This window comes from Paenirhodobacter sp. (assembly GCF_041916475.1).
In the GTDB taxonomy this organism is placed as follows: Bacteria; Pseudomonadota; Alphaproteobacteria; order Rhodobacterales; family Rhodobacteraceae; genus Rhodobacter.
The window spans coordinates 1-54,272 of record NZ_JAYRZN010000007.1; the positions used below are offsets into that span (position 1 = coordinate 1).

59 protein-coding genes (1 of these 59 running past the window's edge) are annotated in these 54,272 nt (G+C 68.9%); 41 read left to right on the forward strand and 18 right to left on the reverse strand.

From position 1 onward, the window contains the following. The 4 genes from ACOMG5_RS04165 to ACOMG5_RS04180 form a co-directional block, all read right to left on the reverse strand. On the reverse strand, window positions 1-431 hold a 431-nt coding region (locus ACOMG5_RS04165; RefSeq protein ID WP_420342526.1), incomplete at its 3' end, for an RNase adapter RapZ. After that, entirely contained in the window at window positions 404-817 is a 414-nt protein-coding gene (locus ACOMG5_RS04170) for an HPr kinase/phosphorylase (RefSeq protein WP_420342527.1), read from the reverse strand. The genes ACOMG5_RS04170 and ACOMG5_RS04165, both read right to left, overlap by 28 nt. After that, window positions 814-2,472 carry an ATP-binding protein gene (locus ACOMG5_RS04175; RefSeq protein ID WP_420342528.1) on the reverse strand — a complete coding sequence of 553 codons (1,659 nt, stop codon included), beginning with the start codon at window positions 2,470-2,472 and terminating at the stop codon, window positions 814-816. Before ACOMG5_RS04175 ends, ACOMG5_RS04170 begins: the two co-directional genes overlap by 4 nt. Window positions 2,473-2,475: 3 nt before the next feature. Continuing rightward, complete coding sequence (locus ACOMG5_RS04180; protein WP_420342529.1) at window positions 2,476-3,174, reverse strand: response regulator transcription factor; 699 nt, start codon at window positions 3,172-3,174, stop codon at window positions 2,476-2,478. Between the two features lie 342 nt (window positions 3,175-3,516). On the opposite strand from ACOMG5_RS04180, the gene ACOMG5_RS04185 reads away from it, so the two are divergent. Then, window positions 3,517-5,115, forward strand: a complete 1,599-nt coding sequence (locus ACOMG5_RS04185; RefSeq protein WP_420342530.1) for a phosphoenolpyruvate carboxykinase — start codon at window positions 3,517-3,519, stop codon at window positions 5,113-5,115. 67 nt (window positions 5,116-5,182) lie between these two features. Beyond that, window positions 5,183-6,658, forward strand: coding sequence for a phospholipase D family protein (locus ACOMG5_RS04190; protein ID WP_420342531.1), 1,476 nt, complete (start codon window positions 5,183-5,185; stop codon window positions 6,656-6,658). Here ACOMG5_RS04190 and rnr read toward each other — a convergent pair. The 4 genes from rnr to ACOMG5_RS04210 form a co-directional block, all read right to left on the reverse strand. Then, window positions 6,655-8,904 carry a ribonuclease R gene (rnr, locus tag ACOMG5_RS04195; protein WP_420342532.1) on the reverse strand — a complete coding sequence of 750 codons (2,250 nt, stop codon included), beginning with the start codon at window positions 8,902-8,904 and terminating at the stop codon, window positions 6,655-6,657. The genes ACOMG5_RS04190 and rnr overlap by 4 nt on opposite strands. A gap of 29 nt (window positions 8,905-8,933) precedes the next feature. Then, window positions 8,934-9,347, reverse strand: a complete 414-nt coding sequence (locus ACOMG5_RS04200; protein ID WP_420342533.1) for a GNAT family N-acetyltransferase — start codon at window positions 9,345-9,347, stop codon at window positions 8,934-8,936. Further along, window positions 9,344-10,483, reverse strand: coding sequence for a succinyl-diaminopimelate desuccinylase (gene dapE / locus ACOMG5_RS04205; protein ID WP_420342534.1), 1,140 nt, complete (start codon window positions 10,481-10,483; stop codon window positions 9,344-9,346). The genes ACOMG5_RS04200 and dapE overlap by 4 nt, the downstream gene beginning before the upstream one ends. Window positions 10,484-10,574: 91 nt before the next feature. Then, the gene (locus tag ACOMG5_RS04210; RefSeq protein ID WP_420342535.1) at window positions 10,575-11,141 is read right to left on the reverse strand and encodes an NYN domain-containing protein; all 567 of its coding nucleotides are present in this window, start codon (window positions 11,139-11,141) and stop codon (window positions 10,575-10,577) included. Between the two features lie 145 nt (window positions 11,142-11,286). Here ACOMG5_RS04210 and folK point away from each other — a divergent pair, with 145 nt between their 5' ends. The 13 genes from folK (at window position 11,287) to recO (ending at window position 21,316) form a co-directional block, all read left to right on the forward strand. Continuing rightward, window positions 11,287-11,880, forward strand: a complete 594-nt coding sequence (gene folK, locus ACOMG5_RS04215) for a 2-amino-4-hydroxy-6-hydroxymethyldihydropteridine diphosphokinase (protein ID WP_420342536.1) — start codon at window positions 11,287-11,289, stop codon at window positions 11,878-11,880. Between the two features lie 70 nt (window positions 11,881-11,950). Then, a complete protein-coding gene (gene rpoZ / locus ACOMG5_RS04220) occupies window positions 11,951-12,304 on the forward strand; it encodes a DNA-directed RNA polymerase subunit omega (RefSeq protein WP_420342537.1) in 354 nt (117 codons plus the stop codon). A 26-nt stretch (window positions 12,305-12,330) separates the two neighbouring features. Further along, entirely contained in the window at window positions 12,331-14,448 is a 2,118-nt protein-coding gene (locus ACOMG5_RS04225; protein ID WP_420342538.1) for a RelA/SpoT family protein, read from the forward strand. Window positions 14,449-14,482: 34 nt separating this feature from the next. Further along, window positions 14,483-15,112 carry a DUF2062 domain-containing protein gene (locus tag ACOMG5_RS04230; protein ID WP_420342539.1) on the forward strand — a complete coding sequence of 210 codons (630 nt, stop codon included), beginning with the start codon at window positions 14,483-14,485 and terminating at the stop codon, window positions 15,110-15,112. A 59-nt stretch (window positions 15,113-15,171) separates the two neighbouring features. Beyond that, a complete protein-coding gene (locus tag ACOMG5_RS04235; RefSeq protein WP_420342540.1) occupies window positions 15,172-15,912 on the forward strand; it encodes a pyridoxine 5'-phosphate synthase in 741 nt (246 codons plus the stop codon). Beyond that, complete coding sequence (locus tag ACOMG5_RS04240; protein WP_420342541.1) at window positions 15,913-16,659, forward strand: hypothetical protein; 747 nt, start codon at window positions 15,913-15,915, stop codon at window positions 16,657-16,659. After that, window positions 16,656-17,057 carry a holo-ACP synthase gene (acpS, locus tag ACOMG5_RS04245; protein WP_420342542.1) on the forward strand — a complete coding sequence of 134 codons (402 nt, stop codon included), beginning with the start codon at window positions 16,656-16,658 and terminating at the stop codon, window positions 17,055-17,057. The genes ACOMG5_RS04240 and acpS overlap by 4 nt, the downstream gene beginning before the upstream one ends. 51 nt (window positions 17,058-17,108) lie before the next feature. Next, on the forward strand, window positions 17,109-17,927 hold the full coding sequence (lepB, locus tag ACOMG5_RS04250) for a signal peptidase I (RefSeq protein WP_420342543.1): 819 nt from the start codon (window positions 17,109-17,111) through the stop codon (window positions 17,925-17,927). Between the two features lie 8 nt (window positions 17,928-17,935). Then, on the forward strand, window positions 17,936-18,637 hold the full coding sequence (rnc, locus tag ACOMG5_RS04255) for a ribonuclease III (protein WP_420342544.1): 702 nt from the start codon (window positions 17,936-17,938) through the stop codon (window positions 18,635-18,637). An 86-nt stretch (window positions 18,638-18,723) separates the two neighbouring features. Continuing rightward, window positions 18,724-19,638: a GTPase Era gene (gene era / locus ACOMG5_RS04260; protein WP_420342545.1), complete on the forward strand. Its 915-nt coding sequence runs from the start codon at window positions 18,724-18,726 to the stop codon at window positions 19,636-19,638. Beyond that, window positions 19,638-19,970, forward strand: coding sequence for a DUF1491 family protein (locus ACOMG5_RS04265; protein WP_420342546.1), 333 nt, complete (start codon window positions 19,638-19,640; stop codon window positions 19,968-19,970). The genes era and ACOMG5_RS04265 overlap by 1 nt, the downstream gene beginning before the upstream one ends. Before the next feature lie 14 nt (window positions 19,971-19,984). Then, window positions 19,985-20,596 (forward strand): FMN-binding negative transcriptional regulator, encoded by a 612-nt coding sequence (locus ACOMG5_RS04270; RefSeq protein WP_420342547.1) that lies wholly within the window; start codon window positions 19,985-19,987, stop codon window positions 20,594-20,596. Beyond that, a complete protein-coding gene (recO, locus tag ACOMG5_RS04275; RefSeq protein WP_420342548.1) occupies window positions 20,597-21,316 on the forward strand; it encodes a DNA repair protein RecO in 720 nt (239 codons plus the stop codon). Here recO and ACOMG5_RS04280 read toward each other — a convergent pair. Together ACOMG5_RS04280 and ACOMG5_RS04285 are read right to left on the reverse strand one after the other, a co-directional pair. Continuing rightward, window positions 21,313-21,816: a GNAT family N-acetyltransferase gene (locus ACOMG5_RS04280; protein WP_420342549.1), complete on the reverse strand. Its 504-nt coding sequence runs from the start codon at window positions 21,814-21,816 to the stop codon at window positions 21,313-21,315. The genes recO and ACOMG5_RS04280 overlap by 4 nt on opposite strands. A gap of 49 nt (window positions 21,817-21,865) precedes the next feature. Further along, window positions 21,866-23,530 carry an acyl-CoA dehydrogenase family protein gene (locus ACOMG5_RS04285; protein ID WP_420342550.1) on the reverse strand — a complete coding sequence of 555 codons (1,665 nt, stop codon included), beginning with the start codon at window positions 23,528-23,530 and terminating at the stop codon, window positions 21,866-21,868. A 169-nt stretch (window positions 23,531-23,699) separates the two neighbouring features. Here ACOMG5_RS04285 and ispH point away from each other — a divergent pair, with 169 nt between their 5' ends. From ispH to ACOMG5_RS04305, 4 genes are all read left to right on the forward strand, one after another. Beyond that, window positions 23,700-24,650 carry a 4-hydroxy-3-methylbut-2-enyl diphosphate reductase gene (ispH, locus tag ACOMG5_RS04290; protein WP_420342551.1) on the forward strand — a complete coding sequence of 317 codons (951 nt, stop codon included), beginning with the start codon at window positions 23,700-23,702 and terminating at the stop codon, window positions 24,648-24,650. Next, window positions 24,647-25,252, forward strand: coding sequence for a glutathione S-transferase family protein (locus tag ACOMG5_RS04295; RefSeq protein ID WP_420342552.1), 606 nt, complete (start codon window positions 24,647-24,649; stop codon window positions 25,250-25,252). Before ispH ends, ACOMG5_RS04295 begins: the two co-directional genes overlap by 4 nt. Beyond that, the gene (rnhA, locus tag ACOMG5_RS04300) at window positions 25,245-25,700 is read left to right on the forward strand and encodes a ribonuclease HI (RefSeq protein ID WP_420342553.1); all 456 of its coding nucleotides are present in this window, start codon (window positions 25,245-25,247) and stop codon (window positions 25,698-25,700) included. The genes ACOMG5_RS04295 and rnhA overlap by 8 nt, the downstream gene beginning before the upstream one ends. Window positions 25,701-25,802: 102 nt before the next feature. Next, entirely contained in the window at window positions 25,803-26,429 is a 627-nt protein-coding gene (locus ACOMG5_RS04305) for a trimeric intracellular cation channel family protein (RefSeq protein ID WP_420342641.1), read from the forward strand. On the opposite strand, the gene ACOMG5_RS04310 is transcribed toward ACOMG5_RS04305, so the two are convergent. Further along, a complete protein-coding gene (locus ACOMG5_RS04310; protein ID WP_420342554.1) occupies window positions 26,426-27,139 on the reverse strand; it encodes an LrgB family protein in 714 nt (237 codons plus the stop codon). The genes ACOMG5_RS04305 and ACOMG5_RS04310 overlap by 4 nt on opposite strands. Further along, entirely contained in the window at window positions 27,132-27,491 is a 360-nt protein-coding gene (locus ACOMG5_RS04315) for a CidA/LrgA family protein (protein ID WP_420342555.1), read from the reverse strand. Before ACOMG5_RS04315 ends, ACOMG5_RS04310 begins: the two co-directional genes overlap by 8 nt. A gap of 189 nt (window positions 27,492-27,680) precedes the next feature. Here ACOMG5_RS04315 and smc point away from each other — a divergent pair, with 189 nt between their 5' ends. The 5 genes from smc to ACOMG5_RS04340 all read left to right on the forward strand — a co-directional run bounded on the left by smc (window position 27,681) and on the right by ACOMG5_RS04340 (window position 34,235). Next, window positions 27,681-31,127 carry a chromosome segregation protein SMC gene (gene smc, locus ACOMG5_RS04320; RefSeq protein ID WP_420342556.1) on the forward strand — a complete coding sequence of 1,149 codons (3,447 nt, stop codon included), beginning with the start codon at window positions 27,681-27,683 and terminating at the stop codon, window positions 31,125-31,127. Between the two features lie 83 nt (window positions 31,128-31,210). Continuing rightward, window positions 31,211-31,669, forward strand: coding sequence for a RidA family protein (locus ACOMG5_RS04325; RefSeq protein ID WP_420342557.1), 459 nt, complete (start codon window positions 31,211-31,213; stop codon window positions 31,667-31,669). After that, the gene (locus ACOMG5_RS04330; RefSeq protein WP_420342558.1) at window positions 31,669-32,421 is read left to right on the forward strand and encodes a glycerophosphodiester phosphodiesterase family protein; all 753 of its coding nucleotides are present in this window, start codon (window positions 31,669-31,671) and stop codon (window positions 32,419-32,421) included. The genes ACOMG5_RS04325 and ACOMG5_RS04330 overlap by 1 nt, the downstream gene beginning before the upstream one ends. Before the next feature lie 31 nt (window positions 32,422-32,452). Further along, window positions 32,453-33,622 (forward strand): GNAT family N-acetyltransferase, encoded by a 1,170-nt coding sequence (locus ACOMG5_RS04335; protein WP_420342559.1) that lies wholly within the window; start codon window positions 32,453-32,455, stop codon window positions 33,620-33,622. Between the two features lie 10 nt (window positions 33,623-33,632). Continuing rightward, window positions 33,633-34,235 (forward strand): glutathione S-transferase family protein, encoded by a 603-nt coding sequence (locus ACOMG5_RS04340; protein ID WP_420342560.1) that lies wholly within the window; start codon window positions 33,633-33,635, stop codon window positions 34,233-34,235. Window position 34,236: 1 nt separating this feature from the next. Here the strand turns inward: ACOMG5_RS04340 and ACOMG5_RS04345 are convergent, their stop codons facing one another. Continuing rightward, window positions 34,237-34,725 carry a peroxiredoxin gene (locus ACOMG5_RS04345; RefSeq protein WP_420342561.1) on the reverse strand — a complete coding sequence of 163 codons (489 nt, stop codon included), beginning with the start codon at window positions 34,723-34,725 and terminating at the stop codon, window positions 34,237-34,239. Between the two features lie 75 nt (window positions 34,726-34,800). Here ACOMG5_RS04345 and ACOMG5_RS04350 point away from each other — a divergent pair, with 75 nt between their 5' ends. The 3 genes from ACOMG5_RS04350 to ACOMG5_RS04360 are packed head-to-tail and all read left to right on the forward strand — an operon-like array spanning window position 34,801 to window position 37,201. Beyond that, the gene (locus ACOMG5_RS04350) at window positions 34,801-35,997 is read left to right on the forward strand and encodes an NAD(P)/FAD-dependent oxidoreductase (RefSeq protein ID WP_420342562.1); all 1,197 of its coding nucleotides are present in this window, start codon (window positions 34,801-34,803) and stop codon (window positions 35,995-35,997) included. Continuing rightward, on the forward strand, window positions 35,994-36,557 hold the full coding sequence (rsmD, locus tag ACOMG5_RS04355) for a 16S rRNA (guanine(966)-N(2))-methyltransferase RsmD (RefSeq protein ID WP_420342563.1): 564 nt from the start codon (window positions 35,994-35,996) through the stop codon (window positions 36,555-36,557). The genes ACOMG5_RS04350 and rsmD overlap by 4 nt, the downstream gene beginning before the upstream one ends. Next, window positions 36,554-37,201, forward strand: coding sequence for an HAD family hydrolase (locus ACOMG5_RS04360; RefSeq protein WP_420342564.1), 648 nt, complete (start codon window positions 36,554-36,556; stop codon window positions 37,199-37,201). The genes rsmD and ACOMG5_RS04360 overlap by 4 nt, the downstream gene beginning before the upstream one ends. Window positions 37,202-37,203: 2 nt before the next feature. On the opposite strand, the gene map is transcribed toward ACOMG5_RS04360, so the two are convergent. Beyond that, window positions 37,204-38,016 carry a type I methionyl aminopeptidase gene (map, locus tag ACOMG5_RS04365; protein ID WP_420342565.1) on the reverse strand — a complete coding sequence of 271 codons (813 nt, stop codon included), beginning with the start codon at window positions 38,014-38,016 and terminating at the stop codon, window positions 37,204-37,206. Window positions 38,017-38,130: 114 nt separating this feature from the next. Here map and ACOMG5_RS04370 point away from each other — a divergent pair, with 114 nt between their 5' ends. From ACOMG5_RS04370 to ACOMG5_RS04380, 3 genes are read left to right on the forward strand one after another with little or no spacing between them, the layout of a single operon-like run. Next, window positions 38,131-38,859 carry a competence/damage-inducible protein A gene (locus ACOMG5_RS04370; RefSeq protein WP_420342566.1) on the forward strand — a complete coding sequence of 243 codons (729 nt, stop codon included), beginning with the start codon at window positions 38,131-38,133 and terminating at the stop codon, window positions 38,857-38,859. Then, complete coding sequence (locus tag ACOMG5_RS04375; RefSeq protein ID WP_420342567.1) at window positions 38,856-39,563, forward strand: GNAT family N-acetyltransferase; 708 nt, start codon at window positions 38,856-38,858, stop codon at window positions 39,561-39,563. Before ACOMG5_RS04370 ends, ACOMG5_RS04375 begins: the two co-directional genes overlap by 4 nt. Continuing rightward, the gene (locus ACOMG5_RS04380) at window positions 39,560-40,474 is read left to right on the forward strand and encodes an OmpA family protein (RefSeq protein WP_420342568.1); all 915 of its coding nucleotides are present in this window, start codon (window positions 39,560-39,562) and stop codon (window positions 40,472-40,474) included. The genes ACOMG5_RS04375 and ACOMG5_RS04380 overlap by 4 nt, the downstream gene beginning before the upstream one ends. Window position 40,475: 1 nt before the next feature. Here ACOMG5_RS04380 and ACOMG5_RS04385 read toward each other — a convergent pair whose 3' ends face one another. The 4 genes from ACOMG5_RS04385 to ACOMG5_RS04400 form a co-directional block, all read right to left on the reverse strand. After that, the gene (locus ACOMG5_RS04385; RefSeq protein WP_420342569.1) at window positions 40,476-41,378 is read right to left on the reverse strand and encodes a LysR family transcriptional regulator; all 903 of its coding nucleotides are present in this window, start codon (window positions 41,376-41,378) and stop codon (window positions 40,476-40,478) included. A gap of 147 nt (window positions 41,379-41,525) precedes the next feature. Continuing rightward, a complete protein-coding gene (locus ACOMG5_RS04390; RefSeq protein ID WP_420342570.1) occupies window positions 41,526-42,014 on the reverse strand; it encodes a DUF2478 domain-containing protein in 489 nt (162 codons plus the stop codon). Continuing rightward, window positions 41,996-42,607 (reverse strand): molybdenum cofactor guanylyltransferase MobA, encoded by a 612-nt coding sequence (mobA, locus tag ACOMG5_RS04395; protein ID WP_420342571.1) that lies wholly within the window; start codon window positions 42,605-42,607, stop codon window positions 41,996-41,998. The genes ACOMG5_RS04390 and mobA overlap by 19 nt, the downstream gene beginning before the upstream one ends. A gap of 55 nt (window positions 42,608-42,662) precedes the next feature. Further along, the gene (locus ACOMG5_RS04400) at window positions 42,663-43,034 is read right to left on the reverse strand and encodes a DsrE family protein (RefSeq protein ID WP_420342572.1); all 372 of its coding nucleotides are present in this window, start codon (window positions 43,032-43,034) and stop codon (window positions 42,663-42,665) included. Between the two features lie 165 nt (window positions 43,035-43,199). Between ACOMG5_RS04400 and ACOMG5_RS04405 the strand changes: the two genes are divergently transcribed. The 11 genes from ACOMG5_RS04405 to pstC all read left to right on the forward strand — a co-directional run. Beyond that, window positions 43,200-44,456, forward strand: coding sequence for a flavin-containing monooxygenase (locus tag ACOMG5_RS04405; RefSeq protein ID WP_420342642.1), 1,257 nt, complete (start codon window positions 43,200-43,202; stop codon window positions 44,454-44,456). A gap of 16 nt (window positions 44,457-44,472) precedes the next feature. Further along, a complete protein-coding gene (locus ACOMG5_RS04410) occupies window positions 44,473-44,886 on the forward strand; it encodes a RidA family protein (RefSeq protein WP_420342573.1) in 414 nt (137 codons plus the stop codon). A 110-nt stretch (window positions 44,887-44,996) separates the two neighbouring features. Continuing rightward, window positions 44,997-45,674: a DUF1028 domain-containing protein gene (locus ACOMG5_RS04415; RefSeq protein WP_420342574.1), complete on the forward strand. Its 678-nt coding sequence runs from the start codon at window positions 44,997-44,999 to the stop codon at window positions 45,672-45,674. Window positions 45,675-45,739: 65 nt separating this feature from the next. Continuing rightward, window positions 45,740-46,720 (forward strand): LysR family transcriptional regulator, encoded by a 981-nt coding sequence (locus ACOMG5_RS04420; RefSeq protein ID WP_420342575.1) that lies wholly within the window; start codon window positions 45,740-45,742, stop codon window positions 46,718-46,720. Then, window positions 46,720-47,808, forward strand: coding sequence for a M20/M25/M40 family metallo-hydrolase (locus ACOMG5_RS04425; protein ID WP_420342576.1), 1,089 nt, complete (start codon window positions 46,720-46,722; stop codon window positions 47,806-47,808). The genes ACOMG5_RS04420 and ACOMG5_RS04425 overlap by 1 nt, the downstream gene beginning before the upstream one ends. A 46-nt stretch (window positions 47,809-47,854) precedes the next feature. Continuing rightward, the gene (locus ACOMG5_RS04430; RefSeq protein ID WP_420342577.1) at window positions 47,855-48,874 is read left to right on the forward strand and encodes an Ldh family oxidoreductase; all 1,020 of its coding nucleotides are present in this window, start codon (window positions 47,855-47,857) and stop codon (window positions 48,872-48,874) included. Between the two features lie 71 nt (window positions 48,875-48,945). Continuing rightward, window positions 48,946-50,466: an aldehyde dehydrogenase (NADP(+)) gene (locus ACOMG5_RS04435; RefSeq protein WP_420342578.1), complete on the forward strand. Its 1,521-nt coding sequence runs from the start codon at window positions 48,946-48,948 to the stop codon at window positions 50,464-50,466. Further along, complete coding sequence (locus tag ACOMG5_RS04440; protein WP_420342579.1) at window positions 50,454-51,701, forward strand: NAD(P)/FAD-dependent oxidoreductase; 1,248 nt, start codon at window positions 50,454-50,456, stop codon at window positions 51,699-51,701. Before ACOMG5_RS04435 ends, ACOMG5_RS04440 begins: the two co-directional genes overlap by 13 nt. Window position 51,702: 1 nt before the next feature. Beyond that, a complete protein-coding gene (locus ACOMG5_RS04445; protein WP_420342580.1) occupies window positions 51,703-52,704 on the forward strand; it encodes a 4-hydroxyproline epimerase in 1,002 nt (333 codons plus the stop codon). A gap of 177 nt (window positions 52,705-52,881) precedes the next feature. Further along, a complete protein-coding gene (locus ACOMG5_RS04450) occupies window positions 52,882-53,937 on the forward strand; it encodes a PstS family phosphate ABC transporter substrate-binding protein (protein WP_420342581.1) in 1,056 nt (351 codons plus the stop codon). Window positions 53,938-53,992: 55 nt separating this feature from the next. Beyond that, window positions 53,993-54,272, forward strand: the 5' end (the start) of a protein-coding gene (gene pstC / locus ACOMG5_RS04455; protein ID WP_420342582.1) for a phosphate ABC transporter permease subunit PstC. It continues 1,181 nt past the right edge of the window; 280 of the gene's 1,461 nt are visible here — the first part of the coding sequence; its start codon is at window positions 53,993-53,995; the stop codon falls past the right edge of the window.

The window sequence follows — 54,272 nt, forward strand, 5'->3', positions numbered from 1 at the left end:
CGGATCGGCGCGAGCAGGTCCATTTCCAGGCGGATACCCTCGAGCGGGGCCTCCTCCGGCGCCATCGGATGGCGGCGGCGCGTTTCGGAATAGCGCCGGATCAGCACGTCGGGCTGGCTATCCAGATACAGGACCTCGAGCTTCAGCGCCGGATCCCGTGTGAGGCGGTCGATCAACTCGATCAGCCGCGCGACGGAAAAATCGCGGCTGCGCACGTCGAGCCCGAGCGCCAGCGGCCGCTCCAGCGGACCGTCGACCAGACGCGGCACCAGGCTGAGTGGCAGGTTATGGATCGTCTCGTAGCCGAGATCCTCGAGCGCGGCGATCGCCGTCGTGCGCCCGGAGCCGGACGGGCCCGCCACCAGCACGACCCGGGTCGCCCCGGTCTCGGTTTCATCTTGCGTCACGACGCTCTCCCGCCCTTCAGCCATTGCAGGACTGCCACGTCAAGATGGCCACGTTGCAGACGCAGCACAAGAGGCAGCCTGACCCCGGCAACCTCACGTTCGCGCATCGGGGGAAGGCGCTCCGTCTCCTGCTGATCCAAGTCGACGACAAGCACGATCCGCGCCGAGGGCAGCGGGTCCGCGCGCAGGATCCCCACCCCGCGCATCTCGATCAGCCCCGACAGGCGCGCCGGGGCACTGGCCCAGAGCTCGCCCGCGCGAACGGACAGATCGACACGGTCATCCGCCACCAGACGGGCACCATAGGCCATCAGCCGCAGCGCCAGCTCGGATTTTCCCGCACCCGAGCGCCCGAGGATCAGGGCGCCCCGATCGGCATTCAGCGCCACCGCCGTTGCATGGATGTTCATGCCGGCAGCCCCACGACAAAGCGCGCGCCCAGCGGCTCGGAGGTCACATCCGCATCCGTCGGGCGGATGTTCTCCGCCCAGATCACGCCGCCATGCGCCTCCACGATCTGCTTCGAAATCGCGAGGCCGAGCCCGGAATGGTCGCCGAACTGCCCTTCCGGCCGCTGCGAATAGAACCGGCGGAAGATCCGCGTCAGCGAATCGTCCGGGATCCCGGGCCCGGTGTCTTCCACCACCACCACCACACGGTTGTCGCGCCGCCGCAGCCAGACCCGCACCGCATCCCCGGCTTCGCAGAAGCTCAGCGCATTGCCGATCAGGTTGACGAACACCTGCGCCAGACGCCCCTCCAGCCCGGTGATCTCGATCGGGCCCGGCGGCAGGTCCGCGGCGAAGGACACATCCCTTTCACGCGCCTGCCCGGCGAAATACTCGCTCAGCCCCGAGACCAGCCGCACCAGATCGAATGTTTCCTCTTCTTCCTTCACCAGCTCGCTGTCGAGCCGCGAGGCATTCGAGATATCGCTCACCAGCCGGTCCAGCCGGCGCACGTCGCTGTCGATCACATCCATCAGCCGCGCACGCTGGTCCTCGCGCGTCACCCGGCCCAGAGAGGCCGCTGCGGAGCGCAGCGAGGCCAGCGGATTCTTGATTTCATGCGCCACATCGGCCGCGAATTGCTCGTTCGCGTCGATCCGGTCATAGAGCGCCTCCACCATCCCCCGCAACGCCCCCGACAACCGCCCGATTTCATCCGCGCGCCGACGCAGATCCGGGATCCGGATTCGCGCAGAGCCCGTGCGGCGCACCGTCGGATCCTGTCCCGCTTCGGCCGCGCGCGCAAGCTCGGCCAGCGGTGTCGCAATCGCTGAGGCCAGGATCAGGCTCAGCCCGATGGAGACGATGATCGCGATCACGAAGATCTGCAGCACCTGCTCGCGCTCGACCTGCACCAGCTCGTCGATTTCGCCCGCAGCACTGGTCAGGGCCAAGACGCCGAGCGTCTGCCCGCCGAGGCCCACCGTATGGCCCACGGAGAAGATCGTGGCGCCGGAGGCGTCGCGGCTGGTCGTCGCCGCGGGCCCGCCCGCCTGCAGCGTCCCGACCAGCGCCTGCGCCACCGACAGCGTATCCCGCCGCGGCGTTTCCGCCCGCAGCAGATGCCGGGAGAGCCAGCCCCAGACCCCGCCCAGAAAATCCGTCATCACGGTGGAGCGATCGCCCCCCTGCGCGCTACCGGGCCGCGGCCCGGGGGTCTCGCGCTGCGCCAGCAAGGCGCCCGATGGCTCGAACGCGTAAAGCACCGTGCCCTCGGACAGGCTGATCCCCTCGATCAGCCGCTCCAGCGGCCCCGATCCCGCCGCCATCCGCGCCTCGATGATCTGCGACAGCAGCCCGACCTCGCGCAGCATCGCCGCCTCGCGCTGGATCACCAGACTGTCGCGGAACGGGTTCAGATACAGCACCCCCACCACCATCACCAGGATCGCGGTCAGGTTCAGGCCGATGATCTTGCGCGCAAGCGGCGACTGCCCGAAGACGATCTGCACGCGCCCGCCGCGGACCCGCCAGAAATCGCCCCCCTTGAGGCCCCGCGCCCGGGCCGAGGCGATGGTGGCCTCCGGCCCCTCCAGGCGATCGGAACGCCGCGTCATCGGTTATTCTTCGTTGTAACGGTAGCCGATGCCGTAGAGCGTCTCGATCGCGGTGAAATCGTCATCGACGGTCCGCATCTTCTTGCGCAGGCGCTTGATGTGGCTGTCGATCGTGCGGTCGTCGACATAGACCTGATCATCATAGGCGACATCCATCAGCTGATCGCGGGATTTCACGAAGCCCGGCCGCTGCGCCAGCGCCTGCAGCAGCAGGAACTCCGTCACCGTCAGCGTCACCTCGCGCCCCTTCCAGCTCACCGAATGGCGCAGCGGGTCCATGGTCAGGCAGCCGCGCACGATTACCTTGCCGTCGTCCGTAGCCACATCGCCGACCACCGCCTCCTGCCGCCGCAAGAGCGCCCGGATCCGCTCGACCAGCAGCCGCTGGCTGAACGGCTTCTTGACGTAATCATCCGCGCCCATCCGGAGCCCGAGAACCTCGTCGATCTCGTCTTCCTTCGATGTCAGGAAAATCACCGGCACCGTCGTCGTGCGCTGGCGCAGGCGGCTGAGCAACTCCATACCGTCCATCCGCGGCATCTTGATGTCCAGAACCGCCATGTCAGGCAGCTTCTTGCCAAAGGCCTCCAGCGCCGACTGGCCATCGGTATAGGTGTCGACGTCATAGCCCTCGGCCTCGAGTGTCATCGACACCGAGGTCAGGATGTTGCGGTCATCATCGACCAGCGCGATTCTGGACATGGTGAGCCTCCTTTCATGCCCCGGTTGCACCCGATCGGGGCGAATCACCCCCGGGCCTTGCGCTCATCCCACCCGCAAAAGGCGAAGGATTGCCTAATTTCCACGACTCATGGACAATACCCGCAGCCCAGCCCGCCCCCGGCCGGGGGGTGGATGGAGATGGTTGCGCTAAAGACCGCCTTGGTTGCGCTAACTGAGGTAAAGCCTTCTATTCCTTCACCGAACCGACATGTTATACGGACCCATCTGGTGTGGTCCGCTGCACCGGATCGGCATCCGTTTTGGCCCAGGATGCCGGGAGGAACCCATATGACGCCGACATTTCGGCATCGGGAGCGACACATGAGCATCGGACGCGTGAACCCGGCGAAACGACTTGAAGACCAAGGCATCACCGGCCTCGGCAATGTCTATTACAACCTGCTGGAACCCGCGCTGATCGAAGCGGCGCTGAAGAATGGCGAAGGCACGCTCGGAAAGGGCGGCGCCTTCTATTGCACCACCGGCGCCCATACCGGCCGCTCGCCCAAGGACAAATTCGTCGTCCGCACCCCCGCGGTCGAAGATTCGATCTGGTGGGACAACAACAAGCCGATGGACGCGGCAAAGTTCGACGTGCTGCACGCCGACATGCTGGCCCACATGAAGGGCAAGGACTACTACGTCCACGACCTGTTCGGCGGCGCCGATCCGGAGCACCGGCTGGACGTGCGCGTCGTGACCGAGCTCGCTTGGCACGGCCTGTTCATCCGTCACCTGCTGCGCCGCCCGGAGCGCGCGGAGCTGGATGTCTTTGCCCCCGAATTCACCATCATCAACTGCCCGTCGTTCAAGGCCGATCCGGAGCGCCATGGCTGCCGCTCGGAAACCGTGATCGCGCTGAACTTCGACAAGAAGCTGATCCTGATCGCCAACACCCAATATGCGGGCGAAAACAAGAAATCGGTCTTCACGCTGCTGAACTACATCCTGCCCGGCAAGGGCGTGATGGCGATGCACTGCTCGGCCAACCATGCCATCGGCAACACCGACGACACCGCCGTGTTCTTCGGCCTGTCGGGCACCGGCAAGACCACGCTCTCGGCCGATCCCTCGCGGATCCTGATCGGCGATGACGAGCACGGCTGGTCGGAAAGGGGCGTGTTCAACTTCGAAGGCGGCTGCTACGCCAAGACGATCAACCTCTCGAAGGAAGCGGAGCCGGAAATCTACGCGACCTGCTCCATGTTCGGCACCGTGGTCGAGAACATGACCTTCGACCCGGAAACCTTCGAGCTGAACTTCACCGACAACTCGATCACCGACAACATGCGCTGCGCCTATCCGCTGGAGTATATCTCCAACGCCTCGGCGACCTCGCTCGGCGGCCAGCCGAAGAACGTGATCATGCTGACCTGCGACGCCTACGGCGTGCTGCCGCCGATCTCGCGTCTGACCCCTGCGCAGGCGATGTACCACTTTCTGTCGGGCTTCACCTCGAAGACCCCGGGTACCGAAGTGGGCGTGGTCGAGCCGATCCCGACCTTCTCCACCTGCTTCGGCGCGCCGTTCATGCCGCGCCGGCCGGAAGTCTATGGCAAGCTGCTGCAGGCGAAGATCCATGACACCGGCGCGAGCTGCTGGCTGGTGAACACCGGCTGGACCGGCGGCGCCTATGGCGTGGGCAAGCGGATGCCGATCAAGGCGACCCGCGCGCTGCTCACCGCCGCGCTCGACGGCTCGCTCAACAACGTCGAATTCCGCAAGGATCCGAACTTCGGCTTCGAGGTTCCGGTCGCGGTGCCGGGCGTCGATACCACGCTGCTGAACCCGCGCGACACCTGGGCCGACAAGGGCGCCTTCGACGCGCAGGCCGCGAAACTGGTGAAGATGTTCTCCGACAACTTCGCCCAATATGTCCCGTATATCGACGAGGACGTGAAGGCCGCCGCCATCGGCTGAGCCTTCGGACAGTGAACATCTCAAGGGGCCGGGAACCATTCCGGCCCCTTTTGCGTTGCCGCTCGCCATGATCCTCGCAATCGCCCTGCTGATCCTTGCCCTGCTCTGGTGGCTGACGCGGCTGCCGGCGCGGCCGCGTCTGGAGCCGCAGTCCACGCTTTGCCCCGAAACCCCGGCGGGCAGCACCGTCGCGCCCTTGGCGGAGAGCATCGACGCCTTCGCCGCCCGGATCGCCCTGTGCCGCGCCGCTCGCACCGAAATCTGCGCGCAGTACTATATGTGGCGCGGCGATACCTCCGGCACCCTGCTCTATGAGGCGATGCACGAAGCCGCCGAGCGCGGGGTGCGGGTGCGGCTCCTGATCGACGACAATGCCACCACCGGGCTCGATGCGCGGCTGGCCTGGCTGGACGGGCACCCCAATATCTCCGTGCGCCTATTCAACCCCTTCGCGCTGCGCCGCCCGCGCGGGCTGAGCTACCTGCTGCATCCCGCGCGGCTGAACCGGCGCATGCACAACAAGGCGCTGATCGTGGACGGGGCCCAGGCCGTCCTGGGCGGGCGCAACATCGGCGATGAATACTACAACGACATGTCGGACATCGGCCTGTTCATGGATATGGACGTGCTCGTTGCAGGGGAGGCGGCCGGGGCCGCGCAGGAGGCCTTCGACCGCTACTGGAACGCAGAGCCCGCCTGGCCTCTGGCCGCGCTGGTGCCCGCGGCGGCGGCGGGCGGCGCAGAGCATGCGGCCGCGGTGGCGAAGGCCGGTGCTTCTGAGTTTGCCGCCGAGGTGCAGCGCACGCTGGAGGAATTCCCCACGCTCGACGCCCTGTTCCCGCCACATCGCGCCGAAGTGCGGCTGCTGTTCGATCCGCCGGAAAAGGTGCTCGGCCGGGCCAGGCGGCGCCGGCTGATGTATCCGTCGCTGCGCATGGCCCTTGGCAACCCGCAGCACGACTACGATCTGATCTCCCCCTATTTCGTGCCCCGCCTGCGCGACAGGCGCTATCTGCGCGGGCTGGCGCGCGCGGGGGTGCGGGTGCGGGTGCTGACCAATGCGCTCGCGGCCTCGGATACGCCCATCGTCCATGCGGGCTATGGCTGGAAGCGGCGCGGCCTGCTGAAAGCGGGGATCGAGCTCTATGAATATCAGGGCGAGAGCCGGCTGCGGCTGCGCCAGGGCATCGTCGGCTCCCGGATCCGGCGCGGCACCGCCCCCTTCGCCCGCAACAAGCTGCATGCGAAGATCTTCTCCGTAGACCGCACCCGCGTCTTCATCGGCACCTTCAATTTCGATCCGCGCTCGCTGTTTCTGAACACCGAAATGGGCGTGGTGATCGACGATGCCGATTTCGCCCGGAGCCTGCACCGGGCCTTTGCCGAAACCGTGCCGCATTGCGCCTGGCAGGTCAGCCTCGGGCCGCGCGGCCTGGTCTGGCGCCGCCCGGGCCATGAAATGCACCATGAGCCCGGCACCCGCTGGTGGCAGAGGGCGCTGATCGCGCTGGCCTCGGTGCTGCCGATCGAGGGGCTGCTCTAGCGCCGCGTGCGCTTGACCTTGCGCGCCACGCCGCGCGCGCGGGCCTTTTCCGCCGCCATCCGCCGCCCGGGCTTGAAGCCGCGGCGCTTGCCGGGCGCGGGCATCGCCGCGCCATCCACCTCGAGCAATTCCAGCTCCAGCCCGCCGGTGACCGGCACCGCCTCCGAAAGCCGCACCCGCACCCGCTGGCCAAGCCCGATGGTGAGCCCGGTATCGGCCCCCACCAGCTGCTGGTTGTCCGGATCGAAATGGAAGAATTCGCGCCCGATCGAGCGCACCGGGATCAGCCCGTCGGCGCCGGTCTCGTCGAGCTTCACGAAGGCGCCGAACTTCTGCACACCGCTGATCCGGCCCGCGAATTCAGAGCCCACCCGATCCGACAGATAGGCCGCCAGGTAGCGGTCCGTGGTATCGCGCTCGGCCGCCATGCTGCGCCGCTCGGTATCGGAAATGTGCTGCGCCGTCTCCTCCAGCATCTCGGTATCGGCCGGGCTCAGCCCGTCCTTGCCCCAGTGATGGCCGGAAATCAGCGCCCGGTGCACGATCAGGTCCGAATAGCGCCGGATCGGCGAGGTGAAATGCGCATAGGAGCGCAGCGCCAGCCCGAAATGCCCGAGGTTCTGCGGCGCGTAATAGGCCTGGGTCATCGCCCGCAGCGTGGACATATTGAGCAGGTCGTCGAATTCGCTGCCCTCGGCCTGCGCCAAGAGCCGGTTCAGATGCGCGGTCTTCAGCACCTGGCCCTTCGCCAGCGTGAAGCCCGAAGCCTGCGCCACCTCGCGCAGGGCGTCGATCTTGTCGGGGCTCGGCTCTTCGTGCACACGGTACAGCAGCGGCCGGCGCAGCCGCTCCAGCTCCTCGGCCGCCGCCACATTGGCCAGCACCATGAATTCCTCGATCAGCCGGTGCGCATCCAGCCGCTCCTTGAACCGGACCGAGGCCACCTTGCCATCCTCGCCGATCTCGATCCGCCGCTCCGGCAGGTCGAGGTCCAGCGGCTGGCGCGCCGCCCGCGCCCGCGCGAGCGCCGCGTAGCAGGCATAGAGCGGCGTGATCACCGCGTCCATCAGCGGCGCGCATTGCGCATCCGGGTGGCCATCGCGGGCCATCTGCACCTGCGCATATTCCAGCGAGGCGACAGAGCGGATCATGCCGCGCACGAAGCGGTGGCCGCGCTTCTCGCCCGCGGAATCGACCTTCATCCGCACCGCAATCACCGCCCGCGCCACGCCCTCGTGCAGCGAGCACAGATCGCCCGAGAGCCGGTCGGGCAGCATCGGCACCACCCGGTCGGGGAAATAGGTCGAATTGCCGCGCTTGCGCGCCTCGCGGTCCAGCGCGGAGCCGGGCGTGACGTAATGCGCCACATCGGCGATCGCCACCCAAAGCAGGAAGCCGCCCTCATTCGCCGGATCGTCATCCGGGATCACCAGGCAGGCGTCGTCATGGTCGCGCGCGTCTGAGGGGTCGATGGTCACGAAGGGCATGGCCGTCAGGTCCTCGCGGCCCTCCAGCGTCGCGGGCACCTCGGCATCGGCCTCGGCCATCACCGCATCGGGGAAATCATCGGGGATGCCATGCTGATGGATCGCGATCAGCGAGACCGCGCGCGGCGCCGTCGGGTCTCCCAGCCGCTCGACCACGCGCGCCCGCGGCAGCCCGAGCCGCCCCTTCGGCCCCTGCTGTTCGGCCTCGACCAGCTCGCCGTCGCGCGCCTCCAGCGTGGCGCCAGGCGGGATCAGCCATTCCTTGCTGTCGCCCTTGTCGATCGGCAGGATCCGCCCGCCCTCGGCGGTCTTGCGGAAAATCCCTACGATCTTGTGCGCCGATTGCCCGATCACCCGGATCAGGCGGGCCTCGTAATCGTAGCTGCCCGCCACTTCGGTCATCCGCGCGAGGATCCGGTCGCCCTCGCCCAGGGCCGGATCGCCCTTCTTCGGCACGATCAGGATGCTGGGGCCCGCGCCTTCGCCCTCCCATTCCAGCGCCTGCGCCCAGAGGTCCCCCGACCCGTCCGGCCCCGTCACCCGCAAGACCGATACCGGCGGCAGCTTGGCCGCATCGCGGTAATTGCGGCGGCGCTTCTCGACGAGGCCCTCTTCGGCCATTTCCTTCAGAATGCGCTTCAGCTCGATCTTCGCCGCGCCCTTGATGCCGAAGGCCTTGGCGATATCACGTTTCGCCCCGGCGCCGGGATGATCGGCGAGCCAGGCGAGGATCTGTTCCTTGGTGGGGATCTGGTTCATGGCCCTGCCTACCATGCCCGCACGGGCTTTCATAGCGGGCGCGCCAACTCCCGGTGTGGCACGCCGCCGTCGTCATATTCCGGGCCGCAGGCGGCGAAGCCCAGCCGCTCATAGAACCCCATCGCCCGCACCTGCGCGCCCAGCACCACGCGGGTGCAGCCCGCCGCCCGCAGCCGCGCCATGCCCTCGCAGATCAGCGCGGCGCCGAGCCCCGTGCCCCGCGCCGCCTGCAGCACGCAGACCCGGCCGATGCGGCCCTCAGTGCCCGTCACGAAAATCCGCGCCGTACCGATGGGCCGATCGCCCTCGAAGGCCACCAGATGCCGCGCCGCGGCATCCTGATCGTCCCATTCGTCGGCCTCGGAATAGCCCTGCTCCTCGATGAACACCGCCCGGCGCAGCGCATGCGGCGCCGCCAGATCGGAGACCTCGGTGATCCTCATGCGAAATAGGCGCGCAGGATGCGGCCATAGATTGCCTTCAGGCGCAGGATCTGCTCCACCTCCACATGCTCGTCGACCTTGTGCATGGTCTTGCCCACGAGGCCGAATTCCAGCACCGGGCAATGGTCCTTCACGAAGCGCGCATCCGATGTGCCCCCGGAGGTGGACAGCTCCGGCGCGATCCCGGTCTCCGCCTGTACCGCATCGCGCACCAGCGCCACGAATTCGCCCGGCGGCGTCAGGAAGCTCTCGCCCGAGACCTCGGTGCGCAGCCCGAAGATCACGCCGCTGGCCTGCGTCACCTCCGCCATCAGCTCCTTCGCCCAATGGATGATGGCGCCGCTGCTATGGGCGTCGTTGAAGCGGATGTTGACGGTGGCCGAGGCCCGCGCCGGGATCACGTTGTTGGCCGGGTTGCCGCAGTCGATCGTCGTGACCTGCAGGGTCGAGGCCTCGAAATGCGCGGTGCCGGTATCGAGCGGCGTGGCCGTCATCCGCGCCAGCAGGTCGATCAGCCCGTGCAGCGGGTTGCGCGCGCGCTGCGGATAGGCGGCATGGCCCTGCACGCCGCGCGCCTCGATGAAGAAGGTCATCGAGCCGCGGCGCCCGATCTTCATCATGTCGCCGATCTGCTGCTGGCTGGTGGGCTCGCCCACGAGGCAGACCGACATCGCCTCGCCCTCGGTGGCCATGTAATCCAGAAGCGCCCGGGTGCCGTCGCGGCCGGGGCCTTCCTCATCGCCGGTGATGGTGAGGATGATCGCGCCGTCGGGCGGCGTCTCGCGCACGAAATCCACCGCCGCGGCGACGAAGGCACCCACGCCGGTTTTCATGTCGGTGGCGCCGCGGCCCCAGAGGATGCCCTCTTCCACCGCGCCGCCGAAGGGGTCGCGCGTCCACTCCGCGCGCGCCCCCACCGGCACCACATCGGTATGGCCATTGAAGCCGAAGCTGCGCGCGCCCCTGGCCCCCCAGCGGGCGAACAGGTTCGGCACGCCGTTGCGGTCCACCCGCACGCAGTCGAACCCGGCCTCGGACAGCACTCCGGAAAGAAGCTGCAGCGCGCCCCCTTCTTCGGGGGTAACAGACGGGCAGCGGATCAGCCGGGCGGAGAGGTCAACGGGGTCGGTCGTCATCATCGAATTCCTGCTGGAAACGTGGTCTTCCGCGCACCGTTCTGGCGCGCAGGCCCGGCCGGGGCCAGAATTTCCCCGGCCTGTCGAAGCCTCAGGCCTCGGCGTTGTGGTGCTCGGTCTCGCGGCTCTCGCGGGGCGGGCGGCCGATCACTTCGCGCAGGGCGTCGAGCTCGATGAAATTGTCGGCCTGGCGGCGCAGTTCGTCGGCGATCATCGGCGGCTGCGAGCGGATCGTCGAGACCACCGACACCCGCACGCCCATGCGCTGCAGCGCCTCGACCAGCGGGCGGAAATCGCCGTCGCCCGAGAACAGGACCGCATGATCGAGCCGCGGCGCGAGCTCCATCGCGTTCACCGCGAGCTCGATGTCCATGTTGCCCTTCACCTTCCGGCGGCCCATGGCATCGGTGTATTCCTTGGCGGGCTTCGTCACCATCGAATAGCCGTTGTAATGCAGCCAGTCGACCAGCGGGCGGATCGGCGAATATTCGTCGTTTTCCAGAAGCGCGGTGTAATAGAAGGCACGCACCAGCTTGCCGCGGCGCTCGAATTCCTGACGCAACAGTTTATAGTCGATATCGAACCCGAGCGCCTTGGCCGCGGCGTACAGGTTCGACCCATCAATGAACAGCGCGAGCCGTTCGTCCTTGTAGAACATATTCCGATCCTTTCACCGGCCTTTCGGACGGCAACTTGTTCGCTTCGTGAGTGGTGTGACGCTGACTGCAATTGCCAAATGCGTCATATTGCCCTTAAGCCGTCCCGACACAGAAGAATAGTATCCAGAAAACGCAAAACACCTGATGTGCGGTATCGGTAACATAATCCTGATCGCCCTTGGCTCCAATATCCCCTCCGCATCGGGCGCACCGGCGCGGACGCTGGCGGCAGCGCTGCAGCGGCTTCCCGCCGAGGGGCTCACGGTGCGCGCGGTGAGCCGGTTCTACCGCTCCCCGGCGTTTCCGGCCGGATCGGGGCCCGATTACATCAACGCCTGCGCCCGCCTCGAGGCGCCGGGCATGGCGCCGGAGGCGGTTCTGGCCGCGCTGCACCAGGTGGAAGCGGGCCTCGGGCGCGAACGCAGCCTGCGGTGGGGCGCGCGCGGCATCGACCTCGATCTCATCGCCCATGGCGCGCGGATCCTGCCCGATGCGGCGGGCTGGCGGCGCTGGGCCGAACTGCCGCTGGAGGCACAGATGCGCGAGGCGCCCGGGCATCCGGTGCTGCCGCATCCGCGCCTGCAAGACCGCGCCTTCGTCCTGATTCCCCTCGCCGAAATCGCCCCCGGATGGCGCCATCCGGCCCTGGGGCAAAGCGTCGCCGAACTGGCCAATGCCTTGCCAGAGAGCGAAAAAGCGGCGCTTGTGCCGCTTCGGACGCCGTTTGGCGAGGATTGAGCGCTTGTCAAGGGGCAGCGCAGGCCCTACATAGGCGGCTCACACCTCCCATGTCCGATTGGAGTTGCCGATGGCCCGCGTGACGGTTGAAGACTGCGTTGACAAGGTTCCGAACCGCTTCGAGCTGGTGATGCTGGCCGCACATCGTGCGCGCGAGATCGCTGCTGGCGGCGCGATCACCATCGACCGCGACAACGACAAGAACCCCGTCGTCTCGCTGCGCGAGATCGCCGAGGAGACCCAGTCGGCCGAGGATCTGCGCGAGCGCCTGATCGAATCCTATCAGACCCAGATCGAGGTCGATGAGCCCGAGGACGATTCCATGGCGCTGCTGATGTCGGGCGAGGTCGATCGTCCGAAGGCGGACGACATGGACGAAGAGCGCATGCTGCGCGCGCTCATGGACGCGCAGGGCCGCGACTGACACTTCCGGGGGCGGGTCCAGCGCAGATGATCGACGTCGAAGACCTGATCGCGCTGGTCCGCAACTACAACCCACATACCGACGCCGATCTGATCCGCCGGGCCTATGGCTACGGCATGAAGATGCATGAGGGGCAGTTCCGGCAATCGGGGGAGCTGTACTTCACCCATCCGGTCGCCGTCGCCGCGATCCTGACCGAGCAGCGGCTCGACGATGCCACCATCGTCACCGCGCTCCTGCACGACACGATCGAGGATACCCGCTCCACCTATGCCGAGGTCGAGGGCATGTTCGGCCATGAGGTGGCTGAGCTGGTCGACGGGGTGACGAAGCTCACCAACCTGCAGCTGTCCTCCACCGCCTCGAAGCAGGCCGAGAATTTCCGCAAGCTGCTGATGGCGATGTCGAAGGACCTGCGGGTCCTTCTGGTGAAGCTCGCCGACCGGCTGCACAATATGCGCACGATCAAGTCGATGCGGCAGGAGAAGCAGGCCCAGAAGGCCCGCGAGACGATGGAGATCTTCGCCCCGCTCGCCGGCCGCATGGGCATGCAGTGGATGCGCGAGGAGCTGGAGGACCTGGCCTTCAAGGTGCTGAACCCGGAGGCGCGCAGCTCCATCATCCGCCGCTTCGTCAGCCTGCAGAAGGAATCGGGCGATGTGATCTCCAAGATCACCACCGATATCCGGCAGCTGCTGGAGAAGGCCGAGATCGACGCCGATGTCTTCGGCCGGGCGAAGCGGCCCTATTCGATCTGGCGCAAGATGGAGGAGAAGCAGCTCGCCTTCTCGCGCCTGTCGGATATCTACGGCTTCCGCATCATCACCGGAACGGTCGAGGAATGCTATGCGGTGCTGGGCCTCGTGCACGGGCGCTGGCGCGCGGTGCCCGGCCGGTTCAAGGATTATATCAGCCAGCCCAAGACCAACGGCTACCGCTCGATCCATACCACGGTCACCGGCCGCGACGGCAAGCGGGTGGAGATCCAGATCCGCACCCGGCAGATGAACGAAGTGGCCGAGGCGGGCGTGGCGGCGCACTGGTCCTACAAGGACGGCGAGCCCGCGGAAAACCCGTTTGCGGTGGATCCGGTGAAATGGCTGGCCTCGCTCACCGAGCGTTTCGCCGAGGGCGATCACGACGAATTCCTCGAGAACGTGAAGCTCGAGATGTATTCCGACCAGGTGTTCTGCTTCACGCCGAAGGGCGATGTGGTGAAGCTGCCGAAGGGCGCGACGCCGATCGACTATGCCTATGCGATCCACACCCGGATCGGCAATTCCTGCGTCGGCGCCAAGGTGGATGGCATCCGCGTGCCGCTCTGGACCCGGCTGAAGAACGGCCAGTCGGTGGAGATCATCACCGCGGCCGGCCAGCGCCCGCAGGCGACCTGGCTCGACCTCGTGCGCACCGGCCGGGCCAAGGCCGCGATCCGCAAGAGCCTGCGCGAGGAGGACCGCTCGCGCTTCGTGAAGCTGGGCGCTGAGCTGGCGCGGGTGGCCTTCGAGCATGTCGGCCGCCGGATCACCGACAAGGCGCTGCGCACCGCCGCCAAGACCATGGGCCTGCCCGACGAGACCGAGCTGCTGGCCCGGCTGGGCTCGGCCGAGCTGACCGCGAGCGAGGTGGTGGCCGCGCTTTACCCCGAGCTTGCGAAGCCCGGCCTGGTGACGGTGCAGCCCGAACATGCGGTGCTGGGCCTTGAGGCCGATCAGACCTTCCGCCGCGCCGGATGCTGCCAGCCGCTGCCCGGCGAACGCATCGTCGGCATCACCTATCGCGGCAAGGGCGTGGTGATCCATGCGATCGATTGCCCGGCGCTCGAGGAATTCGAGGAGCAGCCCGAACGCTGGGTCGATCTGCACTGGCAGCCGGGCGAGCACCCGCCGGTCTATTCCGCCTCGCTGAAGATCACCATTTCCAACGATGCGGGCGTGCTCGGCCATATCTGCACCCTGATCGGCCAGCAGAAGGCCAATATCTCGGATCTGCGTTTCATCGACCGGAAACCCGACTTTTACTCGCTTGTCGTAGAGGTCGATCTAAGAGACGTGGAGCACCTTCACACATTGTTGACGGCCCTTGAGGCCGAAACCGATGTTGCACAGGTCGAGCGTTGGCGGGATATTTCCCGCAAGCCCTAGGGCGGTTCCTGCCGTCCGGGAGAAAGGACGGCCCGTGGTTTTCAAGCGCAGAGACAGGCGGCCCCTTCGGGTGGCGCTGCGCGAGGCGCTCTGGCCCCGCGGCGGCTGGTCGCGCGCGCTGTCCTATCTGCGCCACCGGCTGAACCGGCTGCCCGATCGCCCCGAGCGGATCGCGCGCGGTGTCTTCGCCGGCATTCTGGTCTCCTTCACCCCGGTTTTCGGCGGCCATTTCGTGCTGGCGCTCGGCCTCGCCTGGGTGCTGCGCGCCAATGCGCTGGCGGCGCTTCTGGCCACCTTCTTCGGCAATCCCGTGACCTTCCCGCTGATCGCGATCAGCGCGATTTCGCTCGGGCACCGGATCCTCGGGCGCGGCGTGGATCCGGCCCGGGTCGAGGGGCTGAGCCAAGCCTTCGCCGATGCGCTGTGCGACCTCGGGCATAATCTGATCGCCACGTTCACCGGCGCGGTGCCGCATTGGGAGGGGCTCGCGCGGTTCTTCGACAGCGTGTTCCTGCCCTATCTGGTGGGCGGGCTGGTGCTCGGGCTGCCCTTCGCCTGCGCGGGCTATGGGCTGATCCGCCCGGTGATCGCCGCCTATCAGAGCCGCCGGCGCGCCCGGCTCCGCGCCCGGCTGGAGGCCGCGCGCGCCCGCATCGCCACCTGACCCCTTCATCTTGGCCGCGTGCTCGGCCATACTCGCGCGCGGTTTTGCCGGAGCTTCCCATGTCCAGATCCCTGCGCCTCGGCGTCAATATCGACCACGTCGCCACACTGCGCAACGCGCGCGGCTCGGCCTATCCCTCGCCCCTGAGGGCGGCGGAGCTGGCCCAGGCCGCAGGCGCCGATGGCATCACCGCGCATCTGCGCGAAGACCGCCGCCACATCCGCGATGCCGATATCGCCGCGCTGAAGGCCGGGCTGGAGATCCCGCTGAATTTCGAGATGGCGCCCACCGACGAGATGGCCCGGATCGCGCTGGAGACCGCCCCCCACGCCTGCTGCCTGGTGCCGGAGCGGCGCGAGGAGGTGACGACCGAAGGCGGGCTCGATGTGCTGGCCGATCAGGCGCGGCTGACCGATTACGTCGGCACCCTGGCCGAAACCGGGATCCGGGTGTCGATGTTCATCGGCCATGACCCGCGCCAGATCGAAGCTTCGGCCGCAATCGGCGCGCAGGTGGTGGAGCTGCACACCGGGCGCTACTGCGACCTGCATGCCGAGGGCCGCTTCGCTGAGCGCGACCTGGAGCTCGACGCGTTGCGCGCGGGCGCCGCCTATGCGCAGTCGCTGGGGCTCGAGGTCCATGCCGGGCATGGGCTGACCTACGAGACCGTCGGGCCCGTCGCCGCCATTGCGAAGCTGCGCGAGCTGAACATCGGCCATTTCCTGATCTCGGAGGCGGTGTTCCTCGGCCTCGGCCCGGCAATCGGGCAGATGCGCGCATTGATGGATGCCGCGCGCTAGATGCGCTGGCTGTTACGCAGCATCGGCGGGATCTGGTCTGCGCTGATGATCCTGCTGATGGCGGGGTCGCTGGCGCTCAGCGTCGCGATGACGCTGGTGCCCACGGTGCTCGCGGCCGTTTCCGGCGTGGTCGAGAGTGTGAGCGGGCTGAAGACCCTGGCCACACGCGCGCGCGACAGCGAGGCGCGGCTCGCCCGCGAGCTGCAGCAATCGCGCGCCGCGACCCGTATCGCGCGCGACCGCGCCGATAACCTCGCCCTCAGGCTCGGCGATGAGAAGGTGGTGTATCGCGGCCAGAAGGTGCTGATGCGCGAGGCGGTGAAGGATACCAGCACCCGCGTCGCCCGCCGCACCACGGTGGCCACCGGGCGCAATATCGCCAGCACTCTGGGAGAGGCGCTTCCCGTCTTCGGCATTGCGATCATCGTCGCCGCCACGGCCTGGGAGCTGCACGATTCCTGCGCGCTGATGGGCGAAATGCGGGAGCTGGACTCCGCCTTCAACCCCGATGATCCGATTGACGACGCCGAGGTCTGCGGCATGAAGGTGCCCTCGGCTACGGAGATCTGGCAGAAGGTGCGCCAGAGCCCCGGCGAGATCCGCAGCCAGATGCGCGCGCTGTTCGGCCCCGACGCGCAGCCCCCCGCGCCCCTGCCGGAGGCGGACAGCAGCTGGTACGACGACTACCTGCCCTCCTGGCTCGGCGGCACGCCGGAGCCGGAGGTCACACCGGAGACCCGACCATGATCCTCGGCATCGGCACCGACCTGTGCAACATCGAGCGCATCGCCCAGACGCTGGAGCGCTTCGGCGACCGCTTCCGCAGCCGCGTCTTCACCGAGACCGAGATCGCCAAGGCCGAACGGCGCGCCGATGCCCCCGGCACCTATGCCAAACGCTGGGCCGCGAAGGAGGCCTGCTCCAAGGCCCTCGGCACCGGGCTCCGGATGGGCATCAGCTGGAAGGACATGGCGGTGAGCAACCTTGCCACCGGCCAGCCGGTGATGGAGCTGACCGGCTGGGCCGCCGAACGCCTGCGCGCGATGACACCGCCCGGGCATGAGAGCATCGTTCACGTGACATTGACCGACGACCACCCCTGGGCGCAGGCCTTCGTGGTGATCGAGGCGCGACCCCTTCCTTGACTCGCGCGCGGCCCCGCGCCAAGGAAGACGGACCAGACGGAAAGGCGGATCATGGCCACGAAGAAGCAAGACGGCGGCATCGTCGAGACGATCAAGACGATCGTCTGGGCGCTCATCATCGCGGGTGTGTTCCGCACCCTGTTCTTCCAGCCGTTCTGGATCCCCTCCGGCTCGATGAAGGACACGCTGCTCGTCGGCGATTTCCTGTTCGTGAACAAGATGGCCTATGGCTATTCGCGCTATTCCTGCCCGTTCTCCTCGCCCGCGTTCAGCCCCTGCCCGATCGAGGGCCGGATCCTCGGCGGCGAGCCGAAGCGCGGCGATGTCGTGGTGTTCCGCCACCCGACCAAGAACGTCGATTTCATCAAGCGCCTGATCGGCCTGCCGGGCGACCGGATTCAGGTGATCAACGGCGTGCTGCAGATCAACGGCACCGCGGTGAAGCTGGAAAATGCCGGCAGCTTCTCGGAGATCAAGGAGCCGCAGGGCTCGCAGGGGCTGACGCCGCGCTGCGCGAACGATCCGGTGGGCCTCGGCGGCAATTGCCTGAAAGGCCGCCAGATCGAGACCCTGCCCGGCAACAGCCCGAGCGACCCGCCCGTGACCCATGATGTGCTGAACATTTCGGATAACTGGGTCGTGGACAATACGCCCGTTTTCACCGTCCCCGAAGGCGAATATTTCTTCATGGGCGACAATCGCGACGATTCCGAAGACAGCCGCTTCCCCGCCGCCGCGGGTGGCCTGGGCTTCGTGCCGGTGGAATATCTGGTGGGCCGCGCCGACCGGATCATGTTCTCCTCGGCGGGCAAGTCGCTGTTCTACTTCTGGACCTGGCGCCCCGATCGCTTCTTCAAGGCGATCGACTGAGGCCGCGGGTGAAGGTCTCGGCCGACATATCCGCCTTCATGGAGCGGCTCGGGCATGGCTTCGCCAGGCCCGAACTGCTGCTCAGGGCGCTCACGCACAGCTCCATCGGCTCCGCCACCCGCCCCGACAACCAGCGGCTGGAATTCCTCGGCGACCGGGTTCTGGGCCTGAGCATGGCCGAGGCGCTGTTCAAGGCCGACCGCGCCGCCTCCGAAGGCCAGCTCGCGCCGCGCTTCAACGCGCTCGTGCGCAAGGAGACCTGCGCCGCAGTCGCGCGCGAGATCGACCTCGGCGCGGTGCTGAAGCTCGGCCGCTCGGAGATGATGTCGGGCGGGCGCCGCAAGGAGGCGCTGCTCGGCGATGCGATGGAGGCGGTGATCGCCGCCGTCTATCTGGATGCCGGCTTCGAGACCGCCCGCGCGCTGGTGCTGCGGCTCTGGGGCAGCCGGATCGACCATGTCGAGGAAGACGCCCGCGACCCGAAAACCGCGCTGCAGGAATGGGCGCAGGCGCGCGGCCTGCCGCCCCCCGCCTACGACACCATCGACCGCTCCGGCCCGGACCATGCGCCGGTCTTTACCATCGAGGTCCGCCTCGCCTCCGGCGAGACCGAGCGCGCCGAGGCAGGGGCCAAGCGCCAGGCCGAACAGGGCGCCGCCCGGGCCCTGCTGCGCCGCCTCGAAGGGCCGGACGGCGCGAAGGGTGCTTGATTTCTGCCGCGCCCGGCCGCACCTCTTGAAAAGGGAGGGTTTCCGGTTCACAAGCGCCCGCCCGGCACCCGCTGAAAGGACATCGGATGAATGACGCCCCGACCCGCGCAGGCTTCGTCGCCCTGATCGGCGAACCGAACGCCGGCAAATCGACCCTGCTGAACGCCATGGTGGGGGCGAAAGTATCCATCGTCACCCACAAGGTGCAAACGACGCGCGCGCGCATCCGCGGCGTGTGCATGGCCGGGCAGGCGCAGATCGTCTTCGTCGATACGCCCGGCATCTTCCGCCCGCGCCGGCGGCTGGACCGGGCGATGGTTTCGGCGGCCTGGGGCGGGGCTGCGGATGCCGATATCGTGGTGCTGCTGATCGAGGCGCATCGCGGCCTGACCGAGGGCGCCAAGACCATCATCGAGGCGCTGAAGGCGCGCGACGGCGCGCAGCCGGTGGCCCTTGCCATCAACAAGATCGACAAGGTGAAGGCCGAGCGGCTGCTGGCACTGGCCGAGGAGGCGAACACCGCCTATCCGTTCGAGAAGACCTTCATGATTTCCGCCGAAAAGGGCTATGGCGTGGCCGATCTGCGCGAATGGCTGGCGCAGGAGCTGCCGGAGGGGCCGTGGTTCTACCCGGAAGACCAGATCGCCGACCTGCCGATGCGCCAGATCGCGGCCGAGATCACCCGCGAGAAGCTGACCCTGCGCCTGCATGAGGAAATCCCCTACCAGCTCACGGTGGAAACCGAGAAATGGGAGGACCGCAAGGACGGCACCACCCGGATCGACCAGATCATCTATGTCGCGCGCGAGGGCCACAAGGGCATCGTGCTGGGCAAGGGCGGCGAGACGGTGAAGGCGGTATCGACCGCCGCGCGGGCCGATATGTCGGAGTTTCTCGGGCGCACGGTGCACCTGTTCCTGCAGGTGAAGGTGCGGCCAAACTGGCTCGAGGAAGCGGAGCGCTATTCGGAAATGGGGCTCGACTTCAAGGACGGCGACTGATGCAGCCCCGGCTTGCCACCGATGTCTGGGTGCGGGCCTATCTGAAGCGGCTGGAGCTGGCGCACATCCCCGCCTACATCACCGCGCATGGCGATGCCACCTCGGGGGCGGTGATGGTGAAATGCGCCACGCTGGACGGGCAGGCCGCGCTGTGGGAGCATGGCTACGACCTTGGCCTCGACGCGCGCGCCTGGCGGGTGCTGCATCAGGGGCCGGAGACGGAGATCGACGCCTCGCTGCGCCGCCAGCGCGGCTTCGACCCGGACCTCTGGGTGGTGGAGATCGAGAGCCGCAGCGGCCGCACGCTGCTTGACGAGGAGGGGCTCGGCTGAGCCCGGGAGGCGCCATGTATATCCCGCCGCATTTCGAGGAAGCCGACCCGGAGCAGATCGCCGCGCTGATCGCAGCGGCGCCGCTGGCCACCATCGTCGCGCAGACGGCCGATGGGCTGGTGGCGAACCATATCCCGCTGATCGCGGCGCCGGGCGCGCTGATCGGCCATGTGGCCCGCGCGAATGACATGCACCGGCTGCTGGCCGAGGGGCAGGAGGTGCTGGCGATCTTTCGCGGCGTGGAGGGCTATGTCTCGCCGAATTACTACCCGAGCAAGCCCGAGCATCACCGCCATGTGCCCACCTGGAACTACGAGGTGGCGCATCTGCACGGCACCATCGCCTTCCAGCACGACGACAAGGCCAAGCGCGCGGCGGTGGGCCTGCTGACCCGGGCGCAGGAGCGGCGGCTGAACGGCGATGCCGCATGGCGCATGGCCGATGCCCCCGCCGATTACATGGCCCAGATGCTGGACGGGATCGTCGCCTTCCGGATCACGGTGACGCGGGTTCTGGCGAAGGCGAAGCTCAGCCAGAACCGCAATGCCCGCGACCGTCAGGGCGCGATCGACGGGCTTGCGGCCGATGGCGCAGCGGCGCTCTCGGCGCGGATGGCCGCGCGGTAGATGGACTGGCAGGACGAAGGCACGGTCCTGTCGGCGCGCCCGCATGGCGACACCTCGATGATCGTCGATGCCTTCACCCTGGCGCATGGCCGCCACGCGGGGGTGGTGCGCGGCGGCGCCTCGCGGCGGATGGCGGCGGCGCTGCAGCCGGGCAGCCATCTGCGCCTCGGCTGGCGCGCGCGGCTGGAGGATCATCTGGGCAGCTATACGGCCGAGCAGCTGGCCTCGCGCGCAGGCGCGATGGCGGACCGGCTGGCGCTGCTGGGGCTCGGCGCCACCTGCGCGATGGTGGCCTTCGCGCTGCCCGAACGCGCCCCGCATCCGGCGCTTTATCACCGCACCGAGGCCCTGTTCGACCGGATCGGCGCGGTGGCGGAGGGCTGGCCGCTCGATTACCTGCGGTGGGAGATGGCGCTGCTGGAGGAGCTGGGCTTCGGGCTCGATCTGAGCCGCTGCGCCGTGAACGGCAGCCGCGACGATCTCGCCTATGTCAGCCCGCGCACCGGCCGGGCCGTGAGCCGCACCGGCGCCGGGGACTGGGCGCCGAAGCTGCTCGCGCTGCCGCAATGCCTGCTGGGCCAGGGCCCTGCCAGCCCGACGGAGCTGATACAGGGGCTGCGCCTGACCGGGCATTTCCTGACACTGTTTGCCGAAGAGCATGGCCGCCGCCTGCCGGAGGCGCGCAACCGGCTGATCGCCGCGCTGGAGCGCCTGGCCTAGGGCGCGGTGCGCGCGTCCAGCACCAGCTGCAACAGCGCCAGATCGAGCCAGCGGCCGAATTTCTGCCCGACCTGCGGCATCATCCCCACGTCCTCGAAGCCGAGGCTGCGATGCAGCGCGATCGAGGCCGTGTTGCTGGCATCCACCGCCGCCACCATCACATGCTGGCCCTGCGCGCGGGCATAGCCGATCAGCTGCGTCATCAGCCCGCGCCCGCGCCCGCCGCCGCGCAGATCGGAGCGGATATAGACGGAATGCTCCACCGTTTCGCGGTATCCGTCCTGCGGGCGGAACGGGCCATAGCTGGCATAGCCGGTGACCTCGCCCGCCTCCTCCAGCACGAGGACCGGCAGCCCCGCCTCCTGCCGCGCCACGATCCAGGCGATGCGGTTGGCCGCATCGACCAGCGCATCGTTCCAGATCGCGGTCGAGTGCAGCACCGCATCGTTGTAGATCGCGGCAATGGCTTCGGCGTCTTCGGGGGTGGCGTCACGGATCATGGCTGGCTCCTTTGCCCCCAGCTATGCCGCAACGCGCGCCCGATGCAAGTCAGCCCAGCAGCCGGCGCGCGATCACCTGCGCCTGAATTTCGGCCGCGCCCTCGAAGATGTTCAGGATCCGCGCATCGCAGAGCACCCGGCTGATGGTATATTCCAACGCGAAGCCATTGCCGCCATGGATCTGCAGCGCATTGTCGGCCGCGGCCCAGGCCACGCGGGCGCCCAGCAGCTTCGCCATGCCCGCCTCCAGGTCGCAGCGGCGGCCATGATCCTTCTCCCAGGCGGAGAAATAGGTCAGCTGCCGCGCGATCATGATCTCCACCGCCATCATCGCGAGCTTGCCCGCCACCCGCGGGAAGGCGATGAGCGACTTGCCGAACTGCTTGCGGTCGATCGCGTAGCGCATGCCGATCTCGCAGGCGGACTGGGCCACGCCCACGGCGCGCGCCGCGGTCTGGATCCGGGCGGATTCGAAGGTCTCCATCAGCTGCTTGAAGCCGCGCCCGGTCTCGCCGCCCAGAAGGTTCTCGCCCTTCACCCGGAAGCCGTCGAAGCCGAGCTCGTATTCCTTCATGCCGCGGTAGCCCAGGACCTCGATCTCGCCGCCGGTCATGCCCGGCGTGGGGAACGGGGTCTCATCGGTGCCCGGGGTCTTTTCGGCCAGGAACATGCTCAGCCCGCGCCAGTCGGTGCTGGCCGGGTCGGTGCGCGCGAGAAGCGTCATCACATGGGTGCGCTGCGCATGGGTGATCCAGGTCTTGTTGCCGGTCACCACCCAGTCGTCGCCGTCTTTCACCGCGCGGCTGCGCAGGCTGCCCAGATCGGAGCCGGTGTTCGGCTCGGTGAACACCGCCGTCGAGAGGATCTCGCCGGAGGCGAGGCCCGGCAGCCATTTCTGCTTCTGCGCCTCGGTGCCGCCGCACAGGATCAGCTCCGCCGCGATCTCGGAGCGGGTCCCGAGCGAGCCGACGCCGATATAGCCGCGCGAGAGTTCCTCCGTCACCACCGCCATCGAGGCCTTCGACAGGCCGAGCCCGCCGTATTCCTCCGGGATCGTCAGGCCGAACACGCCGAGCTCCGCCAGCTCCTCGATGATCTCCATCGGGATCAGCTCGTCCTTCAGGTGCCATTCATGGGCATTCGGGATCACCCGCTCCTCGGCATAGCGGTGGAACTGGTCGCGGATCATTTCCAGGTCTTCATCAAGGCCCGAGGCCCCGAACAGCGCCCGGCCCTGATTTTCCTGCATCAGCGCCACCAGCGCCATCCGCGCCTCGGAGCTGTTGCCCTGCGCCATCAGCTGCGCCGCAGCGGGCCCCGGCGTCCAGCCGAGCCCGAGATCCGAGAGCCGCGCGATCTCGCCCTGGCTCATCGGGATGCCGCCCGCGATCTGGCTCAGGTATTCGCCGAAACCGATCTGCAGGATCAGCCCTTCCATCGGGCCGAACCCGCCCGCCTCGGCCACCCGCCCGGCCCAGCCGCGCAGCTGCAGCAGCGATTGCTCATAGGTCGCGAGCCAGGACAGCGCATGCGCCGCGAACTGGTCGGCCTCCAGCGCCGCATTCGACACCTTGCCGGACTGGCTGACGCGCGCGCGCAGCGCTTCGGTCGCCTCCGCTACCAGCGCCGTGATTTCGGGCAGCGCCGCTTCGCTCAGCGCCAGCAGGTCGGGCAGAAGGACGGTGGCGGACATGTCGGTGCCATCGTGGGCCATGAGTCGGCATCCTCGGTAATGCTGCAATTGCATTGTCCCTAGGACATCGCGCATCGCCGCGCAATAAAAATTCACGGGCATTACCAAAAAGGACCGATTGTGTCGGATAAGTCTGTGCACTGGACGCGCGCGCCGCGGCGCATTAGGTGATGAAGCTGGCAAGGAGAGCATGATGAAACCAGCCCTCACCCTCTACCTCGCGGCGCCGCGCGGATTCTGCGCCGGTGTCGACCGGGCGATCAAGATCGTGGAGATGGCGCTCGAGAAATGGGGCGCGCCGGTCTATGTGCGCCACGAGATCGTGCACAACAAATTCGTGGTGGACGGGCTGCGCGAAAAGGGCGCGGTGTTCGTCGAGGAGCTGGACGAATGCCCGGGCGATCGGCCGGTGATCTTCTCCGCCCATGGCGTGCCGAAAGCGGTGCCCGAGGAGGCCACGCGGCGCAACATGATCCAGGTCGATGCCACCTGCCCGCTGGTGACCAAGGTCCATAACGAAGCCGCGCGCCACCATCAGAACGGGCTGCAGATGGTGATGATCGGCCATGCCGGGCACCCGGAGACGCTGGGCACGATGGGCCAGCTGCCCGAAGGCGAGGTGCTGCTGGTGGAAACCGTGGCCGATGTGGCCTCGATCACCCCGCGCGATCCGGAAAAGCTCGCCTTCATCACCCAGACCACGCTTTCGGTGGATGATACCGCCGAAATCGTGGAGGCGCTGCGCGCCCGCTTCCCCTTCATCATCGGGCCCGGGCGCGAGGATATCTGCTACGCCACCACCAACCGCCAGAGCGCGGTGAAGGCGATCGCGCCGAAGATCGACGCGCTCCTGGTGATCGGCGCGCCCAACAGCTCCAATTCGCGCCGCCTGGTGGAAGTGGGCCGCGCCGCGGGCTGCGCCTACAGCCAGCTGGTAGGCCGCGCCGATGAAATCGACTGGCGCGCGATCGAAGGCATCCGCGCCGTCGGCGTCACCGCCGGGGCCTCTGCGCCCGAAGTGCTGATCAACGAAGTGATCGACGCGTTCCGCGCCCGCTATGATGTGACGGTGGAGCTGGTGGAAACCGCGCGTGAAGATATCGAATTCAAGGTTCCAAGGGTGCTGCGGGAGGCCTCATGAAGCTCTATTCCATGCCCAGTTCGGGCAACAGCTACAAAGTCCGGCTGCTGCTGGCGCTGCTGGGGCGGCAGGTCGAGATGGCCGATGTCGAATATCAGTCGGCCGCGCTCGATGAGGCCAAGGTCAGCGGGGCGCTACCCTTCGGCAAGGCGCCGGTGCTGCAGCTGGACGATGGCCGGCTGCTGCCGGAATCGAATGCGATCCTGTGTTATCTGGGCGAAGGCACCGGCTTCGTGCCCGCCGACCCGTTCGCGCGCGCGCAGATGCTGTCGTGGATGTTCTGGGAGCAGAACCAGCACGAGGGCACCGTGGCCGTGCGCGCGGCGCTGCTGTGCTATCCGCACCGAAAGGCGCAGGCGACGCCCGAGCGGCTGGCCGATCTGCTGGCGGCAGGGCATGCCAATCTGGCGGTGATGGAGCAGCGCCTCGCCACGCAGGACTGGCTGGCGGGCGATGCGCCCACGCTCGCCGATATCTGTCTTTATGGCTACACCCATACCGCGGGCAGCCGCGGCGGCTTCGAGATGGAACGCTTCCCGGGCATCAACCGCTGGATCGCGCGGATCGCGGCGCTGCCGGGCCATGTGGGGCTGCATGACTGAGCTCTATGCCTGGACGGACGGCGCCTGCTCTGGCAACCCCGGCCCCGGCGGCTGGGGCGTGCTGATGCGGGCGATGGAGGGCGCGGCCGTGCTGAAGGAGCGCGAGCTGAACGGCGGCGAGGCCGATACCACCAACAACCGGATGGAGCTTCTGGCCGCGATCAACGCGCTGGAGGCGCTGACGCGCGACACCGAGATCACCATCACCACCGATTCCGCCTATGTGAAGAACGGCGTCACCGGCTGGATCCACGGCTGGAAGCGCAACGGCTGGCGCACCGCCGACAAGAAGCCGGTGAAGAACGTGGATCTGTGGCAGCGGCTGGACAGCGCGCAGGCGCGCCACCGGGTGACCTGGAAATGGATCAAGGGCCACGCCGGCCACGCCGAGAACGAACGCGCCGATGAGCTGGCCCGCGCCGGAATGGCGCCCTACAAGACCAAGTGACCACAAGGTCAGGTGCCTACAAGACCAAGTGACTGGCCGGCCCGGCGCGGATAACCTGCCGCGCAGGAGGAGCCGATGGACGGATTGACTGCCCTGCCGCTGATGCCTGTGGCTGCGATGCTGGATTACGCCTCGGTGGTGATCTTCGCGCTGACGGGCGCGCTCGTCGCCTCCCGCAGCCAGCTCGATCTCATGGGGTTCATCTTCGTGGCGATGCTGACGGCCATCGGCGGCGGCACCGTGCGCGACGTGCTGATCGGGCGGCTGCCGGTGTTCTGGGTGACGCGGCCCGAATATGTGGTGCTGATCGCGGCGGCGGCGGTGATCGTGTTCTTCACCGCGCACCGGCTGGAGAGCCGCTACCGGGTGCTGGTCTGGCTCGATGCGCTGGCGCTTTCGGTGGCGGTGCCGGCGGGCGTGGCGGCCACGATGGCGATGGGCCACGGGCCGGTGGTGGTGCTGGTGATGGGGGTGATCACCGGCACGGTCGGCGGGCTGATGCGCGATGTGCTGTGCAACGAGGTGCCGCTCACGCTGAAGCAGGGCGAGCTCTACCTCACCTGCGCCTTCGCCGGGGCGGCGGCGGCGCTGTTCCTGCGGTGGGCGGGCTTTGGCGGCGCGCCCGCGATGATCGGCTGCGGCGCGGTGACCTTCGTTCTGCGCGCGGGGACGCTGCTCTGGGGCTGGAAGCTCCCGGTCTACAAGGCCCGCCCGCCGCGTCAGTATTAGAACAGCCGCATCACCAGAGGCGCGAGGAAGGCGGTGAGCACCGCATTCAGCCCCATGCCGATGGAGGCGAAGACCCCGGCCGTATCATGCACCTGGAACGCCCGCGCCGTGCCGATACCATGCGCCGCGACCCCGGTGGCAAGGCCGCGCGCGCGCCAGTCCCGCACCCCGATCAGGTTCAGCATCGGGGTCACGAAGATGGCCCCGATCATGCCGGTGAGGATCACCAGCACCGCGGTCAGCGTCGGCTGCCCGCCGAGCCCTTCGGAGATCCCGATGGCGACCGGCGCCGTGGCCGATTTCGGCGCCAGCGTCGCCAGCAGCGTATGATCCGCCCCGAGCAGCCAGGCGATGCCGAGCGCCGAGCCGATCGCCGCCACCGAGCCCGCAACCAGCGCCGCCGCGATCGGCAGCAGCGCGCGCCGGATCGCCATCATGTTCGCCTGCAACGGGATCGCGAGGCAGACCGTCGCCGGCCCGAGCATGAAATGCACGAATTGCGCCCCGGCGAAGTATTTCTCGTAGCTGGTGCCGGTCAGCTCCAGCAGCGCGGCCAGCAGCGCCACCGCGATCACCACCGCATTCACCAGCGGGTTGCGCCCGGATTTCACGAAGAGCGCATCGCCGATCCAGTAGGCGAACAGCGTGGCGCAGAGCCACAGGAGCGGCTGCGAGGCGAGATAGGACCAGATCTGGAACGCATCAGTCATCGGCGCGGCTCCCGGTCAGGCGGGCGACCCAGGTGAAGGTCAGCGCGCCGACCACGATGGCAAACAGGGTGGAGACCACGACCGAAACCGAAATCGCCAGCCAATGGCTCTCGATCGTGTGCAGGTTCGCGACGATCCCGACCCCCACCGGCACGAACAGCATCGACAGATAGCGCAGCAGCCCCTGCGCCGCGGGCGTGACGATCGCCGACAGCCGCGGGAAGCTGGTGAGCGCGACGACCATCCCCACCATGCCCAGCACCGGGCCCGGCAGCGGCAGATGCAGCGCGCGCGAGATCACCTCGCCCGCGAGCTGAAACAGCAAAATGATGGCAAAGGCAGGTACCAGCATCATGACCTCCTGAGTTTGGCGCCAAACTAGAGCGCCCAGACATAGGCGCAAGCTGCAATCCTGCATGGCTGAAACCCGCGCATATCTTGTGGATAAGCGCCATGATGCCCCCCAATCGTGGGGGTTGCGGTTGACTTGCCCGCGCCCGCGGCGGAAATTTGCACATTCCGCCCCGAAAGGACCTCCCGCTTGCGTTTCACCCGCCTCCGCCTGAACGGCTTCAAGAGCTTCGTCGACCCGACCGATCTGGTCATCCATGACGGCCTGACCGGCGTCGTGGGGCCGAACGGCTGCGGCAAGTCGAACCTGCTGGAGGCGCTGCGGTGGGTGATGGGGGAGACCCGCGCCTCCGCGATGCGCGGCGACGGGATGGAGGATGTGATCTTCGCCGGCGCCGCCACCCGGCCCGCGCGCCATTTCGCGGAAGTGTCGCTCAGCATCGACAATACCGAGCGGCTGGCGCCCTCCGGCTTCAACGAGCACGATACGGTGGAGATCGTGCGCCGCATCACCCGCGACGCGGGCTCGGCCTACAAGGTCAATACCAAGGACGTCCGCGCGCGCGACGTGCAGATGCTGTTCGCCGATGCCTCCACCGGCGCGCACAGCCCGGCGCTGGTGCGCCAGGGGCAGATTTCGGAGCTGATCAACGCCAAGCCCAAGGCCCGGCGGCGGATCCTGGAAGAAGCCGCGGGCATTTCCGGCCTGTATCAGCGCCGCCATGAGGCGGAGCTGAAGCTGAATGGCGCGGAGCAGAACCTTTTGCGGGTGGATGACGTGCTGGAGCAGCTCGGCGGCCAGCTCGCCACATTAGCGCGCCAGGCCCGGCAGGCGGCGCGCTACCGCGAGATCGGGAACGATCTGCGCCGGGCGGAGGGGCTGCTGCTGTTCACCCGCTGGCGCGAGGCGGAGGCTGCGCGGGCGGAGGCCGAGGCCGGGCTGCGCGCGCTGATTGCCGCGGCGGCCCAGGCCGAGACCCAGGCCCGCGCCACCGCGAAGGCCCGGGGAGACCACGAGGCCGCGCTGCCGCCCCTGCGCGAGGAGGAGGCCGTCGCCGGCGCGATCCTGCAGCGCCTGACGATCCAGCGCGAGGCGCTTTCGGATCAGGAGCGCCAGGCGCTGGCGCGGATCGAGACGCTGAAGGGGCGGATCGCGCAGTTGGACCGCGACATGGAGCGCGAGGCCGGGCTGAACCGCGATGCGGGCGAAACCATCGCCCGGCTGGAGTGGGAGCTCGATCAGCTGGCGAAAGCGACCGAGGGCCATGAGGACAAGCTGACCGCGGCCTCGGAGGCCTCGGCGGAGGCGGCCGAAGTGCTGCACGACCGCGAGGCGCATCTGAGCGAGCGCACAGAGGACGTTGCCCGGCTGGCCGCGCGCCATGGCGCTGCGCAGCGCCTTCTGGCCGACAGCCGCACCACGGCCGAACGCTCCGAGGCGGAGGCGGGCCGCGCCGCCAGCGCCGCCGAGGAGGCGGGCGAGGCGCTGGATGCCGCCGCCGAAGCCTATGAGACCGCGCAGGAGGCGCAGGAAGAGGCGATGGCGATGGCCGAGGCCGCCGAGGAGGCGCTGGCCGCCGCCGAGGAGGCCCGCGCCGAGGCGCAGCAGCGCGAATCCGCGGCCCGCGCGGCGCGCTCCGAAGCCGAGGGCGAGGCGGGCGCGCTGAAGGCCGAGGTGGGTGCGCTGGCCCGGCTGGTGGAGCGCGATGCGGGCGGCGGCAACCAGCTGCTGGACCGGCTCGAGGTGGCGCCGGGCTATGAGGCGGCCCTGGGTGCCGCATTGGCCGACGACCTGCGCGCGCCGGAAGTGACCGAGGGCTCGGGCTGGAGGCTGCTGCCCGATTACGATGCGGCGCAGGCGCTGCCTGTGGGCGTGGAGCCGCTCTCCCGCCATGTGACGGCGCCCGCGGTCCTCGCGCGCCGGATCGCGCAGATCGGGGTGATCGCGCCCGAAGAGGCCGCGCGCCTGCAGCCGCTCCTGCGGCCCGGGCAGCGGCTGGTGTCGCGCGCGGGCGATCTGTGGCGGTGGGACGGCTATGGCACCCGCGCCGAGGATGCGCCTTCGGCGGCCGCGCTGCGGCTGCAGCAGCGCAACCGCCTTGCGGAGCTGCGCCGCGACCTCGAGGAAGCCGAAGACCGCGCCGGGGCTGCACGCAGCGCGCATGACGCCCTGACCCGCGCGCTCTCCGATGCTTCGGCCGCCGATACCCGCGCCCGCGAGGCGCGGCGCGGCGCCGATCAGCGGCTGGCCGATGCCGGGCGGGCGCTCTCGCGGGCCGAGGCGGAGCGCTCGATTTCGGCGGGCAAGCTGGAGGCGGCGCGCCTCGCGGTGAAGCGCCATGCCGAGGCGGCCAGCGCCGCGCGGCTGGCGCTGGCCGATGCGGAGGCGCAGCTCTCCGCCCTGCCCGACCTCGACGCCGCGCGCAGCGAGGTGGATGCGGTGAAGATGACGGTCGAGGCCGCGCGGCTGACCATGCTCACCCGCCGCTCCGCCCATGACGAGATCCGCCGCGAGGGCGAGGCCCGCACCAAGCGCCGGCAGGAAGTGACGAAGGAGCTTTCGGGCTGGCGCCACCGGCTGGAGACGGCGGAAAAGCGCACCGCCGAGCTCTCCGCGCGCCGGGCGGAGACGGTGGACGAGCTCTCGGACGCTGCCGAGGCGCCCGAGGAGCTGGCCGCGAAGCGCGAGGAACTGGCCGAGGCGATCGAGGCCGCCGAGACGCGCCGGGGCCTGGCCGCGGACCGGCTGGCCGAAGCCGAAACCGCGCTGCGCGACGCGCAATTCGCCGAACGCGAGGCCGAGCGCCTGGCGGGCGAGGCCCGCGAGGCCCGCGCCCGCGCCGAGGCCCGCGCCGAAGCCGCCCGCGCCACCCAGGCCGCCGCCGCCGAGCGCATCCGCGAGGCCGCCGAGATGAGCCCCGAAGCGCTGCGCGACAGCCTGGGCGAGACCGGCACGGTGCCCTCCGTCGCCGATCTGGAGACCGAGGTCGCCCGGCTGAAGCGCCAGCGCGAGGCGCTCGGCGCCGTCAACCTGCGCGCCGAGGAAGACGCGCAGGAGGTGCAGACCGAATTCGACACGCTGTCGAAGGAGAAGACCGACCTGGAGGAGGCGATCCGCAAGCTGCGCTCCGGCATCGCCGGGCTGAACAAGGAGGGCCGCGAGCGGCTGCTGACCGCCTATGAGCAGGTGAACGAGAATTTCCGCACGCTGTTCACCCACCTGTTCGGCGGCGGCGAGGCGAAGCTGATGCTGATCGAATCCGACGATCCGCTGGAGGCGGGGCTGGAGATCATGTGCCAGCCGCCGGGCAAGAAGCTCTCCACCCTCTCGCTGCTGTCGGGGGGCGAGCAGACGCTCACCGCGCTTGCGCTCATTTTCGCAGTGTTCCTGGCCAATCCGGCGCCGATCTGCGTGCTGGACGAGGTGGACGCGCCGCTCGATGACGCGAACGTCACCCGGTTCTGCGACATGATGGACGAGATGACCCGGCGCACCGATACCCGCTTCCTGGTGATCACCCACCATGCCGTGACCATGAGCCGGATGGACCGGCTGTTCGGGGTGACGATGCAGGAACAGGGCGTGAGCCAGCTGGTCTCGGTGGACCTGAAGCGGGCCGAGCAGATGGTCGCCTGAAACCGGGGCGGAACCGTCGCTTCCGGGCTTGCGGGGCGCGGCCGGGGGGCCTAGCGTCGGCGCAACCAACGACGGAGGTCATCATGAGCCGGATCGAAGCACGCCTGACGGAACTGGGCATCACGCTGCCCGCAGCGCCCGCGCCGGCGGCGAATTATGTGCCCTATGTGATCACGGGCAAGCAGCTGTTCGTCTCGGGGCAGGTCTCCGCGGGGCCGGACGGGTTCATCACCGGCAAGCTCGGCGCCGGGCTGAGCGCCGAGGACGGCGCCGCCGCCGCGCGCCGCTGCGGGCTCTCGCTCATCGCGCAGGCGAAGGCCGCACTGGGCGATCTGGACCGGGTCGCGCGGGTGGTGAAGCTGGTGGGCTTCGTCAATTCCACGCCCGATTTCGGTGATCAGCCGAAGGTGGTGAACGGCTGCTCCGATCTGATGGTCGAGGTCTTCGGCAATGCCGGGCGGCATGCGCGCTCGGCCGTTTCGGCGGCCTCGCTGCCCTTCGGCGTGGCGGTGGAGATCGAGGCCATCTTCGAGATCGCGTGATGCTGCATCCGGATTTCCTGCGCCTGCCCATCGCGCACCGGGCCTATCATGGGCCCGGCGCGCCGGAGAACAGCCTCGCGGCGATCCGCGCGGCGATTGCTGCGGGCTATGCGATCGAATGCGATATCCAGCCCTCGGCCGATGGCGTGCCGATGGTGTTTCATGATTACGACCTGCGCCGCCTGACCGGCCGGCCGGGCAAGATCAACACCCTGAGCGCGGCCGAGCTGGGCCGGATCCCGCTTCTGGGCGGCACCGAAGGCATCCCGACGCTGGCGCAGGTGGTGGCGCTGGTCGCGGGGCTGGTGCCGCTGCTGGTGGAGATCAAGGATCAGGACGGCGGCATGGGCCCGACCGACGGGCGGCTGGAGGCGGCCGCGGCCGATGTGCTGCGCGCCTATGCCGGGCCGCTGGCGGTGATGTCTTTCAACCCCTATGCGGTGGAGGCCTTCCGGCGCGCGGCGCCGAAGGTTGCGGTGGGGCTCACCACCTCCGCCTATGGGCCGGACTGGACCGCGCTGACCCCCGCCATCCGCGACCGGCTGCGCGCGATCCCGGATTACGACCGGCTGGGCTGCGCCTTCATCTCGCATGAGGCCGCGGACCTGCGCGCGCCGCGCGTGGCGGAGCTGAAGGCCGGGGGTGCTGCGATCCTGTGCTGGACGATCCGCTCGCCCGAAGCCGAGGCACAGGCGCGCACCATTGCCGCGAATGTGACCTTCGAGGGCTACCCCGCCGCGATCCCGGCTTGACGCCGGGGCGCCGCGGGCCACCATGCGCGCCATGAGCGGTATCGAGATCACCCTGGCCGAGGGCGTCGCACAGATCGCCCCGGCCGACTGGAACGCCTGCGCCTGCCCGGAGGCCCTGAGCGGCCGGGCGCTGGACCCGTTCACCACGCATGAGTTCCTGTCGGGGCTGGAGCGCTCCGGCTCCGTCGGGCCCGGCACCGGCTGGACGCCGCGGCCGGTGGTCGCGCGCGCAGGCGGCACGGTGATCGCGGTCGCGCCGCTCTACATCAAATCCCACAGCCAGGGCGAATATGTATTCGATCACGGCTGGGCCGAGGCGTTCGAGCGCGCAGGCGGGCAGTATTACCCGAAGCTGCAATGCGCGGTGCCGTTTTCGCCGGTGACGGGGCGGCGCCTGCTCACCCGCCCCGGGCATGAGGCGGAGGGGCGCGCGGCGCTCCTGCAGGGAATGGCGCAGGTGACGGAGCAGGCGGGGCTCTCCTCCGCCCATATTACCTTCTGTACCGAGGCCGAGGCGGAAGCGGGCGCGGATCGCGGCTGGCTGCCGCGCATGGGCGAGCAGTTCCACTGGACGAACCGCGGCTATGCCGGTTTCGACGATTTCCTGGCCGAGCTCGCCTCGCGCAAGCGCAAGGCGATCCGCAAGGAACGCGAACGCGCGCAGGCCTTCGGCGGCCGCATCCGCGCGCTCACGGGCAGCGAAATCCGCCCGGAGCACTGGCAGGCGATGTGGGCCTTCTATCAGGATACCGGCGGCCGCAAATGGGGCCGGCCCTACCTGACCCGCGCCTTCTTCGATACGCTGCATGCGCTGCGCGACGATGTGCTCCTGATCCTCGCGGAACGCGATGGCATTCCGGTGGCGGGCGCGCTGAACCTGATCGGGCGCGATACGCTCTATGGCCGCTACTGGGGCTGCCTGGAGGATCACGCCTATCTGCATTTCGAGCTGTGCTACCATCAGGCGGTGGATTGGGCCATCGCGCAGGGCCTTGCGCGGGTGGAGGCGGGCGCACAGGGCGAGCACAAGCTCGCGCGCGGCTATATGCCGGTGCCGACGCGCTCGCTGCACTGGATCGTCAATCCCTCTTTCCGGCGCGCGGTGGCGCGGTATCTTGATGAGGAGCGCGCCGCGGTGGCCGAGGAGATCGCCGATCTGGATGCGCTCGGCCCCTTCCGCCGGGGCGATCTGCAGGACTGAGGAGGCAGCGATGACCGGACTGAAGCTCTACACCCACCCCAAATCGCGCGGCCGCATCGCGCGCTGGATGCTGGAGGAGACCGGGCGGCCCTATGAGACCGAGGTGATGGACTATGGCGCGCCGCTGCAATCGGCCGCCTTCCGCGCGCTGAACCCGATGGGCAAGGTGCCGGTACTGGTCGCTGAAGGGCAGGTGGTGACGGAAACCGCCGCGATCTGCGCCTTCCTGGCGGAGGCCTGCCCGGAGGCGGGGCTGGCGCCGCTGCCCTCGGAGCGGGCGAATTACCTGCGCTGGATGTTTTTTGCCGCGGGCCCGCTGGAGCAGGCGATCTCGGCGCGGATGTTCGGCTTCGAGCCCAGCGCGGAGCAGCGCCGCTCTGTGGGCTTCGGCGATTATGACAGCACGGTCATTGCGCTGGCGGGCTGGCTCACGGACCACGACCATGTGACCGGGGTGCGGTTCACCGCGGCCGATGTCTATGTCGGCTCGCAAGTGATGTTTGCGCTGAGCTTCGGCGGCCTGCCCGCGCATCCCGCCTTCCTCGCCTATCGCGAGCGCCTTGCCGCCCGCCCGGCCTTTCGCCGGGCGAGCGAGCTGGATGGGCCGATGTAGCTCAGAGGAGCTCCAGGATCGCCTCGCCGGCCGAGGTCTCGCAGACGCCGGGGCTCTCTTCCTTGTTCAGCACAGTGACGATGCCATCCTCGACGATCATCGCATAGCGGGCCGAGCGCTTCAGCAGGCCCGCGGGCGGGGCGCTGAACTCCATCCCGATCGCCGTGGTGAAGGCCGATTCGGGATCCGCCAGCAGGGTGATGCCGGCTTCCGTGGCGCCGGTGGCCTCGCCCCAGGCCTTCATCACGAACGGGTCGTTGACGGAAATGCAGATCACCTCGTCCACGCCCTTCGCCTTCAGCGCACCGATGGTACGGATGAAGCTCGGCACATGCGCGGTGGTGCACACGCCGGTATAGGCGCCCGGCACGGCGAAGATGACGACCTTGCGGCCCTTCATCTTGTCGCCGAGGCTCACCGCCTCCGGACCGCTGTCGCCAATCCGCAGCAGCGTGGCGCCGGGCAGAACGTCGCCCTTCTGGATGCTCATATGTGTCCCTCTCGCGTTGCACAGCATTGCGCGGAGGATATAGGGTCAGCGCGCGGAACGACCAGAGGGGAAATCATGTCAGGCATCGTGATCGTCGGCGGCGGACAGGCGGCGGCCTCGCTCGCGGCGCGGCTGCGCACGCAGGGCTATGTGGGCGCGGTGACGATCCTCGGCGCCGAGCCGGTGGCGCCCTATCAGCGCCCGCCGCTGTCCAAGGGCTATCTGCTGGGCGAAATGCCGATCGATCGCCTCACGCTGCGCGGCGCGGATTGGTGGGCCGCGAATGGCATCACGCTGCGCACCGGCGCGCAGGTCACCGCGATCGACCGCTCCGCGAAGCGGGTGCAGGTGGAGGGCGGCGCGCTGGCCTATGATCAGCTCGCGCTCTGCACCGGGGCGGCGCCGCGGCGGCTGCCCGCGGCACTCGGCGGCGATCTGGCGGGCGTATTCACCGTGCGCAGCCTCGCCGATGTGGATGCGATGGCGCCCGAATTCCGCCCGGGCCGGCGGCTCGTGGTGGTGGGCGGCGGCTATATCGGGCTCGAGGCCGCGGCGGTGGCGCGCAAACTCGGGCTGGAGGTGACGCTGATCGAGGCCGCGCCGCGGATCCTCGGCCGCGTCGCCTGCGCAGAAACCGCGGATGCGATCCGCGCGCTGCATCGGGCTCATGGCGTGACGATCCTCGAATCCACCGGCCTGCGGCGGCTCACGGGCACGGGCCATGTCAGCGGCGCGGAGCTGGCCGATGGCCGGGTGATCGAAGCGGATTTCGCCATTGTCGGCATCGGCGTCACGCCGGAGACGGGGCTTGCCGCGGCAGCGGGGCTTACGGTGGCCGACGGGATCGCGGTCGATGCGCAGGGCCGCACGGCGGATCCGGCGATCTGGGCCGCGGGCGATTGCGCCTCCTTCCCGGCGGCGGGCGGGCGGCTCCGGCTCGAGAGCGTGGGCAATGCGATCGACATGGCCGAGCTCGTGGCCGACAACATGCTGGGCGCCGGGCGCGGCTATGTGCCCAAGCCCTGGTTCTGGTCCGACCAGTTCGATGCCAAGCTGCAGATCGCCGGGCTGAACACCGGCCACGACCGCGTGGTGCGCCGGCAGGGAGAGGGACAGTCCTTCTGGTATTTCCGGGCGGGCAGCCTGATCGCGGTGGATGCACTGAACGATGCCCGGGCCTATATGGTCGGCAAGCGGCTGATCGAGGCGGCAAAGCCCTTCACGCCGGAGCAGATTTCCACCGCGCCGGATCTGAAGGCGCTGCTGAAATGAGGATCATCGGCGGCGAACGGCGCGGGCTGAAGCTCGCCGATGTGGGCGCGGGCGACATGCAGGCGCATCTGCGCCCGACCACGGACCGGGTGCGGGAATCGATCTTCAACCTGCTGATCAATGGCACGCATGGCAATCCGGTGCCGGGCGCGCGGGTGCTCGACCTGTTCGCGGGCACCGGGGCGCTCGGGCTGGAGGCGCTGTCACGCGGGGCGGCGCGGGTGGCCTTCGTCGATGATGGCACCGCCGCGCGCGCACTCCTGCGCCGCAATATCGAGCTGATGCGGGCGATGGGCGCCACCGATGTCTGGCGCCGCGATGCCACCAGCATGGGCCCCTGCCGCGGCGCGGGCTACGAGCTGATCTTCCTCGACCCGCCCTATGGGCTGGGCCTCGGCGAACGCGCGCTCGCCTCCTGCCTGGAGGGCGGCTGGATCGCGCCGGGCGCCACCATCGTCTGGGAGGAGAACACCCCGCCTGCCCTGCCCGCGCCCCTGGAGCAGCTGGACCAGCGCCGCTACGGCGATACCCTCGTCACCCTCGCAAGGATGCCCGCATGACCCCGGCCGCCGTTCTGTTTGATTGCGACGGGGTGCTGGTGGACAGCGAGCCCGTGACCTTCCGCCTGATCCAGGAGGAGTTCGCCGCGCATGGCCTTTCGGTGACGGTGGAGGCGCTGAAGCCGCTGTTCATCGGCCATACCATCGCGGAAACGGCCGTCTATGCGCGGGCCGAAGGCGCGGCCCTCCCGGAGGACTGGCCCGAGCGGTTCTATGAGCGGCTGTGTGCGCGGCTTGCCGAAGGCACCGCGCTGATGCCCGGGGTGCCGGAGCTGCTCGACCGGCTGGATGCGGCGGGCGTACCCTATGCCGTGGGCTCCAACGGGCGGCGGATCAAGATGGAGGCGACGCTCGGGCAGCATCCGGAGATCTGGGCGCGGCTGAAGGACCGGCTGTTCTCCGGCCAGGATCTGGGCTGCCCGAAGCCCGCGCCGGAGCTCTACCTCATTGCGGCGCGGAGCCTCGGCGCCGCCCCGGAGCGCTGCGTGGTGATGGAAGATACCGCCACCGGCGCGCGCGCGGGCATCGCCGCCGGCATGCGGGTGCTGGGCTATGCGCCCGAGGGGCCGAACCCGGGCCTCGCGGCGGTGGGGGCGGAAATCGTCCATTCCATGGCCGATGTGCCCGCCCGCCTCGGGCTCTAGGTTCAGCGCCAGGTCGGGTGGAAGCGGTTCGCGGGCGAGAGGGTGAAGATCTCGCAGCCCTCGGCGGTGACGCCCACGCAATGCTCGAACTGCGCCGAGAGCGACTTGTCGCGCGTCACCGCGGTCCAGTCGTCGGCGAGGATCTTGGTATCGGGGCGGCCGAGGTTCACCATCGGCTCGATGGTGAAGATCATCCCCTCCTCCAGCACCGCGCCGCTGCCCGGGCGGCCGTAATGCAGCACGTTGGGCGGCGCATGGAACACCCGGCCGACGCCATGGCCGCAGAAATCGCGCACCACGCTCATCCGGTTGCCCTCGACATATTGCTGAATCGCATGGCCAATGTCGCCGAAGGTATTGCCGGGCTTGACCTGCTCGATGCCGATCATCAGCGATTCATACGTCACCTCGATCAGCCGCTCCGCCTTGCGCCCGAGGTTGCCCGCCACATACATGCGCGAGCTGTCGCCATACCAGCCATCGAGGATCACGGTCACGTCGATGTTCAGGATGTCGCCGTCGTGCAGGATCTTGTCTGCCGGGATCCCGTGGCACACCACATGGTTCACCGAAATGCAGGAGGCGTGCTTGTAGCCGCGGTAGCCGATGGTGGCCGAGGTCGCGCCCAGCTCCGTCACCCGGCGGCGGATGAAATCGTCGAGCTCGGCGGTGGTGATGCCGGGATTGACCAGATCGGCCACCTCGTCGAGGATCTGCGCCGTGACCTGACAGGAGGCCCGGATCCCGTCGAAATCGCTGGTGGTGTTGTAGATGCGAATGCCGTCCTTGGTGACGCGCCCAGCCTTCTCTTCCACTGGCCTTCTCCTGAATTTGCTGGCCCTAGATAGTCACAAACGCGGCGTTTTACCAGAGCCGGGCTTCCCCGGCGCGGGCCGCGGCCCTATACATCGGCGCAAAGGAGGCCCATGATGCAAAATCCGACCGCAGCGATCCTGATCATCGGCGATGAAATCCTGACCGGGCGCACCCGGGAAGGCAACGCCTGGTTCCTGGCGGGCGAACTGGCCAAGGCGGGCATCACCTTGCAGCAGATCCGTGTGATCGGCGACGATCATGCCACCATCGTGGCGGCGGTGCAGGAGCTGGCGGGCGCACATGACCACCTGTTCACCTCGGGCGGCATCGGCCCCACGCATGACGACATTACCGCCGATGCGGTGGCTGCGGCCTTCGGGCGCGGCATTGGCGTGCGCGCGGATGCCCGCGCACTTCTGGCCGCGCATTACGCCGCGCGCGGCACCGAGCTGACCGAGGCGCGGCTGCGCATGGCGCGGATCCCGGAGGGCGCCCGACTGATCGACAATCCCGTTTCCACCGCGCCCGGGTTCACGCTGGAGAACTGCCATGTGATGGCGGGGGTGCCGGAGGTGTTTCAGGCGATGGTGGCGGGGCTGCTGCCCGGGCTGCGGGGGGGCGCGCCGCTTTTGTCGCGCAGCCTGCTGGTGATGGCGCCCGAAAGCAGCGTGGCCGATCCGCTGCGCGCGCTGGCCGAAGCGCATCCGGAGGTCTCGCTCGGCTCCTATCCGTTCACGGCGGGCGGGCGCTATGGCACCTATCTCGTGGTGCGCAGTACCGATGCCGCCGCGCTGGACGCCGCTTTTTCAGCGCTCGCGGCCGCGTTTCCGGAGGGGCAATGATCTGGTTCGAGGTGATCGATGCCACCTGGCCCGCCGCCTCCAGCCGGATGGCGGGCGGGTTTCGCGTGCGCGAGGGCCTTGGCGGCGGCTCGCGGGTGAGCTCGGCGAGCCTCGAACTGGCGCTGGAGCAGGCGGATATCGATGCAGCCATCGCTGCGCATCGCGCGCTCGGCCAGCAGCCGAAATTCATCATCCGCCCCGGCGAGGAAGCGCTCGATGCGGCATTGGCGGCGCGGGGGTTTGAGCGGTTCGATCCGGTCCGGATCTACGATGCGCCGCTCGATGCGCTGGCCAGCAACGTGCCGCCGGTGACGGCCTTCGCGCATTGGCCGCCGTTGCAGATCGCCCGCGAAGTCTGGGCCGAGGGCGGCATCGGCCCGGGGCGGCAGGCGGTGGCCGAACGCGCGCCCATGCCGAAGGCCGCGATCCTCGGGCGGCGGAACGACCGCGCCGCCGGGGCTGCCTTCATCGGCATCCATGCCGGCATCGCGATGCTGCACGGGCTGTTCGTGCTGCCGGAGTTCCGCCGCGGCGGGCTGGCCGCGGCGATGATGGCCGAGGCCGTCCGCTGGGCGAAGGATGCGGGCGCGTCCCGCCTGAGCCTCGTGGTGACGGAGGCGAACGGCGCCGCGAATGCGCTCTATGCCCGGATCGGGATGGCCCCGGTGTGCCACTATCATTACCGCCGCGAGGCCCAGCGATGAGGCTTGCGCTGCTTGCCCTGCTGTGGGCCCTGCCCGCCCATGCGGCTCCGGTTGCGCTGCAACTCGGCGCAGACGCGAACCAGACCGCGCAATATGCCTCGTCGGCCACGGATTACCGGCTGCTGACCGGCGCCTGGACGGCGGAAGGCGGCGCTTCCACCCGGATCGAGGGCGCCCGCACCGATACCGCCTGGCGGCTGCGCGCGAACCAGCAGACCAGCCTCGCGATCTATGCGCCCCTGCGTGCGCAAATCACCGCGGCGGGCTATGCGGTGCTGTTCGAATGCGAGACAGAGGATTGCGGCGGGTTCGATTTCCGCTATGCGCTCGACCTGGTGCAGGAGCCGCAGATGCATATCGACCTCGGCGATTTCCGCTATCTGGCGGCGCGGCGGGGAGGCGAATGGCTGGCGCTCACGGTGTCGCGCAGCTCTGAATCGGGCTTCGTGAACCTGACCACGATTTCCGCAGGCGCGCTTCCTGCCGCCGCTGCGCAGGCGCCGGCATCGCCGCAACCTGCTCCGCCCGCGGTGGCCGCGCTCGGGGCACGGCTGGAGGCGGACGGGTCCGTCGCGCTCGACGATCTGGCCTTTGCCAGCGGCGCAACCGCGCCTGAGGCGGGCGACTATGCCTCGCTTCGCGCATTGGCGGATTACCTCGCGACGCGGCCGAATGCCCGGATCGTCCTGGTCGGGCATACCGATGCGACCGGCGGCCTCGATGGCAATATCGCGGTGTCGCGCAAACGGGCCGATGCGGTCCGCGCGCTTCTCGTCGCCTCCTACGGCGTCCGCGGCGGGCAGCTGGATGCGCAGGGCGCCGGATGGCTCGCGCCGAGGGCCAGCAACCTGAGGCCTGAAGGGCAGGACCGGAACCGCCGGGTCGAGGCGGTGCTGGTCACCGGCCCCTGAGCTACCACTGCGCGGCGCCCGCCTCCGCGAAGCTGCGCGTGAGGAAATCGATCAGCGCGCGGGTCTTCGGCGGCGCATAGGCCCCGGCGTGAACCACGGCGCTGATCGTCTGGACTTCGGGCGGCAGGCCCGGCAGCGCCTCCACCACCCGGCCATCGGCCAGCGCATCGGCCACGAGATAGCCTGGCAGCCAGGCGATCCCGAGCCCGGCGATACAGGCCTCCAGCAGCGCGCGGCCATCGTCGATGGTCAGCGAGCCGCCCGCGCGCACCATCCGCCGCTCGCCCGAGGGCGCGGTAATGTTCCAGACATTGCCATCGGACTGGTGCGAGAAATGCAAAAGCCGGTGCTCGTTCAGGTCGTCGATCTTCGCCGGGCGCGGCTGCGCAGCCAGGTAGGCGGGGGCGACCACCAGCCGCCGGGTGGCCCGCGCGATCGGATAGACATTCGCCGATTGCTCGAGCACGCCGATCCGGATCGAGACATCCACCCCATCGGCAGCAGATCCGTCGATCCGGTCCGTCAGCAGCACATTCGCGGTGATCTCCGGGAACTGCATGAGGAAGCGGTTCAGCACGGGCGCCAGCCGGTTCACCCCGAAATCCGTGGGCGAAGAGATCCGGATCCGGCCTGCGGGCGGGGCATGGAGCGCGGTGACAAGCGCATCGGCCTCACTCGCATCGGCCACCACCCGATGCGCCCGGTCGTAATAGGCCAGGCCCACTTCCGTCGGCGCGACGCGGCGGGTCGTGCGGTCCAGCAGCCGGGTGCCGAGCCGCGCCTCCAGCGCCGAGACATATTTCGACACCGCCGATTTCGACAATCCGAGCTTGCGCGCCGCATCGGTGAACCCACCCTGGTCCACCACGGCAATAAAGGCTTCCATTTCAGTGAGGCGGTCCATGGCAACATCCGTTGGTAAGAATTTCTTGACCAAGTGATGACGCCGGAATCGGGCCGAAATCGGGCAAGCAGCCGACAATTGGAAGGAATTGCCCCGCTTCCGCCCTACGCTGGAAACGATAAATCCGTCGCAAATAATATAATGGAATCAGCAACTTAGCGCGAAGGCGCGGATTGTTTCCGCATCGCAGGGCAATTCCTCTGCGAGATCGCCACAATAGGCCCGCCACACCGGGAGGTGTTTCCGATTCACGGCCAGGAGAATCGGTATCCCCGATTCCAGAGCGCGCTCCAGCACCGCGCGCATGCCGCCGCCTTCGGCCTCGATCTTGCCGAAGCGGTTCAGCACCAGAAGATCGGGCGCCTCCGGCAGGCGCGCCTGCAGCAGCCCCGCCACCTGCGCCAGCGCCGCCGGATCCAGACTGCAGCCCTGCGAGGCCCGCCCGAGGTTCTGGGTGATCACCTGCCGCGAGCCGTCATGCAGCGCGGTGAGCGCGATCTGCGAACAATCGCGGTCGCTCTCGTCGCGTCGGGTCTGCAGATAGCCGAGCACTCGGCGCCCGGGCAGGGCCTGCAGCGCCTCAGCCATCACCTGATCCACCGCATCATCGTCGAAAATCACTGCCGCGAGCCGCATGCACCCTCCTGCGCCAGGCGCCGCGCTTCGGCCAGATCCTCGGCGGTATTGATGTTGAAGAAGGCGGCCTCCGGGAAGGCGACATCGCTGATGCCATGGGGTGCAGCCCACTGCACGATCTTGGCCACGCCGGCCTCTAGCGCCGCGCGCAGATCGGTGCGCAGCGCCACCGGCCAGAGCGCACAGACCGGCTGGCGCTGCCCACCGGCGCAGGCCATGGCAATGGGCCTCGGCGCCTGCGCCAGATCGGCCACCAGCGTGGCGGGCAGGAACGGCGTATCGGCCGCGACGCTCACCACATGGCTGCGCCCGCGCCGCGCCGCGGCCTCCATCCCCGCCAGTATCCCGGCCAGCGGCCCGGGATGGCCCGGCAGATCGTCGGGGACCACCGGCAGGCCGAGATCGGCGAACCGCTCCGGATCGCCATTGGCATTGAGCACCAGCGCCGTGACCTGCGGGCTCAGCCGGGAAATCACCCGGCCAATCAGGCTTTCCCCCCCGAGCAAGAGGCGCCCCTTGTCGCCGCCGCCCATGCGCCGGGCCTGCCCGCCTGCGAGGATCACCCCCAGGATCTGATCGCCGTTGACCGCCATGCCCGCCCTTTCCGTTCGGGCGCAAGATGCGCCGCGGGCGGGGCGGCCGCAAGGGTCAGGTGACCTGGAAGCTGCCCTTCGCCGCGGTGAGCAGATCGACCACATCGCCCGCGGTGATCACTTCGCAGCCGGGGATGACCTGCTCCGCGGTGATACCGAAATGCGCCATGCAGGAGGCGCAGAGCCCGATCCGGCCGCCCTGCGCCTGGAATTTCGCCAGCAGCTCCGCCACCGGCGCGAAGGGTGCGCCAATGGCCAGGCCCTCCGTCGCGCCCGGAAGCGCGAGCTTCACCCCCTCCACCATCAGCACGATCATCGCCGCATGGCCCTTCGCCTGCGCATTGACGCCCATCATGATACCGACGGTTACCTTGGCCGGATTGTCCGGCCCTTCGAACAGCACGGTCACGAAATCTGCGGTCTGCATGGCTGCCTCCTGTCGGGCGGGATGCCCGGGCAATCATATTCCCATATTAATATGTAATTCAAGGCGGCGCTGATTAGGATGAACCTAATCAATGGTGATGGATGATTTTCTTTTTCCAAACATATATCCATGCCAGAGCTTGCGCATCAGGATGCGGGGGTCGGGATGACGATCGAGAAGACGGACGTTGTGGTCGTGGGTGCGGGTCAGGCGGGGATCGCGATGAGCGCGCATCTGGGCCGGGCGGGAGTGCCGCATCTGGTGCTGGAGCGCGACCGGATCGCCGAGCGCTGGCGCACGGGGCGGTGGGATTCGCTGGTGGCCAACGGCCCGGCCTGGCACGACCGCTTCCCGGATATGGCCTTCCCGGGCGATCCGGATGCCTTCGTGCCGAAGGAGGAGGTCGCGGATTATTTCGTGGAATTCGCCCGCCGGATCGCGGCGCCGGTGCGCACCGGGGTGCGCGTGACCCGCGTGCGCCGCAATGACGGGCGGGCGGGCTTCACGGTGGAGACCGATGCGGGCACGATCGAGGCCGATCATGTGGTCGCGGCGACGGGCGCGTTCCAGGTGCCGGTGATCCCGCCGCTGGTGCCTGAGGAGGCGGGCTTCACGCAGCTTCATTCGGCCGATTACCGCAACCCGGCGCAGCTGCCCAAAGGCGGCGTGCTGGTGGTGGGGGCCGGCTCTTCGGGCGTGCAGATCGCCGATGAGCTGCTGCGCGCGGGGCGGCAGGTCTGGCTCTCGGTCGGGCCGCATGACCGGCCGCCGCGGTCCTATCGCGGGCGCGATTTCGTCTGGTGGCTGGGCGTTCTGAACAAATGGGATGCGGAGGCCACCCCCGGGGTGGAGCATACCACCATCGCGGTGAGCGGCGCCTATGGCGGCCAGACGATCGATTTCCGCAGGCTGGCCGCGCGGGGGATGCAGCTTCTGGGCCGGACCGAGGGCTATGGCGATGGCGTGCTGCGGCTGGCGCCCGATCTGGCGGAAAACGTGCGCCGGGGCGATGCGAATTACCTCTCGGTTCTGGATGAGGCGGATGCCTATGTGGCGCGCAATGGGCTCAGCCTGCCCGAGGAGCCCGAAGCCCGCGAGATCCTGCCCGACCCGGCCAGCTTGACCGACCCGGTGCGGACGCTGGACCCGAAGGCCGCGGGTATAAGCACCATCCTCTGGGCCACGGGCTATGCGGTGGATTTCAGCTGGCTGCAGGTGGATACGCTCGACGCGCAGGGAAGGCCGCAGCACCAGCGCGGGGTCTCCCATGAGCCCGGGGTCTATTTCCTGGGGCAGCCGTGGCAGACGCGGCGCGGCTCTTCCTTCATCTGGGGCGTGTGGCATGATGCCCGCCACGTCGCCGACCATATCTGCAAGCAGCGCGGCTATCTGGCCTATGTGCCGGGCAGCGCCGACCTTTGACCCACCGGAGAACATGATGGCTCATACCCGCATCCGCAAGTTCAACACCAAGGACACCTATCCGGAGCAGAAGCTCGACAACGACCTGTGCCAGGCGGTGGTGGCGCGCGGCACGATGGTGTTCCTGCGCGGGCAGTGCCCGCAGGATCTGGATACATCGGTGGACATCGGCAGCCACGACCCGGTGGAGCAGACGCACAAGGTGATGCAGAACATCCGGCAGCTGATCGAGGAAGCCGGCGGCACGATGGAGCATCTGTGCAAGGTGGTGGTCTATCTGACCGATGTGCGCCACCGCGAGGCGGTGTACCGGACGATGGGCGAATATATCCGCAACGTGCATCCGGTTTCGACCGGGGTGGTGGTGACCTGCCTCGCGCGGCCGTCCTGGCTGGTGGAGATCGACGCGACGGCGGTGATCCCGGACTGAGGCTCTCCCGCGCGGGCGGGGTGCCTGCGGCACCGCGCCCCCTTGGGCCGCGCGCGGGGGACGCCCCCCGCGACCCCCGGCGGCAACGGCAATTCGAATGAGGAGCGGACATGACCTTTTCCATCGTGGCGCGCTGTGCGCAGAGCGGGCAATTCGGGGTGGCGATTTCCTCCTCTTCCCCGGCCGTGGCGGCGCGCTGCGCCTGGGCGCGGGCGGGCATTGGGGCGGTCTCGACGCAGAATGTGACGAACCCTGCGCTTGGCGCGGTAATGCTGGACCGGCTGGCCGCGGGGGATGCGGCCCCGGCCGCAGTGGCGGCAGCGGTGGCGGCGGATGGCCATCCGGAATACCGGCAGCTGCTGGCGGTGGATGCGGCCGGGCGCACGGCGGTACATTCGGGTGCGCGCGCGCTCGGGATCTGGACGGCGGCCGAGGGGCGGGACTGCGCGGCCGGAGGCAACATGCTCGCGCATGCGGGCGTGCCGGCGGCGATGGTGGCGGCCTTCGAGGAGACCTCCGGCGCTTTGGGAGACCGGCTGATTGCCGCGCTGCAGGCGGGGGTGGCTGCGGGCGGCGAGGCCGGGCCGGTGCATTCCGCGGGGCTCATGATCGTGGACCGGCAGGCCTGGCCCTATGCGGAGCTGCGGATCGACTGGCTGGATGAGGGCTGCCCGGTCGCGGCGGTGGCGCGGGCCTGGGAGGTCTATGCGCCGCAGGCGGCGGATTATGTGACCCGGGCGCTCAGCCCCGCCGCCGCGCCCTCCTACGGCGTACCCGGGGACGAATGATCGCGGGGATTGACGCCCGCGGCCGGATGCGCGCACCCTCGGCCCGCTCAGAGACCGGAGCCGCCATGCCCCTGCGCATCACCCTGCGTCAGTTCGAATATTTCGTGGCCGTCGGCGAATGCGGCTCGGTCGCGCTGGCGGCGGAGCGGGTGAACGTGTCCTCGCCCTCGATCTCCACCGCGATCGCGCAGCTGGAGGCGGAATTCGGGCTGCAGCTCTTCGTGCGCCGCCACGCGCAGGGGCTTTCGCTCACGCAGGGCGGGGCGCGGTTCCTGGAGCATGCGCGCGGGGTGCTGGCGCAGGCGCGCGGGCTTGGGGGCCTGGCGAACGAGATTACCGGCGCGGTGCGCGGGCCGCTGAACGTGGGCTGCCTGCTCACCTTCGCGCAGATCGTGCTGCCGCAGCTGCGGCGCAGCTTCGTGGAGCGCTGGCCCGAGGTGGCCTTCCATCAGTTCGAGCGCGACCAGCAGGAGCTGTTCGACGGGCTGCGCGCGGCGCGGCTGGATATCGCGCTGAGCTATGACCTTAACATCCCGCCCGATCTGAGCTTCGTGCCGCTGATCGATCTGCCGCCCTTTGCGCTCCTGGATCCGGCGCATCCGCTGGCCGGGCGGCCCATGCTGCGCCCGGCGGAGCTGGCGCCGCATCCGATGGTGCTGCTCGATCTGCCGATGAGCGCCGAGTATTTCCTGTCGTTCTTCGCGGCCGAGGGGCTCGCGCCGCAGATCGCGGAGCGGACCCGCGATATTGCGGTGATGCGCTCGCTGGTGGCCAATGGCTTCGGCTATTCGCTGGCGAATATCCGGCCAATATCGGACCTCGCGCCCGACGGGCGGCGGCTGGTGCTGGTGCCGCTGGCCGGGCCGGTGCGGGCGCTGCGGCTCGGGCTGCTGACGACAGAAGCCGCCGCGGCCACGCGTACCGTCGCGGCTTTTATCGACCATGCGCGGGCGGAAATAACCGCGGCGAGCGCCCCGGGGCTGCAGATGCGCCCGGATCCTGCCCGGCCCGATGCTGTTCGGCCCGATGCTTCACGGAGAGACTGATGCCCCTGCTGCCCCTCCTCGACCGGCTGATCGGCTTTCCGACCGTCTCGTCGCAATCGAACCTGCCGCTGATCGACTGGGCCGGGGCGCAGCTCGGTGCCGCGGGCTTCGCGGTGACGCGGATCCCCTCCGCCTGCGGCACCAAGGCGGGGCTGCTCGCGCGCTTCGGCACCGGGCCGGGGGGCACGCTGCTTTCGGCGCATACCGATGTGGTGCCGGTGGAGGGGCAGGACTGGACCGTGGCGCCCTTCGCCCTCACCCGCCGCGGCGCGCGCCTGCATGGCCGCGGCACCACCGATATGAAGGGCTTCATCGCCTGCGTGCTGGCGCTGGCGGAGGGGCTGCGGGCGCGCCCGCCCGCGCGGCCGGTGATGGTCGCGCTGAGCTGGGACGAGGAGCTTGGCTGCCGCGGCATTCCGCAGATGATCGACCGGGTGATCCCGGTTCTGGGCCGCCCCGAGCTGTGCGTGGTGGGCGAGCCCACGCTGCTGCGCATGGCCACCGGCCACAAGGGCAAGGCCAGCTACCGCGCCATCTGCCATGGTACCGCAGGGCATTCCGCGCTGGCGCCGCGCTACCGCAACGCACTGCACCCGGCGGCGGAGCTGGTGCTGGCGCTGCGCGCGGCACAGGAGCGGCTGCTGCGCGAGGGGCTGCGCGACCCCGATCAGGACCCGCCCTGCGCCACCGTCCATGCCGGGGTGCTGCGCGGGGGCGTGGCGCTGAACGTGGTGCCGGACCGGGCCGAGCTCCTGTTCGAAATCCGCCATCTGGCGCAGGAGCGGCCAGAGGATATCCTCGCCGGAATTCCGGTGCCGGAGGGGGTGGAGATTGCCTGTACCGGCGCCTATCCGGGGCTGGAGACGGATCCGGCGCGGCTCGGGGCGCTGGCGCGGCTGCTGCCAGATCCCGCGCCGGTGAAGCTCGCCTATGGCACCGAGGCGGGCTATTTCGCCGGGCTCGGGATCCCGACCGCCGTCTGCGGGCCGGGCACGATGGAAGATGGCCACCAGCCCGACGAATCCATCGCCGAGACGGAGCTGCACGCCTGCCTCGCGCTGCTGGAGCGGCTGGTGCGGGCTGGTTGACTTCCGCGCCGTCCCGGCATTCCCTGCGCGCGAAAGGGGACTTCAGATGACCGATACCACAGAACTCCAGACCGAGGACGGGCTGCGCGCCCTGGTGCGCGCGATCCTCGAACGCAACGGTTGCCGCCCCGAAGTCGCCGCTACCCTGGCCGCCAATTGCGTCGCGGCGGAGCGCGATGGATCGGTCAGCCACGGCCTGTTCCGGGTGGATGGCTATGTCTCCACCCTGCGCTCGGGCTGGGTCGATGGCACCGCGGTGCCGGTGGTCGAAGACCGCGCGCCGGGCTGCATCGCAGTCGATGCCGCGAATGGATTCACCCAGGTCGCGCTGGCCGCGGCCCGCCCCGCCTTCGTGCGCAAGGTGCGCGAAAACGGCATCGCCATGCTCGGGATCCGCAATTCGCATCACCTCGCGGCGCTCTGGCCGGATGTGGAGCCCTTCGCGGAGGAAGGGCTGATCGCGCTCTCGATGATCAATTCGATGACCTGCTCGGTGCCGGTGGGGGCGAAGAAGCCCGTGTTCGGCACCAACCCGCTGGCAATGGCGGTGCCTGCGGGCGCCGAAGGTGTGCTGGTGTTCGATATGGCCACGACGACCATGGCCAATGGCGATGTGCGCGTGGCGCGCGCGGAAGGCCGGATGCTGCCGCCCGGCACCGGCGTGGACCGCGACGGCAACCCGACGGGCGACCCGGCGGCGATCCTCGATGGCGGCGCGCTTGTGCCCTTCGGCGGGCACAAGGGCTCGCTGATCTCGATGATGGTGGAGCTGCTCTGCGCGGGGCTGGGCGGGGGCAACTTCTCCTGGGAGTTCGACTGGTCTACCCATCCCGGCGCACAGACGCCCCATACCGGGCAGCTGTTCATCTGCATCGACCCGGCCCGCGGCGGCGGCCTGCCCTTCGGCCTGCGCGCCGAGACGCTGATCGCGCAGATGCGCGCGGCCGGGCTCGACCATTTCCCCGGCGAGCGGCGCCACCACACCCGCGCCCAGCGCGCCGAAGGCATACCCGTATCGTCCGGGCGGATGGCGCGGCTGCGGGCGCTGGCCTCCGGCGCCGAATAATTGTCGACAAACAAAATACAAGACCTATGATGCCTGCGCCGGAGCGAACCGGCGCAATCGGGGACGGTAAAATGGGCTATAAACCGCATGGCAGGCATCTGATCGCGGGGGCATGGGTCGCCTCGGACACGAGCTTCCCCTCCGCCCCGTCGAGCGGCCCAGCCCATACATTCTGCGAGGCCACCCCCGCACAGGTCGCGCAGGCCTGCGCTGCGGCGGAAGAGGCGTTCTGGCCCTGGAGCCAAACGCCCCGCGCCGCCCGCGCGGCCTTCCTGCGCGCGGTGACCGAAGAGATCGAGGCCCGCGGCGCCGAAATCACCGAAATCGCCCATCAGGAATCCGGCCTGCCCGCCGCGCGGCTGGAGGGCGAGCGCGGCCGCACCACCGGCCAGCTCCGCCTTTTTGCCGATGTGATCGAAAGCCCGGACTATCTGGATCGGCGCACCGATCCGGCCCTGCCCGCGCGCCAACCACTGCCCCGCCCCGAGATCCGGCTGCTGCAGCAGCCCGTGGGCCCGGTGGCGGTGTTTGGCGCGTCGAACTTCCCGTTGGCGTTTTCCGTGGCGGGCGGGGATACGGCCTCGGCGCTGGCCGCCGGCTGCCCGGTGGTGGTGAAGGGCCATCCGGCGCATCCCGGCACATCGGAACTCGTGGCGGAGGCCTTCCGCGCCGCGATCCTGCGCTGCGGCGTGGCGCCGGGCGTGTTTGCGCTGATCCAGGGATCGGGGCATGGGCTCGGCGCGGCGCTGGTCTGCGATCCGTGGATCAAGGCGGTGGGCTTCACCGGCTCGCTGGCCGGCGGCCGCGCGCTCTTCGACCTCTGCGCCCGGCGGCCGGAGCCGATCCCGTTCTTCGGCGAACTGGGCGCGGTGAACCCGATGTTCCTGCTGCCCCATGCGCTGACCAGCCGCGCCGAGGCCCTGGGCGGCGGCTGGGCCGCATCGCTCACCGCAGGCGCCGGGCAGTTCTGCACCAATCCGGGCGTGGCCGTGGTGCCCGAGGGCGCCGATGGCGACCGCTTCGTGAATGCCGCGGTGGATGCGCTGGCCGGGGTCGGGGCGCAGGTGATGCTGACCGATGGCATCGCCGCGGCCTATCGCGCCGGCGTCGAACGGCTGGCCGCGCGCAATACCGTCCGCGCGCTCTATGCCGCCTCCTCGGAGGATCGCTGCGCGCGGCCCAACCTGTTCGAGACCACCGCCGCCGAATTCCTCTCAGACAGCGTGCTCGGGCACGAGATCTTCGGGCCGGTGGGCGTGGTGGTGCGCGCCAGCGCCGCGGAGATGGTCGCGCTCGCCCGCGGGTTGGAAGGCCAGCTGACCGCGACGCTGCACATGGAGCCCGAGGATATCGGCCTCGCCCGGCAGCTGCGCCCGGCGCTGGAGCGCAAGGCCGGGCGGCTCCTGGTGAACGGCTTCCCGACCGGGGTCGAGGTTGTCTCGGCCATGGTCCATGGCGGGCCCTACCCGGCCTCCACCAATTTCGGCGCCACATCGGTGGGCACCATGGCGATCCGGCGGTTCCTGCGCCCGGTCAGCTACCAGAACCTGCCCGAAGAGCTGCTGCCCGAGGATCTGCGATGCGCGATGTAATCGTCGTCGGCGCCGGGGTAGTGGGCCTGTCCTGCGCCATCGCGGCGCGGATGCGGGGGCTTTCCATCACGGTGATCGACCGCGAAGGCCCGGCGGCGGGCGCCTCGGCGGGCAATGCCGGGGCCTTCGCCTTCACCGATATATTCCCCCTCGCCTCCCCCGGGATCCTGAAGAAGGCGCCGAAATGGCTGCTGGATCCGCTCGGGCCGCTGACGATCCCGCCCGCCTATGCGCTTGGCATCGCGCCCTGGCTGTGGCGGTTCTGGCGGGCCTGCGCGCCGGGGCGGGTGGCGGCCTCGGTCGCGGCGCAAACCGCGATGATGGATCTGGCGAAGGCGGAGCTCGAGCCCTTCCTGAGCGCCACCGGCACCCTGCCGATGCTGCGCAAGGACGGCAATCTGGAGGTCTATGAAGGCGAGGCGCAATTCCGCGCCGCACAGCCCGGATGGGAGGCGCGCGCCCGCCACGGAATAACCTTCCGCCACATGAGCGCCGCCGAGATGGCCGCGGTGCAGCCCGGCCTCGCGCCGCGCTTCACCCATGGCACCTTCACCCCGGGCTGGTACTCCATCGCCGATCCGCGGCTCTATACGCTGGCGCTGGCGGAGCATTTCCGCGCGATCGGCGGCGAGATCGTGATCGCCGATGTGGCGGCGCTGCTGCCCGATGACGCGGGCGTCACCGTGGCGGGCCTGCGCGCGGGGCAGGTGGTACTGGCGGCGGGCGCGTTCTCGCACCGGATCGCGCGCAGCATCGGCGAGAAGATCCCGCTCGAGACCGAGCGCGGCTACAACACCACCCTGCCCCCCGGCGCCTTCGACCTGCGCTGCCAGGTGACGTTCGGCGGCCATGGCTTCGTCGTCACCCGGCTCAGCACCGGGATCCGGGTCGGCGGCGCGGTGGAGCTGGGCGGGCTCGATCTGCCGCCGAATTTCCGCCGCTCGGAGGCGATGCTGAAGAAGGCCGCCGCCTTCCTGCCCGGCCTGCGCACCGAAGGCGGCACGCAATGGATGGGCTTCCGCCCCTCGCTGCCCGACAGCCTGCCGGCACTGGGCCCCGCGCGCGCGAGCCGGCGCATCATCCATGCCTTCGGCAACGGCCATCTGGGCCTGACGCAGTCCCCCGGCATGGCCCGCGTCGTGGCCGACCTGCTGACCGGCCAGCGCCCGCCGATCGACATCACCCCCTTCTCTCCCCAGCGTTTTGATGCGGGCAGCGCCCCGCGGAGGTTCTGACATGGCGGTCCATACGTTCTCCTGTATCGACGGGCATACCTGCGGCAATCCGGTTCGGCTGGTCGCGGGCGGCGGGCCTCGGCTGGAGGGCGCCGACATGCTGGAGAAGCGCGCGCATTTCCTGCGCGAATTCGACTGGATCCGCACCGGGCTGATGTTCGAGCCGCGCGGGCATGACATGATGTCGGGCTCGATCCTCTATCCGCCGACCCGGCCCGATTGCGACGTGGCGGTACTGTTCATCGAAACCTCCGGCTGCCTGCCGATGTGCGGCCACGGCACCATCGGCACCATCACCATGGGCATCGAGAACGGGCTGATCACGCCGCGCGAACCGGGGCGGCTCTCGATCGATGCCCCTGCGGGCAAGGTCGATATCTCCTATGTGCAGGAGGGGCGCTTCGTCGAGGAGGTGCGGCTCACCAACGTGCCCGGCTTCCTCTATGCCGAAGGGCTGAGCGCCGAGGTGGAGGGCCTGGGCGAGATCGTGGTGGATGTGGCCTATGGCGGCAATTTCTATGCCATCGTCGAGCCGCAGAAGAACTTCCGCGACATGGTCGACCATACCGCGGGCGAGCTGATCGGCTGGTCGCCGAAGCTGCGCGCGGCGCTCAATGCGAAATACGAGTTCATCCACCCCGAGCATCCGGCGATCAACGGGCTGAGCCACATCCAGTGGACGGGCGCCCCCACTGTGCCCGGCGCGCATGCCCGCAATGCGGTGTTCTATGGCGACAAGGCCATCGACCGCAGCCCCTGCGGCACCGGCACCTCGGCGCGGATGGCGCAGCTGGCCGCGAAGGGCAAGCTCGCCGTGGGCGACGAATTCCATCACGAATCGATCATCGGCTCGATCTTCAAGGGCCGGGTCGAGGCGGCGGTTACCGTCGCCGGGCGCCCGGCGATCCTCCCTTCGGTGGCGGGCTGGGCGCGCATGACCGGCTACAACACGATTTTCATCGACGACCGCGACCCCTTCGCCCATGGCTTCGTGGTGAAATAACCGCCTGTTAACCTTTGCCCCGGCCTGTACACACCCCGCTCAGGCGGGGTGTTCTGTTTATCGGCAGACTTGCCCTGTCATGTAACTGTCATACAGTTTTTGCATAAGCGTCACCGACCGGGCCTAGGGAAACACCCGAGGCCACCCGGCCCGAAACTGTTCATTCAGGAGTGATCCATGCAACTCGTGAAACTCGGCGTCTCGGCGATCGCGCTCGTGGCCGTTACCGCCTCCGGCGCGCTGGCACGTGACCAGATCCAGACGGCCGGTTCCTCGACGGTCCTGCCCTACGCGACCATCGTCGCCGAAGCCTTCGGCGAGAACTTCGATTTCAAGACCCCGGTCGTCGAATCCGGCGGCTCGGGCGCGGGCCGCAAGAAGCTGTGCGAAGGCGTCGGCGAAAACACCATCGACATCGCCAACTCCTCGAGCCGGATCACCCAGAGCGACATCGACACCTGCAAGGCGAACGGCGTCAACGAGATCATGGAAGTCCGCTTCGGCTATGACGGCATCGTCTTCGCGAGCGACATCTCGGGCCCCGAATTCGCGCTGAAGCCCGCAGATATCTATGCCGCGATCGGCGGCCAGGTGGCACAGGACGGCAAGCTCGTCGCCAATGCCAGCAAGACCTGGAAAGACGTGAACGCAGCCCTGCCCGCGCAGGACCTGCTGCTGTTCATCCCGGGCACCAAGCACGGCACCCGCGAAGTGTTCGACACCAAGGTGATCGAGGCCGGCTGCAAGGCCACCGGCGCCTATGACCTGTTCAAGGCCGCCTCCGCCGGCGCCGACGACAAGGCCAAGGAAAAAGACGCGGTCAAGGCCTGCAACGACCTGCGCAAGGACGGTGTCTCGGTCGATATCGACGGCGACTATACCGAAACCCTCGCCCGGATCGCCGCGAACAAGAACGCCGTCGGCGTGTTCGGCCTGTCGTTCTATCAGAACAACACCGACAAGCTGCGCGTCGCCACCATCAACGGCGTGACCCCCTCGGTGGAAACCGTGGCCAAGGGTGAATACCCGGTCTCGCGCCCGCTCTACTTCTATGTGAAGAAGGCCCATATCGGCGTGATCCCGGGCCTGCAGGAATACATCGACTTCTTCGTCTCGGACGAGATCGCCGGCCCCGATGGCCCGCTGGCCGCCTACGGCCTGGTTCCGGATCCGGAGCTGGCCAAGACCCAGGAGGCGGTGAAGAACGACGTCGCCATGGGACCGCTGAACTGATACCCCGGGTGGCGCCTTCGGGCGCCACCTTTCCTTTTATTCTGCGGAAATCTCCATGAGCGTGGGCCTTCTTTCGCTGATCGTGATCGCGCTGGCGGTCGTCGGCTACCTGGCGGGGCGGCAGCTGGCCGTGTCCAAGGTGGCGGGCGATATTCGCCGGCTCCATTCACTTCCAAGTTATTACGGACAGACCGTTCTGCTGTTTGCCGCGGTGCCGGCGCTGCTGGTGCTGGCGGGCTGGCTGCTGCTGCAGCCGCTGCTGATCGACGCGCGCGTGACCTCGATGATCGCCCCCACCGACGTGCCCGATGGCTCCTCGGTCAGCCTGGTGATGA

Bases quoted from the DNA above. Each gene is read 5' to 3' on its own strand.
- ACOMG5_RS04170 (WP_420342527.1), bottom strand. From the start codon at position 817: ATGAACATCCATGCAACGGCGGTGGCGCTGAATGCCGATCGGGGCGCC.
- ACOMG5_RS04175 (WP_420342528.1), bottom strand. From the start codon at position 2,472: ATGACGCGGCGTTCCGATCGCCTGGAGGGGCCGGAGGCCACCATCGCC.
- ACOMG5_RS04180 (WP_420342529.1), bottom strand. From the start codon at position 3,174: ATGTCCAGAATCGCGCTGGTCGATGATGACCGCAACATCCTGACCTCG.
- ACOMG5_RS04185 (WP_420342530.1), top strand. From the start codon at position 3,517: ATGAGCATCGGACGCGTGAACCCGGCGAAACGACTTGAAGACCAAGGC.
- ACOMG5_RS04190 (WP_420342531.1), top strand. From the start codon at position 5,183: ATGATCCTCGCAATCGCCCTGCTGATCCTTGCCCTGCTCTGGTGGCTG.
- rnr (WP_420342532.1), bottom strand. From the start codon at position 8,904: ATGAACCAGATCCCCACCAAGGAACAGATCCTCGCCTGGCTCGCCGAT.
- ACOMG5_RS04200 (WP_420342533.1), bottom strand. From the start codon at position 9,347: ATGAGGATCACCGAGGTCTCCGATCTGGCGGCGCCGCATGCGCTGCGC.
- dapE (WP_420342534.1), bottom strand. From the start codon at position 10,483: ATGACGACCGACCCCGTTGACCTCTCCGCCCGGCTGATCCGCTGCCCG.
- ACOMG5_RS04210 (WP_420342535.1), bottom strand. From the start codon at position 11,141: ATGTTCTACAAGGACGAACGGCTCGCGCTGTTCATTGATGGGTCGAAC.
- folK (WP_420342536.1), top strand. From the start codon at position 11,287: ATGTGCGGTATCGGTAACATAATCCTGATCGCCCTTGGCTCCAATATC.
- rpoZ (WP_420342537.1), top strand. From the start codon at position 11,951: ATGGCCCGCGTGACGGTTGAAGACTGCGTTGACAAGGTTCCGAACCGC.
- ACOMG5_RS04225 (WP_420342538.1), top strand. From the start codon at position 12,331: ATGATCGACGTCGAAGACCTGATCGCGCTGGTCCGCAACTACAACCCA.
- ACOMG5_RS04235 (WP_420342540.1), top strand. From the start codon at position 15,172: ATGTCCAGATCCCTGCGCCTCGGCGTCAATATCGACCACGTCGCCACA.
- ACOMG5_RS04240 (WP_420342541.1), top strand. From the start codon at position 15,913: ATGCGCTGGCTGTTACGCAGCATCGGCGGGATCTGGTCTGCGCTGATG.
- acpS (WP_420342542.1), top strand. From the start codon at position 16,656: ATGATCCTCGGCATCGGCACCGACCTGTGCAACATCGAGCGCATCGCC.
- lepB (WP_420342543.1), top strand. From the start codon at position 17,109: ATGGCCACGAAGAAGCAAGACGGCGGCATCGTCGAGACGATCAAGACG.
- era (WP_420342545.1), top strand. From the start codon at position 18,724: ATGAATGACGCCCCGACCCGCGCAGGCTTCGTCGCCCTGATCGGCGAA.
- ACOMG5_RS04265 (WP_420342546.1), top strand. From the start codon at position 19,638: ATGCAGCCCCGGCTTGCCACCGATGTCTGGGTGCGGGCCTATCTGAAG.
- ACOMG5_RS04270 (WP_420342547.1), top strand. From the start codon at position 19,985: ATGTATATCCCGCCGCATTTCGAGGAAGCCGACCCGGAGCAGATCGCC.
- recO (WP_420342548.1), top strand. From the start codon at position 20,597: ATGGACTGGCAGGACGAAGGCACGGTCCTGTCGGCGCGCCCGCATGGC.
- ACOMG5_RS04280 (WP_420342549.1), bottom strand. From the start codon at position 21,816: ATGATCCGTGACGCCACCCCCGAAGACGCCGAAGCCATTGCCGCGATC.
- ACOMG5_RS04285 (WP_420342550.1), bottom strand. From the start codon at position 23,530: ATGGCCCACGATGGCACCGACATGTCCGCCACCGTCCTTCTGCCCGAC.
- ispH (WP_420342551.1), top strand. From the start codon at position 23,700: ATGATGAAACCAGCCCTCACCCTCTACCTCGCGGCGCCGCGCGGATTC.
- ACOMG5_RS04295 (WP_420342552.1), top strand. From the start codon at position 24,647: ATGAAGCTCTATTCCATGCCCAGTTCGGGCAACAGCTACAAAGTCCGG.
- rnhA (WP_420342553.1), top strand. From the start codon at position 25,245: ATGACTGAGCTCTATGCCTGGACGGACGGCGCCTGCTCTGGCAACCCC.
- ACOMG5_RS04305 (WP_420342641.1), top strand. From the start codon at position 25,803: ATGCCTGTGGCTGCGATGCTGGATTACGCCTCGGTGGTGATCTTCGCG.
- ACOMG5_RS04310 (WP_420342554.1), bottom strand. From the start codon at position 27,139: ATGACTGATGCGTTCCAGATCTGGTCCTATCTCGCCTCGCAGCCGCTC.
- ACOMG5_RS04315 (WP_420342555.1), bottom strand. From the start codon at position 27,491: ATGCTGGTACCTGCCTTTGCCATCATTTTGCTGTTTCAGCTCGCGGGC.
- ACOMG5_RS04325 (WP_420342557.1), top strand. From the start codon at position 31,211: ATGAGCCGGATCGAAGCACGCCTGACGGAACTGGGCATCACGCTGCCC.
- ACOMG5_RS04330 (WP_420342558.1), top strand. From the start codon at position 31,669: ATGCTGCATCCGGATTTCCTGCGCCTGCCCATCGCGCACCGGGCCTAT.
- ACOMG5_RS04335 (WP_420342559.1), top strand. From the start codon at position 32,453: ATGAGCGGTATCGAGATCACCCTGGCCGAGGGCGTCGCACAGATCGCC.
- ACOMG5_RS04340 (WP_420342560.1), top strand. From the start codon at position 33,633: ATGACCGGACTGAAGCTCTACACCCACCCCAAATCGCGCGGCCGCATC.
- ACOMG5_RS04345 (WP_420342561.1), bottom strand. From the start codon at position 34,725: ATGAGCATCCAGAAGGGCGACGTTCTGCCCGGCGCCACGCTGCTGCGG.
- ACOMG5_RS04350 (WP_420342562.1), top strand. From the start codon at position 34,801: ATGTCAGGCATCGTGATCGTCGGCGGCGGACAGGCGGCGGCCTCGCTC.
- rsmD (WP_420342563.1), top strand. From the start codon at position 35,994: ATGAGGATCATCGGCGGCGAACGGCGCGGGCTGAAGCTCGCCGATGTG.
- ACOMG5_RS04360 (WP_420342564.1), top strand. From the start codon at position 36,554: ATGACCCCGGCCGCCGTTCTGTTTGATTGCGACGGGGTGCTGGTGGAC.
- ACOMG5_RS04370 (WP_420342566.1), top strand. From the start codon at position 38,131: ATGCAAAATCCGACCGCAGCGATCCTGATCATCGGCGATGAAATCCTG.
- ACOMG5_RS04375 (WP_420342567.1), top strand. From the start codon at position 38,856: ATGATCTGGTTCGAGGTGATCGATGCCACCTGGCCCGCCGCCTCCAGC.
- ACOMG5_RS04380 (WP_420342568.1), top strand. From the start codon at position 39,560: ATGAGGCTTGCGCTGCTTGCCCTGCTGTGGGCCCTGCCCGCCCATGCG.
- ACOMG5_RS04385 (WP_420342569.1), bottom strand. From the start codon at position 41,378: ATGGACCGCCTCACTGAAATGGAAGCCTTTATTGCCGTGGTGGACCAG.
- ACOMG5_RS04390 (WP_420342570.1), bottom strand. From the start codon at position 42,014: ATGCGGCTCGCGGCAGTGATTTTCGACGATGATGCGGTGGATCAGGTG.
- mobA (WP_420342571.1), bottom strand. From the start codon at position 42,607: ATGGCGGTCAACGGCGATCAGATCCTGGGGGTGATCCTCGCAGGCGGG.
- ACOMG5_RS04400 (WP_420342572.1), bottom strand. From the start codon at position 43,034: ATGCAGACCGCAGATTTCGTGACCGTGCTGTTCGAAGGGCCGGACAAT.
- ACOMG5_RS04405 (WP_420342642.1), top strand. From the start codon at position 43,200: ATGACGATCGAGAAGACGGACGTTGTGGTCGTGGGTGCGGGTCAGGCG.
- ACOMG5_RS04410 (WP_420342573.1), top strand. From the start codon at position 44,473: ATGGCTCATACCCGCATCCGCAAGTTCAACACCAAGGACACCTATCCG.
- ACOMG5_RS04415 (WP_420342574.1), top strand. From the start codon at position 44,997: ATGACCTTTTCCATCGTGGCGCGCTGTGCGCAGAGCGGGCAATTCGGG.
- ACOMG5_RS04420 (WP_420342575.1), top strand. From the start codon at position 45,740: ATGCCCCTGCGCATCACCCTGCGTCAGTTCGAATATTTCGTGGCCGTC.
- ACOMG5_RS04425 (WP_420342576.1), top strand. From the start codon at position 46,720: ATGCCCCTGCTGCCCCTCCTCGACCGGCTGATCGGCTTTCCGACCGTC.
- ACOMG5_RS04430 (WP_420342577.1), top strand. From the start codon at position 47,855: ATGACCGATACCACAGAACTCCAGACCGAGGACGGGCTGCGCGCCCTG.
- ACOMG5_RS04435 (WP_420342578.1), top strand. From the start codon at position 48,946: ATGGGCTATAAACCGCATGGCAGGCATCTGATCGCGGGGGCATGGGTC.
- ACOMG5_RS04440 (WP_420342579.1), top strand. From the start codon at position 50,454: ATGCGCGATGTAATCGTCGTCGGCGCCGGGGTAGTGGGCCTGTCCTGC.
- ACOMG5_RS04445 (WP_420342580.1), top strand. From the start codon at position 51,703: ATGGCGGTCCATACGTTCTCCTGTATCGACGGGCATACCTGCGGCAAT.
- ACOMG5_RS04450 (WP_420342581.1), top strand. From the start codon at position 52,882: ATGCAACTCGTGAAACTCGGCGTCTCGGCGATCGCGCTCGTGGCCGTT.